We start from the raw sequence: 57,671 nt of genomic DNA, 5'->3' as shown, positions 1-57,671 counted from the left end.
TTAATTCCCAAATCAGTTATCAAACCTTGCCATGCATCAATTGGTAACACTGCTAATAGTAACGCAATTGATCCTATCATCAATATTGGTAATGTTTGCATTAATCCTTGGGAAATGGCTGTTAAGTATTTATTACCCTGAACTTTACCTGCAAATCCCAAAACCTTTACCATCAATTCATCTTTGTTCATTTTTTAATTTCCTCCTCATACAATATCATTTTGTTTTGTTGCAAACCTACTTGAAACCCCTTACTTCGACTTTATTATATACTTCACAACTAAATTAAGTCAATACAAAAACTAAATATTTTTAATTTATATACTAAACATTTACTAAATAATTAGTATTTGAGCTTGATAAAACAATTAATCAAGGTAATATACTAAATAAAAATAAATTTTCAACTAAATAATTTGAGAAACAATAAAATATAATATATAATATTTCATATACCTACTTTAGAAAGGAGGGTTTTCATGAAAGTTAAAGTTAGAGATATTGCTTTGAAAGCAGGTGTTTCTGATGGAACTGTTTCTAATGCATTGAACAACAGAAAAGGAATTAGTGAAGAAAAACGTGAATATATATTAAAAATTGCTAGAGAGATGGGATATTTTAAAAACAATAGCAGTAGTAATAACAATACCATTCGTTTAATTATCATTTATAAAGATGCCCATATTATAGGAGATACCCCATTTTTCTCAGAACTGATTAGAGGAATCGAAAATGAATGTAGTCTCCAAGGATACGAATTAATTATTCACCATGTTAACTCTGATTCACTACATACAGAAATTACTAAAAGTTTAAAATCAAATCAAACAAAAGGAGTACTTTTGTTAGGAACAGAAATGGATATAGATGATTTAAAACTCTTTGATAATGTTTGTACACCTCTTGTTGTATTAGATAATGAATATGATGATATGTTATATGACTATGTTGCGATCAACAATTCTGATGGCAGTTATGCTATTACAAAACTACTGATTGATAATGGGCATAAAAATATTGGACTTATCAATTCTTCTTATCAAATTAACAACTTTAAGAAAAGGAAAATGGGTTATAGAAATGCTTTGGATGATTACAATTTACCTTTTAGACCAGAGAATGAAATATTAGTCGATCCTAGTCCTGAAGGATCATATAGGGATACAGCAACATATTTAAAGGCTTTTCTAAACGAATTAAGTTTGGATGAACTTCCAACAGCTTTTTATGCCGTAAATGATAATATTGCAATTGGGGCAGTACGTGCATTTCAAGAATTAAATATAGATATTTCAATATGTGGATTTGATGATTTGCCTATTAGTAAATTATTCAATCCACCTTTAACAACTGTACAAGTTGACAAAAAGCAATTAGGAAAAATCGCAGTATCAAGATTAATAAATAAAATCAATGGTGATATAAGTCATTTAAAAATACTTGTGGCAACAAAAATTGTTGAAAGAGATAGCGTAAAAAAAACATGATTTAATCACTAATATTTACACTTAAATATATAAAGATATAAAAATTTAAATCTTATGTAATAATTAATATATCTCCTTAAAGAAAGAAAATCCTTCCAATGATAGTTCATTCCATACTACCATTGGAAGGATTGTTAATATAAAATATTATATAGTCACTATTTTTCTATACTTTTGATTTGTTCTTCTAGATACTGATTATAATCTTTCATAAATTCTTTCACATATTGAAGTTCAATGACTGGATATCTTTTAAAAAATTCAGTATCACGTTTCACCCATAATTTATGACGTTTTTGATGTTCTTTAAAGATCTTTTTACCTTTTCTTGTTAAACAATAATATTTTTCTTTTTTATTGGTTTCTTTTGTATACATTTCTATGAGTTCTTGCTTTAATAAACGTTTGACAATTTTGCTTGCTGCACCTCTCGTCATTTTAAGATGTAAAGATAACTGTGTAATATTAGCATCTTTATGATTACCAATAAAATCGATGCTATGAACATCAGAATAACCATATTGATGTAAAAATTCACTTTCTGTAAGTTTAGAAAGTTGATCCTGCTTTTCTAATTGTTCAGCAAATAGATCTAATAAATCCTGATGCATATTATACCTCTGCTACAACACGACATGGTAATCCTGTCATATCACTATAATGAACAGGATATGTATTTATATAGCAGGTCATGTGATCCTTTGAATGAAGAAAGGTTTGTAGATTACATAAATTTTCTATAACAAAGACATTATGATCAGCACAATACTGATCAATAGGCGTATGTTCTTTACCTCTGCGAATACCAGCACAATCTATTCCTATAATAGCGACTCTTTTGGCAATAAGTTTTTCTATTAACTCATTTGATAATTGTGGATGTTGAGTAAAATACTCTTTATTTCCATAGCCAACATTCTCTATAAAGCCTGTTGCAAAACCAACAAACATTCCTTCCTTAATTTGACTAAAATCAATGTCATTGAATTGAATTTCTTGTTTATTATGGACATTAAATATAACCGAAGGCAAACGCAGATATTCCAATGGAAATTCCTTATTCATGACATCAAAATGTGTCCCTAAATGCCCTACTAATGATTTTTTCTCATTTCCTTGTGCATCTATTATAAGTTCTGGTGTAATTTTTAAAGTGAAATCAACAAACATAATTCACCCTCCTTTTTTTGTTTCCTTAGATACAATATAATTTATATTTGTTTCCATGTCAACAAAAAAACTAAGATTCATAAATCCTAGTTTCATCTAATAATAATTCTATAATAAATTGATTTCCCTCAATTCTCGCTTGTACTGTTCCACCCATTTTCTCAACAAATTCTTTTACAATTGCTAAACCAAGACCAGATGATGTCTTATTTCTTGAAACATCAGCTTTATAAAAACGATCAAAAACATGTTCAATATTAGGAGGACAAGTTTCTTTTATCGTATTTATAAATTCTATTTGATGTCCCTTTTGATAAACTCTTAAATCACCTTTTCCATGTATAATGGCATTATTAATGATGTTTTGAAATACACGTTCAATAGCTTCCTGATTCACTAGACATTGAATAGCTTCATCTTCAAAATGAACTATTGGCTCTTGATGATTATTTTGAAAAAGTCCATAAAAGCTTAATAAAATATTTGCAAAGATTGGATAAATGGGAATTTCTTCTCTGTCTAATTGATAACTTTCAGATGTTAATTTGGTATATAGAAATAATTCTTCTAACATATCTTTAAGTTCTTCCATTTTACATAAAGAAATATGAAGATAACGTTCATTTTTGTCTTGATTATAACTATCTTTTATCATCTGCATATATCCAATCGAACTTGTTAATGGTGTTCTTAAATCATGTGCCATATTTTGTATTGTCATTTTGAGTTGTTGTTCAGCTTTTTGATTGATATACTGTTTTTCTTTGTAGTTATCCATCAAAAGATTTAATTGTAAATATAAGTTATGAAATTCTTGGGTATGAATCTGTGATGTCAAATGAATATGGCTACCTGTTTTGACTGTCTTCAATTGCTTAGTCAGATGTTTCATCTCATTATGACTACGTATTATATATCCAATTAAAAAAACATTTAGCATTATTGATAATACAATGAAGTAAACCATATCATTCCACCACCTTTAGATATCTTTTCTATTTAACTTTAAGGTACTTAATAATATATAAAGAAATATAAAGATAAGTACATTCACTAACATTAACAAAATAACATTGATATCAATATTCTGTACTTGCCTACTTAATAGCCCTAAATGGCTCATCAATGTATAATCAAGTATTTTTTGCCAACCAACAAAATTTAATAACGGACTTGCGATTGCCATCCAAAGACCTGTTGCATAAACAATAACAGTTCCTATACAGCCAGACTTACTCTTAAGCCATACTGTCAAAGTTGTATACATACAAACATATGCAATCGCAATAAACCATAATAGTGCAATATAAAGGAATATCTCACTAATTGTATTCCATATAAAGAATGAAGAAACACAAATATTTAATAACACAAGTTCCCCACAGCACACAAGTATAAGAAGAAGTGCATATAAACTTAAAGCTATAATTTTACTCACAACATAATAAAAACGATTAACATGTGTACTTAAAATATTTTTAGAAAAACCACATTCATTTTCATGACAGTTAAACAAAACAACGACTATTCCTATAAGAATAGCTATAAAGTTTTGAGTATATGTGAGATGAAATAAATCTATGAAAGATAAAGTTTGAGTAGAATCCATACCATCCATTTGAAAAATGAATCCACGTGCTTTCATCCAACTTTGCAAATCTGGATTTAATGCAATATACATAGCAACAAAGAAAATAAATAATAAGAATATAGATAATATGAAAATAACATAGGATGATTTTGATTTCTGTAATCTCTTTAAATCCATTCTCAGCATATTAAACATGACTTTCTCCTCCTTCCATTAAAGATAAGAAATATTCTTCTAAATCTTGGTTATGGAAAGTGGCAGATTGCACAGCAATTCCTTCATTTACAAATTCTGATATTAATTTTGATGAATCAGTATAATTGTAAATATGTAATGCTGTTTGATCTTTAACTTCATATTCTATTTCTTCTGTCATTTCTTCTAATACAAAACATGCTTTTTCAGTATTATCAACTTCAATTGATAAATACTCTTTACATTTTTCATCTAATTGATCTTTTGATATTTCTTGAATCAAAACACCATCTTTAATAATTCCAAAAGTTGTTGCTAATTTATTTAATTCACCAAGAATATGTGAACTAATAATCATTGTCATACCTTGTTCTTTATTTAATTTTAATAAAGTTTCTCGCATTTCACGAATACCTTCTGGATCTAAACCATTAATAGGTTCATCTAAAATTAAGAAATCAGGATTTCCAAGCATTGCCATTGCAATACCTAATCTTTGTTTCATTCCCATAGAAAAATTCTTAACCTTTTTTGAGCCTACATGCTCTAAATTCATAAGTTTTAAAACATCATTAATAACTTGCTTATCTACGATTCCAAGAGACAATGCTTGTAATTCCAAATTATCATAAGCATTCAAATGAGGATATAAACCTGCTTCTTCTATTAATATTCCTATACGCTGATGTGCGATCTGATTATCAGATGGTCCACCAAAAAGTTTAATTTCCCCAAAACTTGAATGTATGAGCCCTGCTATCATCTTTAATGTCGTTGACTTCCCAGCCCCATTTCTACCAATAAAACCATAAATATCACCTTTCTTAATATGCATATCCATATGGTTAACAGCATACTGTTTACCATATTGCTTGCATAACTGATGTGTTTCCACAACATATTGTGTGTTCATATCAACACCCCTTTCTTTTCTAAATATAGAATAGAATATTAAGTTTCAATAAACGTAAAGGAATGTTTAAGAAAAGTTTAAGTTTTTAATCTATAAGCTTAAATCCCATCCCCCAAACAGTCTGAATATAATGATCTGTTCCTGTTGATTTCAGTTTTGTTCGTATATTACTGATGTGGACATGAATTGTTTTGTCTCCAACTACATAATCATCTTCCCAAACATACTCATAGATATTCTCTTTTGTAAAGACCTTTTGTGGATAACGCATGAATAATTCAATAATTTTGAATTCTAGAGATGTCAAATCTATGGATTGACCTGCTGCATTTAAGGTCATTAAATCTAAATCAATTGTCCAATCTTTATAGATCAATTGTCTTTGTTTAGGTTCATATTGACGCAATTGAACTTTAATTCTAGCAAGCAATTCATGAATATCGAATGGCTTACAAATATAATCATTCGCACCTAATTCTAAAAGATTCACTTTACTCTCAATACCACTTTTTGCTGATAACACAATTACTTTAGATGTCTTCGCTAGTTCTTGAATAAGCTCTTCTCCTGAAATACCTGGCAACATTAAATCTAATAATATGAGGTCATAACTTTCCATATGTGTTAAAAGTTTACACTCACTTCCAGAAAACGCCTGATGACAATTATAGTCATAGCCTTCTAGAAATTCTTTAATCATATTATTAATTTCACTATCATCCTCAACAATAAGTATACGTTGCATCCCCATCAACCCCTTTTATTTTATTATAATATTTACTATATGATTTGTATATAATAACAACTAGATAACATCTGAATCTGCTATATTATAAAAGATTGTAGGCTACTTTTTATGGAAAGTAGCCTACATATTTTCGTATTATTTTGTTTTATGATATTTCATATGTCTTCTATACCATTCTTTTAAAACTTTATTTAACATATCATTTAACTGCTGTTGTTCAATAGATGTTAACATATCAAACATATCTTCATCATTTGATTTTTTATGTTTAATCTTTTCTTTTCCTAATGATGTTAAATGTATAATTGATTTTCTTTTATCATTTATATCTTTATATCTTTCAATGAATTGTCTTTGTTCCAGTTTCGATAATATTTCACTCAACGATCCTGCTTCAATTCCTAAAACTTCTTGTAACTGCTTTTGGGACATGGATTCATATTGAAATAATATTTCTAAAATATTTTCTTGTCCTCTTTTCTTACCTGTCTTATGCATAAGAATTTGTCCACACTTTATCAATTGACTTGTCAAATCATTGAATTGACATACCTGTTGCAAATCACTGTTTTGCTTAGAGCATTGATTTTCTTGAGCAAATCTTCCTTCTTCTTCCACTATGACACCTCTTCTACAACAAATGTCTTCATTTCTCTTCTTATAAGATACATAGTTATAAGAAATGCTATTAAATCTGCAATTGGTACCGCTATAAAAACACCATATAATTTAAATATCATGGCCAATATAAGTATTAGCGGTATTAACAACAAGCATTGTCTTAATAAATTTAAAAAACTTGATTGTTTAACCATTCCAATGGCTTGGAAAAAGTTTGCACACATTGTTTGACAACCAATAAGTGGTAAACAGATAAACCATATTCTCAATGATATACTTCCTAAATTAATAATTTCTGCTTCTTGATTAAACATAGAGATTATCATCGCAGGGAATATTTCAATAATTAAAAAACCAATAAATGCTATTATTGTTGAGCCAATGACTGTATATTTCAATGTCTCTTTGACACGATCATATCGCTTAGCTCCATAATTATAACTAATAATAGGTTGTTGTCCTTGTACCATTCCTGTCAATGGCATTAACATAAGTGTCTGTACACTGGTAATAATACCCACTGTAGATATAGCAGTGTCTCCACCATATGTCCCTAATGTTCCATTAATAACAATATTTAAAACGCTGGCTGACATCTGCATTAAAAATGCTGGTAATCCTGTTTTCAAAATCATATATGTAAAACGTTTTTTCAACTTCATATGAACTAATTTACATTGAATAAGCCCTCTCTTTCCAAATAAGAAAGCAAGTTGCCATACCATACTTAAAAATTGCCCACCAATTGTTGCAAGTGCTGCACCTTCCATTCCCATATGAAATTGAACAATGAATATATAATCAAAAACAATATTAAATCCTGCACCTAATAATTGTGAAACCATTGCATTTCTTGCATTGCCCTGTGCTCTTGAAAAGTTATTGCCACACATTGCAACACATTGAAAAACTGCTCCATACAAAATAATACTTAAATATGCCCTTGCATGCGGTAAAACACTTTCACTTGCGCCCAAGACTGTAAGTATAGGATCCATAAATAAGTTCCCAAAAATCATAAACACCAATCCAAAAATAACAGTAATCATTAAGGAATTACCTTGATAAAATTTTGCATCTTCATCTTGCTTTGCACCCAAAGCAATTGAAAATCGAGTTGCACCACCAACTCCTGCCATTAAACTTAACGCCATTAATACAAGTGTTACTGGATATGATATCGTAATTCCTGCCAATCCAATCGAACCTAGATGTGGTGCATTTCCAATAAACATTCTATCAACAATATTATATATTGCATTAACAATCATTCCAATCATAGCTGGAACTGAAAGTTCTACTAATAGTGGCAAAATTTTGCCAGTTTCCATCTTCTCTTTATTCATACATAACTTCTCCCTTTAGGTACCTAACGAATATATCATAAACTTCTTGTCTTTATTTGTCAAGATACCTAATTTATCTCATTTTACGAAGTAAAAACTATCAATTGATAGTATGATGATAGAGTTGACTATAAGGTTTATGAAATATAGATAAAGATATATAGTTATCTTAGGCACAGTCACACATCATTTCATAAATAAAAGAGAGGATAAAAGTCAAATACATTTCGTATGCATATTTTCTCCTCAAAAACTTATGCATCTCCATTACCTCAAAATCATTAGACACATCTTTAAGTTTTTTTATTAAAAAACTGTGATTTCTCACAGTTAACTATAAATCTTTTATATACCACTTATCACATGCAAAGTGTGGTCCATCTACAATTGGCTTATCTAATAATTGGAAGCCATTTTTTATATAAAACTTATTAGCAGCTACCATGTTTTCAAATGTTTCTAGATAACATTTTGAATAATGCTTTTTAGCAAAATCTAAAGATAAATCTAAAAGCTGTTGTGCGATTCCAGTTCCTCTTGTTTCCAAAAGACAATACATTTTCTGAAGTTCACAAACATCATCTTTTCCCTCAACAGGTCCAATTCCACAACCCCCAACAATGTGACCTTCATTCTCAACAACAAGATACTGCATATTCATAGGTTGATAAACCTGAAAGAATTGTCCAAGATTTGGATCTTCCCAAGCGCAACCAGGTTTATTAGCATTGAATTCAAGAAGACAGGTGCGAATCAATTGCTCAACCTCTTGATTATCTTTTTCCTCAATCAGTCTAATCAGCATGCGGAATGACCTTTTTTAAACGCTTTTCAAAATCCCTTCTAGAAAACATAATTATGGCTCCACAACCCAAACATTTAATTTTAATATCTGCACCCATTCTAATAATCTGCCATTGATTAGATTTTTTACATGGATGCTGTTTTTTCATTTCAACAATATCATTTAAATTATATTCCATGTTCTATCCCTCTCTTTGATTATAAGCTAATAAAGTATTTTCTAATAACATTGCAATAGTCATTGGCCCTACTCCACCAGGAACTGGAGTTATATATGATGCAATATCTTCAACATCTTTAAAATCAACATCACCACATAGTTTTTTATTCTCATCACGATTCATTCCAACATCTAATACCACTGCACCTTTTTTTATATAATCCTTATTAAAGAATTTTGTCTGTCCAATAGCCGCAATCAGAACATCTGCTCTTTGACATACATTTTTTAAGTTTTGAGTCCGAGAATGGGCAATTGTTACAGTGGCATTTTTTTGTAGACATAATAATGCAACAGGTTTCCCAACTATATTACTTCTTCCTACTACAACAACTTCTTTTCCAGTTAGATCAAAGCCAATTTCATCTAATAAAACCATCATCCCTTGTGGTGTACAAGGAACAAGGCCTTTTTGACCTAATAAAAGTTTTGCAACATTTGATGGATGAAAGCCATCAACATCTTTACTAGGATCAATTAAATCTAAAATTCTCTCTTCATGTATATGTGAAGGCAATGGTAATTGAACAAGTATTCCATCAACTGACTGATCTTGATTTAAACCAGTTATAACTTGGATAAGTTCTTGTTCATTTATTGTATCATCTAAACGTATAATTTCTGATAACATGCCTACATATGCACATGCCTTTTCTTTGTTTCTTACATATGTTTGACTTGCTTGGTTATCCCCCACCAAAACAACAGTTAATTTAGGAATTCTTTTTCCTTCACTTCTTAATAAATCAATTTTCTTTTTTAATTCATCTTTTCTTTTTAAAGAAATTGCTTTCCCATCTATAATCATAAAAATCCCCCCTATAATTGTTTTTATTATAATTGAATTTTAGCTTCATGTAAACTTAAACAAGAAAAAAGAAATGAACTACATATATGTTATATAATTACTTTATTATCAATTTCTATTATTATTTATTTTAAAGTATTTTGTTAATAACAAAAATTATAAATCAATTGCCCACATCTAATCACAAAATAGATTTATTTTCATAAAATATGAAAAGGAAGTGATTTTATCGAAAATATATATAAAGAAACAGTTTATCATGTTTCTGTTTTAACAATGATTGAAAATTTAATCCTCTCCATTTTTAAATTCTTAGCTGGTATTTATGGTCATTCGCATGCAATGTTAAGTGATTCTATTCATTCTATGAGTGATGTTATAAGTACTGTCATAGTCATGATTGGTGTCCATTTTTCAAGTATGAAGGAAGATAATGAGCACCCATATGGGCATGAACGAATGGAATGCATTGCTGCTATGATATTATCAGTATTATTAGTCTTCACAGGATTACAAATTGGCTATAACAGCTTATTATCATTATTTGATACTCAAACGATTATGATTCCTTCTATGATTGCGCTTATTGCCTCAGTAGTTTCTATTCTCACAAAGGAAATGATGTATTGGTATACTCGATTTCATGCCAAAAAAATTCATTCATCAGCACTTATGGCAGATGCTTATCATCATCGCAGTGACGCGTTATCATCTATTGGAAGTTTGGTAGGAATTGCAGGAGCAATGCTAGGATATACATTTTTAGATCCTTTGGCAGGTATAGTTATTTGTGTTTTTATTTTAAAGCCTGGAGTCACTATCTTTTATGATGCGACTACCAAAATGATAGATCATAGCTGTTCAAATGAAATCACCCATCAATTAAGACTTTTTATCTTACAACAACAAAATGTTGAGTGTATAGACTCATTAAAAACCAGAATGTTTGGTGAAAAATACTATGTAGATTTAGAAATTGGTGTTCAAGAAGATTTATCCTTAAAAGAAGCCCATCTTATTGCTCATAAAGTTCATGATGCCTTGGAAAAGGAATTTCCAGATATCAAACATTGTATGATTCATATTAATCCACATCTTTAAAAGTTCTGCTCAGTCATGCAGAACTTTTTAATACCTTAAAATAATATGGTAAAATAAAAAAAATGAGACATTCTATTGATTTGAATCGTGTTATAAATGAAGGAGGGATATTATGCATCAACCAAGAATCCATAGTGATGAGGAAATTATTGCCGTCTATCAAAGACATATAGATATGGTATTCAGAATTTCTTATTCATATTTGAAAAATATAGCCGATAGTGAAGACGCTGTATCAATGACCTTTATAAAATATATGAATAATGATATTGTGTTTCATTCTATTGAACATGAAAAAGCGTGGTTCATTGTCACCTGTACACACGTTTGTAAAGATATGCTTAAACAAAGATGGCGAAGACATATCTCTTTTGATGAAAATCATATTGTAAAATTGGAAACTTTTCAAATTGATCAAACATTGGAAGCCATTCTTAAATTACCAGCTCGTTATAAAACAGTTATCTATATGTATTACTATGAAGGGTATAATAGTGAGGAAATTGCAGAAATCTTGCACAAACCATCTTCTACAATTCGTAATCAATTAGCAAGAGCTAAAAAAATATTAAAAAGAAAGTTAGGTGATTTAACATTATGAATCCTATTCAAAAAGCTTACCAACACATACAAATGGACAATCAATCAAAAAAAGAAGTGCTTCAAGACATCTTATCTTCTCATCCAAAACCAAAAAGAATAAATGACCGTTATAAAATGATAACATTAAGTTGCTGTATATGTATTGCATTTATATGTTTTATCTTGTTTATGCCAAAAAAGCCAAACACTGCAAACCCATCAACACAACCTTCAAAACAAAATCAGACAAACACAAATTCTGAACTTTACTCATTACCTTCAGAAATCTCCTTAGAAGATATGAAAACATATCCATTCTATATAAGAGTCCATCAAGATGACTATCATCAAGAACTGTTAACACAATTTCTTAATCATATTGAAAATCAAGAAAAGGCTTCTCTTATTATTGTACAATATACGATTGAAGGTGATCCGATTTTGCTAGATGTACAATATCAAAATAATAAAGTCACTATTTTTTATGATGCAACTAGGGACAAATATGGAGTAGATTCAAAGATTACAAAACAGGAGTTTAAGTCTCTTGGTATATATGAAAATACACTGTATGCTTATAATGATCTCCTTAATCAAGATACTATTAACAATAATCAAGCCTATTATATAATCGATATTCAACAAAAATAAAAGATAGGAGAATGCTATTATGCGTAAAATAACTGCTATTATTTGTATCCTCATTTTCATTCTTCTTCCCACAAATGTCTATGCAGATATGGGTCCAAAGCCAAGTGTTGTTCTTAACTTTTATGGTTTAAACAATGAAAAGTGTTATGTTACCCTTCTATCAAAAGAGGATTCATCTGGTCCTTGGTCTGTATATAAAAACACAGAAGATTCTAAGCGTCTTATGGAAAATATGGATGAAAACATTTGGCAATCCTTTGTGAATTATAAAGATAATGATGGTTATTATTTTCTCCAGTTTTTTGATGAATGCACTAATAATCAAAGAGTAACCTGGGGATATCATCCACCAGAAGAATTTAAAATACTGTTATTCTTTCCAGATTCTCATCAATTTATATCTAGTAAAACCTATAAAAGATATGCTTTTGATAGTTATTATAAAGTGACAATAGATAGTCAGTCCCAACAACTTAATGTGACTTCTCAAGAATGGGATAGACAAATAAAAGTTGAACAGAATATAGCATTTGGATGGATACAAACTTCTTTATTTATCAGAATCTTACTCACTATTATTATCGAACTTATGGTTGCTAATATGTTTCATATCAAGAATCCTAAACAACGGGGACTGATTATTGTTACGAATATTTTTACACAATTGCTATTAAATGCCTTATTTAATCTTCTTCCACTTCAACAAAGCACTATTTTATTGATCTTTCATTATTTATGGATAGAATTACTTGTTATTGGTATTGAGATGGTTATTTATATACAATGTATTAAAAAATGTGGACTTCCTAAACCTTCTCATAGAAAAATACAAGTATACACAATGACTGCCAATGTTATATCATTTTTAATTGGACTTATTACCAGTTCAATGATTTAAGCCACTATCAAAATCCTCATCATAATATTTTTCGTTATGATAAAAAAACCAGAAATCAAACTGATTTTCTGGTTTTCTCATTATCCTTCAATTCCTTCTTTTTCTATTAATGATCTTTCATATACTTTAAAGAACGGATAGTATACTGCAACACTGATTGCTAATAAAATAAACATAAATATAATATTTCTAAAATCAAGTGCTGATAGGAAACCTTGCGCAAAGAATGGAGTAAATGATGGGTCAATGATATATCCCATACTAACCAATCCAACTTTTTGTACTATAAAGCCTAATCCAATAGAAATACATGGCATCACTACAAATGGAATTGCTAAAATTGGATTTAAGACAATAGGTCCTCCAAAAATAACAGGTTCATTAATACCACAAATACCTGGAACAACACTTAAACGTCCAATTGATTTTAAATGCTTTACTCTTGAGAAACACATTAATAAAACAAGTCCTAATGTATTTCCTCCACCACCAAGGACAGCATAACGATACATCTGTAAGTTCATAATTTGAGTTGGACCTTTACCAGCATTAACGAGTTCAGCATTAATCCCTGAATTTGTTAATCCCAATACAAAGACAATTGGAAAAATAATAGATGATCCATTAATACCAAATAACCACAAAATATTAGAAAACGCAAAGATTGCCATATAAGCCCAAATATTATCAACGCTTGAAATTGCTGGAGTCAATAAACTCATGATTAATTCTGGCAAAGCTTTTGAAGTTATTGCTATTAAAATTAAATTTAATCCATATAATATAATAATATTTGCTGCTAATGGTAATAATGAATTGACGAAGTTTGTTACAGCAGTAGGCACACTTTCAGGAAAAGTGAAAACAATTTTATGACCTACAATACGACAGATTTCAACCGATAACAAACCAACAATTAAGGCAACAAATAATCCATCAGCACCTAAATATGTCATTGACAATTGCCCATCAGTCACTGGTGCACTAATCATTAAGAATACACACATTGCAATAATACCATTAATTGCTGATTTCATTTTATAACTTTCAGCTAAAGAATAACTGACTCCAAAAGCAGTAACTAATCCAATGAGTCCCATTGTCATCGTATATGGAATTGTAATTGTATTATAGTTTGCAACTGCCCATTGTTTCCATCCAATCATCATTTTCATAAAGATATTGCTTGTATTCAAATCAACAATATCTAAATTAATTGGTGGATTGGCGATAATTAAAAAGATAGATCCCACAACAATTAATGCTAGTGACATCATCATTCCGTTAGAAATTGCTTGTAAATGTCTTTGATTACCGAGTTTGTTTGCTAACGGTGCTAACATTCTTTCTAAACAACTAATCATTTTTGCTCTCCCTTATTTAAAATTGCCATCCATTGAATTTGAATGCAGAATCTACAACATTCTCTGGATCATATTCTTCTAAGATTTTTGCATATCTCTCTTTATAGTCATTATCAACCTCTTTTTGAGGATATACTTTACTAGCTTCATTTAAGAAGTGAAATGAATCTCTTCCCATTGCCTGTCCTCTTTGTGTGTGTTTATCTAATGCATAATCAGGAATTTCTGGAAACTTACCCATTGCAAAAGACTTAATACAGATATTCTTTAATAAGTCACTAGAGCGATCCTTTTCTGATGAACATAAATAACGGATTGCATGAATAAAATACATTGGCTTATCACCATCAGCATAATCAAATTGTTTACTCATCTGATAAAGATTATTCACCATAATTGCAGCCATAGGATTTCCCATACCAATATCTTCAACTGATATTGTTAGAAGTCTCCTCCATAACTTTTCCTCTAATTGAGGTGATGAAATATACATCTCATATGCAAACATACATGCTTGTTCTTCTAAACCTCTTCTTATTGATTTTTGTAATGCTGAAATCACTTCATCTCCAGCATATCCATTTCTTGTTGTAATTTTTGACCATGGGTCATACATAGTTTTAGCCATTCGTCTTGCTCCTTTCTTTTTTCTATGACATAATAATATCAGGAGGTGTCTTTATGAATATTGTCCATTTATCAGAGAAATATGAATTAAATGATCTTGAAAAACAAATTATCATATATATCCAAGAACATATGAAGGAATTGAAGTCAATTGGTATACGTCAAATGGCAAAAGATAACTATACAAGTACATCCACTATTTATAAGTTATGTGATAAATTTGGATTTGACGGATATAGCGATATGATTTATCACCTGACATCTACCAAGGATAATGCTATCGACTTACAATCGAAATATAATGAATACCACGAACAATTCTCTTACATAATTCATGACAAATCTAAACGAATTATTGTCTTTGGATTAGGTTTCTCTGCACCTATTGCTGAATACATGCAACAACGTTTAACTTTACTTGGTTATCAAGCCTTATGTGTTGTCCATATGGAAATGTTCAGTCAATGGTTTAATGATGATACAATTCTAATTGTTATTTCTTATTCAGGAAAAACACCACGTCTCAATGAGATTGTTGAAACTGCTGCTTCAAATCATGTTCCAATTATCAGTTTCCTAGGCAATCAGGATTCTTCTATTTTTAAATATTCGACATTACCATTAATTATAGGAAATTATGATTCATTTTCTCATGATTTAAATCAAGCAAATACATTTTTTGGTGAAACAATCATTGCTTTTGAGACTCTTGTATTCAATTAATATCACAATGCCATTATACAAACATCGACATACTATGATAAGAGATGAGGGTAATAAAAAAACATGTTATGAAACTTATAACATGTTTTTTAGCATTATATACAAATTAACCAAGAATAATATTGAATTGTAAACACTATTTCTATATCAATTATGTTAAGAAGAAGAGCAAAAACAAATATGTTTCTTCTTATCTATTTTATTCTTTTCATAATATCTCTGGCAATCAATATTCCATTCGCACCAGCTTGTGCAAGCCCTCTTGTTAAACCTGCACCATCTCCACCAACATACAAGCCATCAATTTCACTTTCAAAGCCTTCCCTTACTTTTGGTCTTGCTGAATAAAATTTAGCTTCAACACCATAAAGCAGTGTATGTTCATTTGCAATTCCAGGTGTAACATGATCTAAAGCTTCAATCATTTCAATAATTGATTTCATAGTATTATATGGTAAAACGAGTCCTAAATCACCAGGCACAGCTTCTGGAAGTGTTGGTACTGTGTATCCTTCTTTTAAACGTTTCTCAGTCGTACGTCTCCCTCTTTTAATATCACCATATCTTTGCACAATAATACTTCCATGAGATAGCATATTTGCTAATCTTGCTACTTCATGTGCAAATTCATTGGGTTCATTAAATGGTTCACTGAATACATGGGAAACCAACAATGCAAAATTTGTATTAGGACTTCCCAATTTAGGATCATGATAAGCATGTCCGTTTGCTAACATTGTTCCTGAATGATTTTCAACAACAACATGTCCACTTGGATTTGAACAGAAAGTACGCACTTTTGTACCAACTGATGCATTATAAACAAATTTACCTTCATATAAGTTTTTATTAATTTCATCCATAACAATATTATTTGTTTCTACACGAACACCAATATCAACTTGGTTATTATATAACTCCAGCCCTTGGTTTTTCAAAACTTTTGATAACCATGTTGAACCATCTCTACCTGGTGCTAATACAATATAAGATGCAGTAATTTCTTCACCATTTTCTAAAACAATACCTTTGGCACGATTATTTTCTACAATAATATCCTTCACAGCAGTTTTATAAGCTGTATCTATATGTTCTTTTAATTCATTTGACATTTCAGTCATAATTCTTAAATTCTCTTCTGTTCCAAGATGTCTGACTTTTGCACGAAGAAGCTTTAATCCTACTGCATAACCTCTTCTTTCAATATCCTTAATTTTATCAGTTGTTGGATCAGTAATGTCATGAGTTGCCCCATGTTTTAAATACAATTCATCAACATAATGAATAACATTTTCAACTTCCTGATTATCTAAATAGTCAGTCAGCCAACCACCAAATTCACTTGTAATATTAAATTTTCCATCAGAATAAGCCCCCGCTCCACCAAATCCTGAAGTAATTGAACATGCTGGTAAACACCCAGGCTCATGTTCTTTGATTTGTGGACAGCTCTTGATTTTCTTATCTTTGATTGGACAATGGCGATACATAACATCATGACCTTTATCAATCAAAAGAACTTTTAATTCTGGATTCTTTAAATACAATTCATAACTTGTCATAATTCCTGCTGGTCCAGCACCAACAATGATAACATCATAATTTTTTTGCATAAAAAAACGCCTCATTTCTGGGCATAAAATGAATTATCCTCAATTATTATATCCATATTTTCAATAAATTGTCAACGAAAACAAGTTTTGAGTTTTGATAACTTGTTTTTATCTATGAAATAATAACTTCAAACATTCCTTTCAATGAAAAACAGCATTGACTTATCACACAAGAAATAAAGCAACTATCAATGGTATAGTCACAACTGACAATAAAGTCGTCATAAAAACTGTTTTAGCAGCAAGAGAAATATCTCCATCATATTCTGTAGCAAACAAAACTGCACTATTAGCAACTGGCATAGATATCATAATTAAAGCAATTCCCAAAATAAGTGGATCTCCAACAACCAATTTTAAAAGAGGATAAGCAATAACTGGAACAATAATTTGTTTAATCATTGTATAAGGATATATCTTAAATTCAGTAAACACTTCCTTAATTGGAATTGTAGCAAGTGTTGACCCAATTAATAGCATTGCCATTGGGGTTGTAATATCTCCAATCATTGTAATTGTTGAAGATAAAACATCAGGTAACTTTATGCCTGTAAAATAAATGAATAAGGCAACCAGTGAAGCTATAACACCAGGAGACAATAAGTTCTTAGGATTCAATTTCACTTTATGGCCTGTCCCATAATTCATAATCACAACGCCTACTGTAAAAATAAATAAATTAAAAATCATATTGAAGATAGCTGTAAAAAACACTGCTTCATAACCAAATATCGCTTTCATAACTGGAAATCCCATAAAACCAATATTTGAAAAAACTGTCATAAAGATATAGAGTCCCTGTTGTGGCAAAGGAATTCTTAAAACTTTAACAATGAAAAAGCCCAAAATAGGCATAATGAAATAAATAGCAAAGCCTAATATAAAAACAAAAAATATATCACTTAACCCTTGAGTAACAGTTGTAGATAAAACAGATGACACAATCATAGCCGGTGTTGTCACTGTTAATAATATTGATGTTAACTTCTTATTCAAATCAACATCAAATAATTTCATTTTAAATAAAAAATATCCTAACGCTATAACCAAAAATAACTGAATCATCTGCATTAATATAACTTGAATATCCACAACTTATTCCCCCTAACCTTTTAAACCATTAGCCTGTCTTTCCATATTTTCCACGACAACATCATAGATCTCTCCAAGTGTTGCTGCATATTCCAGAATTAGCCAAGGTTCATTAGTATGATAATGAATTTTAATTAATTCCTCATCACCAACTGCTAATAAGCAATCTCCTTTAAAATGATTAGTTATATAATCATTAATCTGATCTTCATTTAGATTCTGTCCTTCAATCAATAATTGTGTATCAAATTTAAATTCTACCATGTCTTTCTCCTTTCAAAAGAAAATGTATTCACTGACTTCTTATACTAAAATAAACACATCCCTTATATTTACTCCCATTATAATATTCTACCTTAAAAGTTAGTTATTTTTTCAAAAACTGAAACAGTTTTACATTTTCTTTCTATATGGATGACTTATTTGATATACACGACAAAATTTATATCACATATATTATATTATGATAATCAATGGTAACACTTCATAGAGATAGATATTTTTATTCTCAAAATTATCTTAAACTTATACAAAATCTAACAGATTTTTACTTGACTTTACACTACATTTTCATCATACTTTGAATAGAAAAAGAAAGGATGTGGGATTATGGATGAAGGCAAACCGAAACCGAGTAGTTATGATCTCACAATGATGAGACCAACATAAAGAATGGAGGTCAAATATGGAAAACAAAACACAGATTCAATTAGAAAAATTATTACAAGCATTGGTTAAGCATGATACTCAACAGATTGATGATATCTATGAACATGTTCAAACCATTGACTTAGCAAAAGAGATTGAAGATCTTGAAGACAATCAATTAGAATATCTATGTAATCATATTGATGATGAAAAATTAGCTGAGATTCTTGAAGAATCAGATGAAGATTTACAAGTTGATATTATTGATTGCTTAAATAATAAACGTATATTAGATTTATTTAATCTTATTCCAAAGGATACAATTGTTGATATCTTAGGGGAACTCCCTATGGGAAAAAGAAAACAACTTATTAATTTAATGAAAGCTGGAGATAAAAAAGTTATTGAACAATTACTAGGCTATGAAGAAGATAGTGCTGGTGGTTTAATGACTACTGAATATATTGCTCTCTCTCAAAATCTTACAATGATTAATGCATTGAAGAAGATTAAGGAGATTGGTCCAAAGACAGAAGTTATTGAGACTATATTTGTTCTCAATGATAAAAAGCAATTAATTGGAACAGCTGATTTAAGAGATATATTGGTTGCTAATGATAATGTAACATTAGGCTCTATTATGGATGATCAAGTTATTTCTGTTGCTCCTGAAACAGATCAGGAAGATGTTTCTTTACTCGTTTCTAAATATGACTTAACAACGATTCCTGTTGTTAATAAAAATAATGGATTGCTTGGAATTATTACTGTTGATGATATCATTGATGTTATTCAAGAAGAGCATACTGAAGATATGTTACAAATGCATGGGGTTAATAAAGAAGAATCTTTGGATTCAACTTTATTAGAATCTATCAAGATGCGTTTACCTTGGTTGATTGTGAATCTTGTTACTGCGTTTTTAGCATCTTTTACAGTTAAAATGTTTGAAAGTACTATTGAACAAATTGTTGCTTTATCAGCAACAATGACGATTGTAACTGGAATGGGTGGAAATGCTGGAAGTCAGACACTTTCTATTATGATTCGAAGTATTGCTTTAGGAGAAGTTCATTTTAAAGATTGCTTTCCAGCTTTTATAAAGGAGATATTTCTTGGTATAATTAATGGATTAGTGACAGGTGCAGTGACAGGTGTTATTGTTTATGTTTTATATGGTAATTTTTATTTAGGTATTATTATTTGTATTGCTATGATTGGAAATCTTGTAGTTTCTGGTTTTTTTGGATTTGTTATACCTGTTGCATTAAAAGCTTTACATGCTGACCCAGCATTGGCTTCGTCTATTTTTTTAACAACTGCAACTGATGTCTTAGGATTCTTCATTTTTCTAAGCCTTGCCAATTTATTTTTACCATATTTAATTTAAAACAACATTTTATAAAAAGGAAGTAGATACTATTTATTTTTAATAGTTTCTATCTTCCTTTTTACTATCTTGTATTTTTCATATCAATAACATATTGTTTATGAAAAGTTTAAATACAGTTAAATATGAGATTCTACATCCACTCAGTTCCATCCTCACGTTTTAAAATATAACGAATCATTTTAAATAGTTCTTCTTGTGTTCGAGATTTTACAATAAATACATAGTTTCCCATAGCTGCTGCCAATACTTCAGGAACATCAGTTTCTAAAGCAATATTTTGACCATAGATTTCACGAATTTGATCATAGTTGTGTGCATAACCAAAACCTTCTCTACGACCAGTATATGCAACCCAATATTCTCTCTTTATATCATAAAAACATTGGTTGTATTTGACCATATCAGCCCAAATTGTATAAACATCAACATTATACGCAAAGTTCATCATATCAGGCATATATGCTCCTGGAGCACGCATATTGACTTCTAACCCAACTATGTCTCCTTTTTTACCAAGACCATCACGATCTTCATCTAGTCTAAAAAATTCAAAATGGAAAAAACGACTTCTTGTATCAAATGCTTCAACTGCCTTTTTTCCTACTTCATATAAATCTAATCCTTCTATGGGTTGTGAATAAAAAGCTGTATCACTTGCTTCATTGACATTATCCATAATAGAATTAAGCATCACATGACTTGTTGCTATCAAAATATTTTTATCTTTATCAGTAATACCATCAAATGTTTCAACATGACCAGGCACCATTTCTTCAATAATAAATGATATATATGGTTGTTTTGTCGCAAAGAAATAATCTAATTCATCATCACTTTTAAGTTTATAAGTAGAACTCGCTCCCACCCCATTATCAGGTTTAACAATAACTGGATAGCCAACTTTATTGGCAAAAGCTTTTGTAGCTTGATAATCATCTACCATTCTAAATCTGGCTGTTGGAATTCCAACCTGCCTATAAACATCTTTCATTTTTGATTTATATTTCATTGGTACCATATTTTGAATTTTTGTTCCAGTTGTGACATTAAAATCATTACGTAAAGTTGCTTCTAATTCAAGCCAATATTCATTTTGAGATTCAATCCAGTCAAGTTTTCCATAATGCCAAGTAAAATATGCACAAGCACGATAAACCTCTTCATAATCCTCTAAACTATTAACTTTATAGTATTCAGTCAAGGCAATCTTAGTATAAAATGGCAAACTCTCATAACTTGCATCACCAATCCCTAAGACATTCACACCTCGTGCTTTTAATCGATCACAAAAATTATAAAAATAAAGAGGGAAATGTGGTGATATAAAAATAAGATTCATACTACACCACCCTTTCTACAAAGTATGGAAATTGGATTCTCCACCATGGCCAATCATGATCCACATCATAACCCCAAAAATCTACCCATGCTGGAATATCTTTATATTCAAATAACTCTTTCATTCTTGCCGTACTTCTTATCATATCATCTTCCCAGGCTCCCTGACCAGTACATAAAACAATATGACTGTGACGATACATTTCTACATAAGGATGATCATAATTCATGCCATGAAGATATTGGATTGGAGAATTACGATAGAGAATTTCATCATGATAATTATCAAAGAATAAATCACTATCATAATATCCACTTAATGCAATTGTTCCAATAAATATATCAGGTTTTCTTAACATAAAATTCAAAGCATGTGAAGCTCCCATTGAACATCCAGTTGTATAAATACCTCTTGCATAACTTTCACCATTTCCATAATAATTGATTTCAAAAATTCTAGGTACCAATTCATTAACGATATAATAAAACCATTGCTCATGTATATAAGTTCTATGGCGATTATCTGCTCCTTTAGCTGACCATGACTCTTGATCAATGCTATCACAACAGAATAATTGAATTCTTCCTTGATCAATTAAATGTTCTATTGTTGCAATCATTCCATTATTTTCAAAATCAAAATAACGTCCATCTTGCGACGGAAAAACTAGCATGGGTTGTCCAGCATGACCATAAACCATAAACTCCATATCTCTATTTAAACATTCACTATATTCTTTAAACCATTCTTTTTTCATATTGATTCCTCCTACTCTAGAACATATTCAACAAAAGCATTGACTTCATCCATCGTTGCAAACCTTGCTGTATATGTAAAATTCCCCATCGCACCACTTAAAATATCTGGCATTCTTTCAGCTGTAACCAAATCAAATTGATATTTATTCATAATTTGATTATGACTGTGAGTATAACTCAACAGATCTCGCCTTCCACAATATACACAATAATATGGTCTTTCATGATTATATTCACTAAAGCCTTTCGTAACCATGTCAGCATAGATATCATAAACATCAATATTATTTGCAAAATTCATCATATCTGGTGTATATCCTCCTGGCGTTCTTAAATTAACTTCCAATCCAATGAGATCACCTTTTTTGCCTAATCCTTGCTTATCTTCTAATAATCTAAAGAACTCCATATGAAAACATCTTCCAGCTGTATAAAATGCTTTCACACATGCCTGACCAGCCATCTTTAAATCATATGGAATATCTCTTAAAGAATAGTAATACATACTACTTGCATTATTCACAACATCCATAATTGGATTTGGAAAAACATGAGATGTTTCAAAAAGAATATCCTTATTTAAATTTGCAATACCATCATAAGAAATAATTAATCCATTAACATACTCCTCCATAATATATTGTGTGATATGTTCTTCCTGATAAAACAATTCCAACTCCTGTTGATTAGTTATTTTGTATGTCTTAGCTGCTCCTACTCCATTATCCGGTTTGACAACTACAGGATATCCAACCTCTTTAATAAATTTTAAACCATCCTGTAAATCACTAACCAAATGATATCTAGCTGTTTTGACTCCTGCTTTCTGATAAAATGCTTTCATCTTTGATTTGCATTTTATATCATCAATATGATTTGTATGAATTCCAGTTGTTATATTAAAATCAGTTCTTAATCTTGCATCTTGTTCTAACCAATACTCATTATTAGATTCTAACCAATCGATATGGCCATAATGAAATACAAAATAACCCATAGCTTTTACCATTGCTTGATAGTCTTCCATAGAATAAACTTGATAATAATCATCTATAGCATTTCTTAAATCTTCTGTTAAATCTCCATATGGGGTATCTCCAATAGCTAAAACTGTCACACCCTTTTTCTTTAAACGATCACAAAAATGAAAGAAATTTTTTGGAAAACTTGGTGATATATAAACAAAATTCACAATAACTCCCCCTTTGCTTTCTCTTATTATATCATATATATTTATATTATAAGTCATTTTTCAGTGTTATTTTTTCTAAATATGAAACAAAAAAGATAATTATTTCTAATTATCCTTAATTCTTTGATTGACTTTTTGTTTTAAACAAACCATACATCATCAATATAACTGATATAACCAAACTTATAAATCTTATTTCATGCGTTATCCAATGTGCATCATAAAGAAAATATGTTGCTGTACTCAACAGCATCCCAATAGAAATATAATAATTTGGTTTACACCCTCTTTTACACATATTTATTCCTCCTCAGTATTTTTTAGAATAATAAATTTTGAAAGCAATTGTAATAAGAAGAATACTATAAATAACACATAACAATGTAAAAGCAATCAATTGATTGAAATAAATTATAACACAAGTTACCATTAATAAAGTGATAACAACTGTTATAAGTGTAGATTGACTTGTCTTTTGCTTAATCATCTTTTTTCTTTCATCATGTTCAGAAATTTCAAGTTTCTTTAATTCATTATCATCTTTAAGTATGCGTGAATACTTATAAACACCTATACATCCTAACAATGACAATCCAATAAGAAGTCCTATTTGAAAACTAGTAGCTATATCTAATTGAGGATCAATAGGAATAATATTTAAAACAATATCTAATATAACTGCCAAAAGTATTAGACATTTTAATATAAAATTTCTTCTTTGAATAACTCTTTTAAAATCTTCCATTAAATCATTCCCTCCATATCTGAAAAATCGAATACTTCTTCTATACTTAAATGAAAATATTTTGCTATCTTATAAGCCAAAACTAAAGATGCTATATATTTTTCTTTTTCTAGTGATATAATTGTTTGTCTTGTTACACCTACTGCTAAAGCCAATTCATCTTGCGAGACTTTATTTATTTTTCTTAACTCTTTTATTTTGGTTTTCACACTATCACTCCTTATAAATAGTATAGTACACTTTACATTAAATGTAAAGTTCATTTTACATTTAATTATAAAAAAAGGAGAGATTAATCATCTTCTCTCATATATTTCTCTTTTTTATGTTTATACATGATTTCATCAGCACGTTTCAATACGTCATAAAAATCACTATCTTTACTCTCATCATAAATAGCAAAACCAATTGATAAATCTGGATTTTCTAGAAAATCAATAGTACGTTTATGAAACTCATTATAAATACATTCAACCATAGTCTCTACTTTTTGCCTATTTACACAATTCATAATAACAACAAATTCATCACCACCAAGCCGATAGCTGATCCCCAATTTGCCAACTGCCTTCTTGATAGCCTCAGTAGCCAAGCGAATATATTCATCACCATAACTGTGCCCATAATTATCATTTACTTTTTTTAATCTATCTAAGTCTATCATGATAATACTTAAAACTTTATCTTTGATATAGAAATTCATATAATCATATTCTAAAGAAGCTCTATTCTTAAGCCCAGTCAATCCATCAACATTATACAAGTCCTTTCGTCTTGGATTGGAAATGTATCTAAAACACCATCTAAATATGAGAAACGCCAAGATACATACAGTAATAATAATAACAGGTGTAACATTAAGAAGATCATGATATGTATTATATTGTGTTTCAGCATCTATTTCTATACCAACAACACCAACAATTTCCTCCGTATGACCAGGTCCTCCATGAATAGGGTAATATGCTAAAAATATTTTTCCCCAAGATGTATCTAAAATATCATTAGGTAAGACAATTTCACCTTGATAAACTCTAGCAATATCATCAATGATATCTGATTCAATCAGTTCTCCTGGTTTTCTAAAATCCTCTGAATCCAGTGGTAGTCCATCAATTAAATAAATATATTCTCCATCAGCATTTTTCTTAGCAGTATAAAGATAACGAACATTGGCTACTTCTCGCATTTGTAATAATCTATTTTGATATTCTTTATAGATGTCACTATTGAAATCATCCTCAGAATTGATTTGATCAAACAATTCAGAATATAATAATGAATCTACTACATTATAAATAGCATCTGTTCTAGTATGTAAAGTTTCTATAATATTATTATATGTAATTTGATAATTAATATAGAAGATAGATAAACTCGAACAAATAACTAAAATAACACAAATGAAAGATGCTTGAATATCTACTCTCTTAATGGAAGATTTAAATTTCATAAAGCCACTCCTCTCAAATACATTATACAGTGTATTTTTATGATTTGACATAGAAGAATGAAATCTATTATTTTCTATTTATGAAAGATTGAGTCTGTTGAAATATATTTTATGTATAATAAAGATTACGGGAGGATTTTTTATATGAAGGATAAAAATATATTGAAGTTTCAAGTCTTCTATTTTTTATTGATTGGGGCAGTTGGTTGTTTTACTCCTTATATTAATGTTTATTTAGAACAAAGCATTGGATTAAATGGGTCACAAATTGGTCTCATTACTGCTATTTCATTAATACTTGGAGTTTGTGTTATTCCTTTATGGGGAATCATTGGTGATAAAACAAGGAAATATAATTTAATGTTGATGATTTCACTAGCAGCAAGCATTGTTGTCTTATATTTTTACTCTAAACAAACAGTTTATATTGGTGTCATTGTCTTTGCACTTATGTTGGAAGTTGCAAGATTGGGTTCTACACCTATGGCTGACACTATCACGATGAATTATACTGCTAAAATTGGTGGTAACTATGGTTCTATAAGAGGAATGGGCTCTTTAGGATACATGTTAGGAAGTATGGCAGTTGGTTTTCTAGCTGATATGTATGGATTAGATGGACCTCTATTTACATCTTATATACTCTTATTGGGTATTGCCTTATTCATCTGCTTTACCTTTCCAAAAGCAGATCCAAAAGAAGAAGAGAAAGAGAAACCTCAAAAAGGTAACTTTAAAGAACTGCTCACAAATAAAAACTTTATTTTTATCTTAGTTTTAATTATGATTACACAAATTGTTGTAGACAGTTCTGGTGCTTATGCTGGTAACCACTTGATTTCTACTCTTAAAGGAGATAATTCTTTAATCAGTTGGTTAACATTTGTCCAAGTTTTACCTGAATTCTTATTTCTTATGGTTGCCTCACAGATTATAAAAAGACTTGGTTATAAAAAATTTTTTACTATTGCAACAGCCTTAATGGCTATACGTTTATTCGTTTATGCTTTTATTCCTAATTCATATGTCTTTGTTTTAATAAGCATTGTTCACTGTTTAGGTGTTGCATGTTCAACAGTAGCAAGTTTAGCCTATATCAGAGAGGTTGTAAATCCTGCTGTATTTGGCACTGCAATTACATTGTTAAATGCTGCAATGAGTATTGCTAAAGCTATCTATGGTTACATTTTTGGAAGTATTTATCAATATTTTGGATCATATAAAATCTTCTTAATTAGTGCTATAATTGTTGTAATTGCTTTGGTTATTATAGTCACAACAAAACGTTTTGATAATATTAAGAAAAATGAAGTTTAGAAAAGATTGAAATTGAATTTCAATCTTTTTTACTGTTTCTTTTTTTAATAATATCACGCATATCAAATGGTGTATTATCTTTTGGCATTGCATAAACATCTAAGAAAGAACCATCATTAAGTAATCTAATAGAAAATTCAGACTTAACTATCACATCTTTCATATAACTCCAGTATGCATTAATGGTATAGTTTTTTGACTGTCTAATGTCAAAATTTATCTTTAATTACATGCATACAAGAACCCATAACCTCTTTTGAATGTCTTATAATCAACTGCTACATCTATGATTTTTAATATTCCCTTAACAGGAAGTGAACGAGTAAAAAGAATTTGTCAACCCTATTTTATATAAAAAGTGAATCAATTCCATGCAAATTTATGCCAAAATCTGCAATTTGCAGCCAACCTATTGAAATGTTCCTTATTTTTGATATGGTAAGAGTAGGAAAGACCACGCACAGAAAGGAGCGAGTATGTATGGAATTAATTATTTGTGACCATGACATTGTAGAGACTCTTGTGATTGAAAAGTCTGTCATTGACTACTGTAAAGGCAGGAATGTTCAAGTGCTGATACGCTGCTGTACCAACTGGCAGGAACTCACCTGTCTGCTCAAAGAAAAGCCAGCCAATCCCGTCATTGTAGCAAAGGCTGGCGTGGCTGGACTTGATATCATCACAGGACTGAAAGTTTCACTCGGAAGGCTGATATGGTTCTCAGATCTGGACTTTGGGGTACAGGCATATCAACTGGGTATCCCCTACTTCAATATGAAGCCAATTACTCATGAGAAAGTTTATCATGCCCTAAAGATGATTGAAGAAAGTTGATAGAATTTATGACATCTATTCACAATAGCATACCTTAACGGACAGCATAAAAAGTTGAGAAAAATAAAAAAACCAACAATATTTAGCTGATTTTATTGTAGAATGTAAATTTATGAGGTACTTATGATATAATAATAGATATTCGCAAAGGTATATGTTTAGAAACAGGATGAAAAGGAGATGAAGAGAATGAAAAGAATAATGAAGAAAATAGGGATATGTCTATTTACAATAGCAATCCTATTAGGCACAATGCCATTGACCAGTGTCAAGGCAACAGGGCAAAGCACTATTACAACAGATGAAGCTTTGGAGCTTATAGAGAAGGCACTAGATGGAAAGGTAAGCAATGAGATTACAGAACAGGAAATATATGAAATTGTAAAGGAAGCTCTTGAGGGTAAAACCATTACAAAGGGTGGAATAGAATGTGAGCTTCTCGATATAACAATGAGAATTATACAAGAAGCTACATCCATCAGCAGTGGGGAATTGTGGATAAATCTAGACTTTACTTTATTGGGAATATATCAGGTACCCGTTCCTATTCCACAACTGCCAAAGGAAGGAGAAGTTTCGATTAATGTCAAAAACTTCCCAGATTCAGCATTCAGAGAATATGTTAAAACGGAATTTGATAAAAATGGCAATGATGTGCTGTCTGTAGCCGAACTTGAAGCAGCAACTAGAATAAGTATTGGTGGAAATACACAGATAAAAAGTGTAAAAGGAATCGAATATTTCACATCGCTTCTGGAACTAAAATGCTGGAGAACAAGCATAGAAAGTCTTGATTTAACGAGCAATAAGAGACTCAGATTGATCAACTGTGCGGATAATCAAAATCTATTCTCATTAAATATAATGGGGCTTGAAGAATTGGAATACTTGGATTTAAGCTCTACAGGTATTAAAGATTTAAAGGTCAAAAGCAATAAGAGATTACTAGCACTGTACGTGGATAATACAGAGATTGGGCATCTGGATGTCAGCGGTAATTCAGAATTGTGGTTTTTGTATTGTTCAGGTACAAAGATTACATAGTCAAAATAAAGCATTAATGGGGTTAGGTGTTAGTGATACTGATATTAGGGAACTGGATATCAGTGCTAATCTAGCTTTAAGGAATTTAATTTGTAATAATACCCATCTAAATATACTGGATGTAAGTCAGCATAAGAATTTAAATATCCTGAGGTGTGAGAATAGCCCATTAGCTTATCTCAACCTTGGGAATAATGAAAATCTGACTGAATTAAATAAAACAGATTCTACAGTCAATTTGGATGTCGTAGGAAGCAGCTTTAATATAAAGGAAGCATACAAAGGAATCGATCCAAATAACATGACGATGATAAGTGGAGGAGACTTGGATAAGGAAACAGGGATTGTAAGTCACTATCAGGTGGGAACACCTATTGTATATAAGTATGATTGTGGAACATCAGGCAATGGAAAAGAAACGATGCAGGTGACGCTTCATTTAAATGTGAAAAAGGGAGATAGTCTCATTACTCTTAATAAGGAGCTAAGCAAGACATATGATGGTCAGCCAATAGAATTAAATGAAACAGATCTTACAGTCAAAGGCTCATCAAAGCCTATCACAATCCTGTATGAAGAAAAAAGAGAAGACAGCTGGGTGAAATTGAATTCAGCACCAAGAGAAGTGGGAACATATAGGGTGAAGATTAGTGTAGGGGAAGATGAATACTATCATTCAGCAGAGATAGTGAAGGAATTTGAGATTACAGAAGTAGGAACAGCAGTTCCCCATGAAGTACCACCAACAGGAGATATGAATTCTATTGGATTCAATATCGGAATACTGCTGATATCTGCGGGAGCTATAGTTTACAGTATGAAAAGAAATAATAAGAAAAGGAAAGTCTAAAGGATAATAGACTTTCTTTTTTTCATAAAGATTTGTGGTTATAAAGCTTCTATGATACAATCAAAGCAGAAAGCGTTTCATAAAATAGAGTTTGTCTAGTGGGGGGGATAAGGTGAGTTTATGTATAATGAGAAAGCAATTGCGCTATTCCAAAATTGGGAAGAAGCGTTAATCTGGTCTTGTCTGCAAGGGTATATGGGGACACTGATTACGGATGATGAAATGACTCCTGAATCTGCCATTGTAATAAATGGTGATTTCAGTTTTTGTGCTGGAATTCCAAATGAAAATTTATTAAAGTCAATTCCAGTCCGTGACTTTATGCTTATTGCAGCTAATAATGAAGATTGGTATCCAATGATTGAACACACTTTTGGAAAAAAAGCAAAAAAAACATTACGATATGCAATTAAAAAAGAACCTGATATTTTTGATAAAGAATATCTTAAATCAATAGTAGAATCTCTTGATGATGACTATGAAATCAGGCAATTTGACTGTGAAGTTTTTGAACTAGCAAAGAAAGAAAATTGGTCAGTTGATTTATGCTCCCAATTTGAGAATTATCAAGATTATAAAGAGCGTGCACTTGGAGTAGCAATACTTCATAAAGGACAGTTGGTTTCTGGTGCTTCTCCTTATGCCATATATAAGAATGGAATAGAAATCGAGATTGATACAAAACCAGAATACAGAAAAAAAGGTCTGGCTACAGTTTGTGGAGCAAAGCTGATTTTGGAATGCCTTGCAAATAATATCTATCCTAGTTGGGATGCTCACGATTTAAGGTCAGTACATTTGGCAGAAAAGCTAGGCTATCATCTTTCACATTCATATGTAACATATGAATGTGAATTCAGTAAATAATAAGAATTATTCGATTCAACAAATTAGAATTTTAGGAGGTATACAAATGGATAGAGATTTTTTCTTAACTACAAATAGAATAGGATTTTCTGAATGGGAAAAAGATGATATCAAACTGGCAGAATTATTATGGGGAGATCCTGATGTCACAAGATTCATTTGTGCTAGCGGTAAATTCAGTACGAATGATATTAGAACACGATTAGAAAAAGAAATAAAAAATAAATCGATGTATAATATTCAATACTGGCCTATTTTTAAACTTGACTCAAACGAATTGATTGGTTGCTGTGGATTAAAACCATATAGCAAAGGTAAATATGAAATAGGTTTTCATCTGCGTCCAAAGTTTTGGGGACAAGGATATGCAATGGAAGCAGCAAAAACAGTAATAAATTATGCATTTACTGTTTTGAAGGCAGAAGAGTTGTTTGCAGGTCATAATCCTAATAATATAGCATCATCAAAATTATTACTTAAATTAGGTTTCAGTTATATTGGTGATGAATTTTATGAACCAACAGGGCTGTATCATCCATCTTATGAACTGAAGAAAAATACGTTAATGAAGTAGTAATTCAGTTAACCAGTTTGATTGATTCAATGTCATACTGCATTATCTCTTAAAAATTTGAATTAAGATATAAAAAATAGAATAACTTCATATTCTAACTAAAATAAATACAAGTATAAACTTTAATATATATGTGCTAATAATGATTGTGAAAAGAGCAATTGAAAATGAAGACAATATTAATTCTCGTTGCCTTAATAATTTCTGGGTGTTCTCCTTCTCCACAAAAAAAGGGAATAGCTAAAGAAAATACAATTAAAGAAATGAAATCGTATTACTATACTTATTATTAAATAATAAAATATCTTATTTTGCCAAGAAGTATAATTCTTGGCTTTTTTATATAATTTCCGTTTTGTAATATCAATTACAGAAGGGAGATAAAAATGAAAATAAAATTAGATTTCCTTGTTATTAAAAGAATATTAAATTGAATTGAACCTCAAAAGTTGAACTATGAACAAGAGGTTTTTTTAACATTCAAAATTAACATATAAAGATAAAAAAGAAATAGTAAGCTTATATTTTCGCTCATGAGAGTCTAAGATGTTATTAATGATTTTATACGATATTGCAGATGGACAAATCAATCAATGGATTAACAATTATGAAAAATGAGGTTATGATGGTCTTAATAATAAGCCAAAAGGAAGACACAATGAAAAATGAAAAGGCCTAACTCCTTTACAAGTTAGGAATCAAGCCTTACAATAAATATTAAATTTTAATTCCACTTTTAGGGTTCACTACAATATCTTGTACTTAAAATTCATGATCATGCATAACTTTATTTAATATATAGTCAATAAACAATATCATAATAACTAACCAAACGGTCCATGCAAAAACTCCAACCATATCAAATTGAATTCGACTATAATTGATTGCTCTTCCTACACCATAAGGGAGTCCAGCTAGTATCTCAGCCATCACTGCAACTTTTACACCAAGACTTAATGAACTCTTCATTCCTGATAAAAAGCTTGGACGAATCAGAGGTAAATATACTTTGAAATACTTTTCAAAACATGTTGGATGATATAATAATATAACATCTCGCAAGTCATGATCAATACTTTTAAAACCCTGTATAAAATTATTATACAATAGAGGAAAAACAACTAGAAAAAGCACAATATAGACAGTTTGTAATGATGATACCCAAACCAATACAAGTATAATAAATGAAATATTAGGTATTGCTTGAATCATTGTTAGTAATGGTGAAACATATTCATCTATAAGTGGTTTTTGATATCCTAGATAAGCTAACACAAATGCAATAAGTGCACTTATTGCAACCACTATAATAACATGTGATAGGGTTATAAATAGAGTCTGATAAAAATTGAAATCAGTAAGCATGTCAATCATTCTTTGAAAAACATCTAAAGGATAAGGAACAATGACCTCTTTATTGACAATAACAGCAACCAGTTGCCATAACAACAAAATATAAACAACAAGATTAATTTTATGCTTCATTATTTGATTAGCATATCATCACTATATTCAATGCCAAATTGTTTCAGTAATGATTGAATATCTTCTTTAACACTTGCGGCATCTTTATAATTGATGTTTTGATTTGTCCATGTCTTCGCTCCAATAGCTGCACTTGGAATACCAAATGTTTCAGCACCAATTTTATCAATTGACTTTGTTAATAATTCTTCATCTTTTTTACCAGATGTAAATGCTTCTATCTTTGATAATAAATCTTTCACATCATCTTTATTTTTAACAAAAATAGCCGCTTGTGGATAGCCTGCCTCTATAGACCCAGATTGTTTTTGATAAAGTTCTTGTAGCGAAGCGACTATTTTTAATGTTGTTCCATTTTGCTTTGCTTTTCCAATAGTTGCAGTTGCAGCAGGTTCAGCCATTAATGCATACTGACATTTTCCTGCTAAGACTTGTGCTTGTACATCACTCACTGCATTATAATAAGTAACTTTAGAATTCTTCATAATATCCGATGATTCTTTTACCAGATTAAAAATCTTTCCTGGAACAGCCTTTTCACCAAATGCTGCTAATTCATTATTAGTTACATCTTCATTTTGTACCAAATAAAGGTTTCCCCATGTCAAAACGCCAGCTAATCTATAATCTGTTTGACCTTTTGCAATTAATTGACAGCCTAAATTAATAGGTGCAATAATAGCATCAAATTCACTATCCTTTTTAACAAGTTCACTGCTAATCAGTTCACTTCCTTCAACAATTTTCACTTCACCATTCTTTGTTATTTCTTCATAAACACCTACTAAAGATAAGGCTGTTGCTCCATTTGGCGTTAATACTTTCATTGTATCTGCACTTTTCGATGATGAACATCCAGCCAAGATAAAACTCATCATCAATAATAATGACATAATTTTTTTCATAAGATTCCTCCTCATATATAATTTTATTATAATACTTTTTTAATAACTTTGCTACGAATACGAAAATGAATTCTTTCATATCTCGTATCAAATTTTGTGACAATATGAAAAGTCGTTATTTCTAACGACTTGAAATGGTACAATAATATTCAAATTCATTACGAGAATAAACCTTTTCATGAATAAATACATATGGATTTTGAGAATGAACATATTCATACTGATCATTATAATCTTTTAACTTAACAAGCTTTAAACGTCCTTGATCAAAATACTCGTATGCATTGTGAATATCCATATAATCCCCAAGTTTTGTGACTATATCCTTATTCATTGGTAAAGTTTCTAAATCTTTTATACTTTTTTGGCTGGTTCCAGAAATTGTTAATTCAGATGACAGCAATTCTCTATCTACATATGTGTAATTAACACTATAATATACATCTTGACTATACCCTTGTACAGAAAAACTTGCGTTTACAGAATCATCATAATCACTACAATATTCATGGGTATATATATCTTCTATGTGAAGTGTATTGCTCATAAGATTTTGAACTTTTTCAAGTGAACTTTGTGCAAGCTCAATTGTTCCTTCTCCCTCTCCCAAATCAATAACTTCCTGGAAAGTCATTTCAGACCAGTCACTGGAAGAACGAGAAGACTTTGATAATAGTGGTAGAACTGTCATAATTATGACTACAACAACAAAAGCAACTGCTATTCCTATAATCCATTTTGGTGTTTGAAACATACTCATATCTGGTATATTTGGCTTGACATAGGTTTTTGTTGATTGTGTACGAATATGCTCATGTGTCTTATTGGATGCATCAAAAGATTGAACAACATCCTTTTTCACTCGGTATCCACAATTTGGGCATGTACTCTCAGCTATTGGAATCTTTGTTCCACAGACATCACATTTCATAAAATCATCCCCTCGTATAATTACATTATACGTAGTTTTCGTAAAAAATGAAAGTTATTGCTCAATTTTTCAAGAAATATGTATTTAAAGCATTTGATGAGAATTCTTGGACTTGTGGAAATATATATATTGCTTTTTGAGTTTTTCTAACTGATGAAGATACTCTCGATAAGAAGAACTAAGAATCTTTAAGTTCTCAATAAAGTTATCTTGATATCCTGTTTCCTTTTGAAAAATTAATATTTCTTCTTGAACTTTTTTTACCAATGAATCTTTGTATTCATCTGATAGTTTATACTCAATATAATTTTCCAATTGCTCTTGGTGCTCTTTGAAATAGTTTTCAAAGTCATGAAAAGCATTTGTTGTATCAAGATAGATTTGTTGTTCTAAAGCAAAGATATCATACTTGTCATTAAATATTGATTTCATATAATCAACCAATTCTTGAGAAATAACCAAATGGTCTAAATAATGAATCATCTGAACATAAGCTTTATGCTTTTCTTTAGTATCAATACTTTCATTTAAGAATCTTCCAAAATGTAATGACAAAAAAAGTCCATAACAACCTGGAAACGCTAAAATAAGTTTTTCTCTTACAGTAAGAAGACAATCATTCTTTTCAACTAAATGATTAAATTCTTTTTCAATATCATAATTCTGTGTCAATCGTTGAAGACTCTCATTCATTTTTAAATAACTTTCTATATGTAAATTATTTAATTTTTGATATTTCTTTATCACTGTTTTTTTATTAGTATCTAATAGAATAATTTTAATATCTGACACACTTATTCCACAATGTCTTAAAACACAAATTTCTTTAATGATCTTGATATCTTTTTGACTATAATCTCGATAACCATTTTCCATTATAAGTGGAGAAATAAGTCCTTTGTCTTCATAATAAACAAGGGCTTTTTTTGTGACATGGCAAAGTTTACAAACATCCTTTATAAGCATTTAGCATCCTCCCTTTTTTAATTGCATATTTATCATATGCTACTCCCTTAGGGAGTAGTCAAGATAAAAATACACTTTTAGTAAAAAAACCTCTCAGTGAGAGGTTACTATGATTTATCTTGCGTTTTCTTTAAGGAATAAAGACTTGGTCCTTCCATAAGATGGCCATATGCATCATAAACAGATTGATGGCAAGGACATGTCCAAGTCTGATCCTTCTTACAAAAATCTACAACACATTTTAAATGAGGACAATATGGTGTGAGAAAATGGAGTTCACCTTTTTTATCCTTATATACTGCTGTTAACTTTCCATTGACCTTTGTTACCATACCATCTTGATTCTCTAAAGTGATTAATGGATCGTTTTGAAAACGATTCATAATCATGCCTTTTTTAGTATTTTTCCACACCTTATTTGTATATTTTTTTGCAAAAGACATAGAGAAATAATGACATGCATATAAATCTTCATATGGATTTTCTTTATCTAAAATCAAATCACTAATAAGTCTTGCAGCAACTTGTGACAAAGTCATACCCCATTTTTGAAAGCCATAGATTATAAATTCATTTGAATATTTACTTAGTCTTCCAATATAAGGAATTCCACGAATAGGTGTACTATCTTGAGCAAACCAGTCTTTAGAATCTCTGGTAATTTGTAAACTATCATCATTTATTAAAGGACGGTAACTTTTTGTTTGATCTACGCATAGATAACTGTCTTTACCATTTTGTTCGATTATATAATCAATGTATTCTTTTTCTTGAAAGAGTTTAAAGAAATATAAACCTTTTCTAATAAATGGGTACCTTGTTGCATGAACTAGGTAATGACATTGTATGTGATGTTCATTTATATCTATTATAAATGAATCATCTTTTCTTTCAATATGTGTGACTTCACTATGTTCATAAAAAGAAACGCCACTTTTTTGACAGATATCAACGAGTTTATATAGATATTTAAGGGGATGAAAAATAGCTTGATTTTTTAGACCTAATGAAGCCAAATGATTTTCATCATGAATTGTTTCAATTCTTAATGAATGGAAAATATCGGTTTGTTCCTGTATGTCTTTGACATAATTAGGATCATCTGTATAAATAAAAGAATTATTCTTTTGATAATCACAAGCAATATTTTCTTTTTGTATGATATTTTCAATTTCATCAAATGCCTGTTGATTAGATTTATAATAAAGATAAGCTTGATGAATATCATAATGTTTTGTAATGTCACGATATAGTGTAGAATGCAACGTCGTCACCTTTGCAGTAGTATGACCACTTGTATGACTGCCGAGTTCATCTTTATCAACAACTATGACTTGATATGGACTATCCTTTAATTGATATGCCAATGCAACACCTGATAAACCGCCTCCAATAATGACAATATCCGTTGCTATATCTGTTTCTATTTTTTTTCCTATTTTTTTCTTTGATGTTTTTTGCCAATATGACTGATTCATTTTTATCACCAGATTAAGTATCGACAAAAAAAGGAAGTTCTAAACTTCCTTAATACTTTGTTGTGGTAAAATTATTTCTATTGTTGTTCCTTGCCCTAATTCACTAGTTAAATGAATAACGCCTTTATAATGAGAAACAATATGTTTCACAATTGCTAATCCTAATCCAGTTCCACCTCTTTGTTTACTTCTTCCTTTATCAACACGATAAAATCTTTCAAATATACGAGATTGATCAGCTAAAGGGATTCCAATACCAGTATCTTTCACAGTCACTTTCATTGCTTGACCTTGATCTTCAACATTGACAAAAACATGACCATGATCAATATTATACTTAATAGCATTTCCTATAAGATTATTAAGTAAAGTATATATTTGTTGATGATTTCCAATATACGTAAGATCTGTAAAATCAGTATGCATTGTAATATCATGTTTAGATAACTCTACTTGATAACTTTCTAGAACTTCATCAACAAGACCTTTCATTTTCATAGGCATCATTTCTACTTCAATATCCATATTTTCTATCCTAGATAGCATTAAGATATCATTTATTAGAGTTGACATACTATTGACCTCTTCTTGAATCTTTTCTAACATCATATGTTTTTGTGTTTCATCATGAACCAAACCTTGAACCAATAAATCACTATAACCACGAATAGATGTCATTGGTGTCTTTAATTCATGTGATACATTAGAGAAAAATTCACTGCGCATTTTTTCTGCCTTTTTAGCAACTGTAATATCAACAAATAATAAAGTTGTTCCTAAATCAATTCTTGAAATATAACATGCATAGATATTATGATTAATTTTAATTTCTATTTCTTGCTTAGGAATGTTATTTTCTAAAGCATTAATAATTTCAGGATAATATAAGTAATCCATAAACTGATCATAAGTCTTCATATTTCCTAAGATTGATGTTGCTTTTGCATTAATACTTAATATTTTATAATTTTCATCTAATAAAACAAAGCCTTCATTCATTTGTTTTAAAATTTCATCCATTTTTATACGTTCTAATTTTACTTCACGCATTGATTTACGTAAACGATGTGATAAGTTTCCTATTGTATTAACAATAACATTAAATTCCTGATAATCATATTGTTTTAATTCAAATCGAAAATCTTCTGTCATTTGATCTAAACTATCACTAATATCAATAATTGGTTTAGATATTGTAAAAGCAAGTTTTCTAGATAGAATATATGCAATCACAAAAGAAACAACAGCACTTATAGATAATGCTGGAATTAAAGATGGAATATGATCTAATAATCCATTATATGGAATAGATAATCGCAATATATAATCCTGATGGTAATAAGCAACATATAACATATTCTCATTTGTTGTTTCAGATCGCCTTCTTGCATAACCAACAGTATTATGAAGTGCCTCTTGAATTTCTTGTCGATCCAAATGGTTTTCAGATACAGATTGAGATACCGTATCTGCAACAACATGCCCTCTTTTATCAATAACACTAATTCGTGTTTGATCAGAATAAGCTAATGGATTTAATTTTTCAATTTGTTGTTCTAATGGCTGTTGATAATCAATTGCATAATCAATTAACTTTAAAGAATACAACATATCCTGTTTTGTTGTACTCAAAAGACTATTAGAAATTAACGTAGCAGAGATAAAACAACTGCTAAGGAGAGTCGCAATTAAAATGATGATAAAATAACGGAGGATAGACTTAGTCATGTGTATCCTCCTTTTCAACAAAGCGATATCCTACAGAACGCACTGTTTTAATATATTTTTCTCCGTTATCATCTAACTTTTTTCTTAATGATCTTATATGGACATCTAAAGCTCTTGATTCTCCTATAAAATCATAACCCCAAATATTATTCAATAGTTCATCTCGTTCCACAACACGTTCTTTATTTTCAATTAAATAAAGTAATAATTGATATTCTTTATGTGTTAAATCAATACCTTGGTTATTCTGCTGAACAATATGTGTAGATTTATCAATTGATAAAGTTGGCGTTTGAATCGATTTGGATTTTGGCTGAACTCTACGTAGTAATGTACGAACACGTGCACATAATTCAAGGACACCAAATGGTTTTGTCATATAATCATCACTACCACTATCTAATCCATGAATTTTATCTATTTCACTATCTTTAGCACTTAAAATAAGAATAGGCATTTGTGTATTTGTTTCTCTAATCTTTTTGACAGCTGTAATACCATCCATTTGTGGTAACATAACATCAAAGATTGCAAGATCTGGTGCATCTTCATGAATAGCTATAATTGCATCAATTGCATTATCAAATAATGTGACTTGATATCCATTAGATTCTAATGATAATTTGACAATTTCCTGAATGTTTTCATCGTCTTCAATAACATAAATACGTGCGTTCATTTTTTATCCCCCTTAGATAAGTCTGTGGTCGTTCATTGTTCCTGTCTGGTTAAATTCTAACCATTCGCATATATTCACTGCATGATCACCAACTCTTTCTAAATACTTAGCAATCATCAGAAAATCTATACAATAATCAATTCTTTCACTATTTTCTTTTAATATTTCAGTAACTTCTTGTTTTACTTCCTGAAATAAAGAATCAATTTCATCATCCATTTTGATAACCATTTGTGCTGTAGAGAGATCTTTTTTAATGAAAGCATCAATAGCTTCATGAACCATCATTTTTGCTTTTTTAGCCATTGTTGGAATATGCTCAACAGTACGATAAGCATGTTCTCCTTCAAAATTCAAAATAATTTCAGCAATATCTGCAGCCTGATCTCCAATTCTTTCTAAGTCTGTAACAATCTTTAATGCTGATGTCACATTTCTTAAATCACTTGCAATGGGTTGCTGCCTTAAAATTAAATTAAATGATCTAGATTCAATTGCTCTTTCCATATCGTTAATCAATCTATCATTATCCATAATCTCTTTTGCTAATGTTTTATCTTGATGCTTAAAAGCATCAATCATATTCTCAATAGACACCTCTACTAAATGTCCCATTTTTGTTAAATCTACATTTAATTTATTTAATTCTGCATCAAATAAAGTTCTCATCATCTTTCTATACCTCCATTATATTTGTTTTTTGCTTAAAACACAATATTAACCAAAACGTCCTGTGATATAATCTTCAGTACGTTTATCTTGTGGTAATGAAAATATATCTTTTGTTTTTCCATATTCAACCATCTCACCAACTAAGAAAAAAGCAGTATAGTCAGCAATACGTGATGCCTGCTGCATATTGTGAGTAACAATTGCAATTGTATATTTATTTTTTAGATCCATTAGAAGTTCTTCAATCTTTAATGTAGAGATAGGATCAAGTGCACTTGTTGGTTCATCTAACAAAATAACTTCTGGCTCAACTGCTAAACATCTTGCTATACATAAACGTTGCTGTTGACCTCCTGATAAACCTAATGCTGATGAGTGGAGTCGATCTGCCACTTCATCATATAATGCAGCTGCTTTTAAACTCTTTTCAACAATCTCATCAAGTTGCTTCTTATTTTTAATACCATGAATTCTTGGTCCATATGCAACATTATCATAAATACTCATTGGAAATGGATTTGGCTGTTGAAAAACCATTCCAACTTTTTTTCTTAAAACTGTTGTATCAACACGTGGGTCGTAAATATCTTCATTATCTAAAACAACTTCACCTGTAATTTTAACGTTATTGACATAATCATTCATTCTGTTCAATGTCTTTAAAAATGTTGACTTTCCACATCCAGAAGGACCAATAAAGGCAGTAATTTTATTTTCTTCAATTGCCAAATCAACATCTTTTAAAGCATGTTTATCCCCATAAAAGAGATTTAATTTTTTAGCTTCAATTTTTTTATTCATACTCTAATCCACCTTATTTACATCAAATTTTTTAGAAATCCACTTTGCAGTGAAATTTAATAACAAAACAATAACAACTAAAATTAATGCAATAACAAATGCTGATTCATAATTTGCTTTAGCCATCTCTAAATATAATTGAATTGTTAAAGTTGCTCCACTGGAGAATAAGTGTGAAAATACATTTGTAGGTAATATACTTAGACTTCCAGCAGTGAATAATAGTGCTGCTGATTCTGCAACAATTCTTCCCATTGCTAAAATAATTCCGGTTAAGATTCCTGGTATAGCACTCGGCAACAATACTGTACGAATCATATACCATTTTGTTGCTCCTATTCCTAGTGCAGCTTCACGATAACTTTTTGGAACAGCCTGTAAAGCAATCTGTGTATTACGAGAAACAATTGGTAGAATCATAATGGCTAAAGTGAAAGCTCCTGTTAAAATTGAATAACTTAAATTCAAAACACCACCAAAGAATAACATTCCAAATAATCCATAAATAATTGATGGAATTCCTGCAAGAACTTCTGTCGTAAATGAAATAATATGAACAAGTTTTTTATTTGTTGCATACTCATTTAAATAAATTGCTCCACCAATGCTGATAGGTCCTGCAATTAATAAAGTGACAACAATCATATATAATGTGTTTATAATATTAGGTAAAATTCCTACCGTTTTCTTTAAAATACTTGTTGTATTGATTAAGTAATCAAATGAAAAATGAGGAATTCCTCGATAACATATATATCCAATAATAACAACCAGTAGCACTATTGAAATAAGAGTAGAAAATTGAATAAAGAAGTTTAATAAATTATCACTAAAACGACTTTTTTTATTATAAATACTATTCTCCATCTTGATTTCCTCCCTTGAGTACAAATGTTAAGACAAGGTTAATAACAATAATAAAGATAAACAAAACAAGTCCAATCGTAAATAAGACCTCTCTGTGTAATCCAGATGCATACCCCATCTCAGAAACAATTCCAGTTGTTAAAAAACGAACTGAATGAAATGGTAAAGGAACATTAACAGAGTTTCCAGCTACAAGTAAAATAGCCATAGCTTCTCCAATAGCACGTCCTACACCTAAGACAACTGCTGACATGATTCCATTCTTTGCTGCTGGTAAGACAACTTTAAAAATCGTCTGCATTTGGCTTGCACCTAATGCTAGTGAACTTTTACGATAATCATCTGGAACACTTTTTAATGATGTTTCTGTAATATTAATAAGGGTTGGTAAAATCATTATAGCTAGAACCAATATCGCAGATATTAAATTTGACCCACCTGTAAACTGATGTGTTGTTGAAGAAGCAAATATAAATAACTCTAATTGATACATGATAGGTGTAATAATCAAAATTCCTAATAACCCATATACAACTGATGGTATTCCAGCTAATAATTCCACTGCTGATTTAATAATTTTTCTTGTTCTAGGATTTGCGATTTCAGATAGATTAACAGCTGTTAATATCCCTATTGGGACTCCTATACAGATAGCTAAAAAGACTCCAACAATGGATGTTAAAATAATGTTAAGAATACCAAATTGAGGTGTTGAAGCAGTTGGCTCCCAAACATTACTAAATAAAATATCTGTAAGTCCTACTTTAAATATTGCTGGTGTTCCTGATATGATCATATAGCCTGTAATAGAAATAACAGCAACAATAGAAACAATTGCACATGCAGTAAAAATATATGCTGCTATTTTTTCAACTGCTGATTTTGTTTTTCTATTACTTAAAATAGATACTATTCCTTTTTCCATACTAAACTCCTTTTTATATTTCATCTCTAAAAATCATTTTCAGTTTATATCTTTTCTTATGAATGAAATATCAATGTTTTGTATAAAGTTTGTTAAGATTGTGTTAAAAAGTAAATTTAATGAGACAAATGTTAACTTTGAATTAATAAAAAGAATCTCTATTCTCTAGAGACACTTTTTAGTCCTTATTATTTATTTGGTACAACCAAACCAACTGATTTAATCACTTCTTGTCCTTTTGCACTTTCAATAAATTTGAAGACTGCTTGAACTTGTTCTGATTGCTTATTGATTTCACCCTTTGTTGCCATAACAAATGGTCTTTGTAAAGTATAAGTACCATCTAAAATTGTTGATTCACTAGGCACTATATTATCTAAAGAAAGAATATTCACTTTATCCTTACTATCTTCTGCAACATCTAAAGATGCATAACCAATAGCTCCAGGTGTTCCTTCTACTTTAGCAACGACTGCTCCAGTTTCATTTAAAGTATTTGCATATTTACATTTTTCTTTAATTCCTAAGATATCTTCAAAACCGTCTCTTGTTCCTGAACCTTCTTCACGTCCTACCACAACGATATTTTGATCAGCCCCACCGACTTCTTTCCAATTTTTTACTTTTCCAGTATAGATATCAGCTAATTGTTGTTTTGTTAAATTTTTGATACTATTGTTTTTATCAACAATAACTGCAATACCATCTAAGGCAACAATGTTTTCTACTAATCCTTCAGCTTTTTCTTCATCTTTTAATGCTCTAGATGAATTTCCAATATTTGCTGTTCCAGCAATTACAGATTTGATACCAGTACCTGAACCAGTAAATTGTGGTTCTAATGTTAAATTTGGATAATCTTCTTTAATTGCTTCTGCAAGACCTTTAACCAATTTCTCCATTGAAGTTGAACCATCTAATGTAATTTTACCACTTACATTTGTAGTATCTCCATTACTTGTTGGTGTTTTATCATCTCCGCCACACCCAACTAAGCTAAAACTTAATACGCATGCCAATAATAAAGCTCCTAATTTTTTCATTTTTTTATATCCTTCTTTCATATAACATCTGTCCTTCAAGACAATTACAGTTTATCTCTTTTTATTTTTCTTAAATAGCAAAGTTTTGTATAAAATTTGTTAAGTTTATGTAAAAGAGCTACTATTTTCTCACTTATTATTGTTAATTTGAATAAAAACATACATAAAATATATTATTTATCATTTTTGACTTTTTTAAATAGAATAGGAGTATAATATATTTAGAAAGAAGGAATTCATATGCCACTATTTATAACTGTATTATCATTATTTATTCCCATTATTATGATTGTTTTTGGTATTCTTATGTGGTTTGCACCACCAAAAGGTAGAAATACATCTTATGGTTATCGCACAAAACGCAGTATGATGAATGAAGAAACTTGGGATTATGCTCAGGCATGTATGGGAAAAAGCTGGTTTATTGTTGGAATTGTTTTGGTAGGTGTGACTTTATTTTTATTACCGCGTATTGCTTTGGATCATGGTAGTTTAATTATCACAATACTTAGTATCCAAGTTGTCTTCTTATGTGTTCCTTTTATCTGGATAGAGTTTTTATTATCAAGACATTTTAAATGAAAAAGCGTCCTTTTAAAAGAACGCTCCTTATATATCAATATTATATGATTTGAAGGAGTTTATGACTCCTTTTTTATTTTATTAAAACTGAATCAATAAAATGTAGAGGAATATCTTTTAATATGTCATTAGCTAACATTTCTCTGTTTCTCTCAAGAAAAGCAATAGGAGAATGCGCATCATAACCATATAGAACCTTACAGCCATATGAAGAAATAATTTCCCAAAATTCTCTAAATGGATAGGGATAACGTTCCTCATAAACATCTGGTTTCTCATCAAATTCATATGTTTTTTTTCCATAACGAAATCCATTTAAATTAATCTCTAAAGGGATATCGTATTCAAGACTTGCTTTAGCAATACGATGTGCTACTTCTTTACACGCTTTTGAAAAAATTCTACGACCTTGCATAAAATAATCTGGATGAGCAACATATGTAACCAAGTCATGTTGTAATGCAGCCTCAATCTGTTCAACATATATGAATAAGTCCTCATCTGAACAATAACAGTCATAATCATAAAATTCATTTTGGGAATGTACATATTTAAGATGTTGTCCAAGAATTAAATAATCACATTCTTCTTTGACTTGTTTTAAATAGTCTAGATGATCTTCTAAATATTCTACTTCAAATCCAACTTTTATTTCAATCTTGCCCTTAAATTGTTGTTGAAGTTTTCTTATACTCAACAAATACTCATCTTTTTGTTCCATAAACATACGTGCTCCTTTAATTCTAATTTCTTCAAAAGGAATATGTTCACTAAATCCTAGTATCTGAAATCCTGCCTCAATAGCACTATTAACATATTGAACATCTGTACCATCGGCATGACCACATCTTGCAGTATGAGTATGTATATTAAATCTCTGTCTTCCCATAATATGACCACCTTTCTTTTTCAAATGATATTTTCATTATATATTTATACTATTCTCCAAAACAAACAATGTCAACTTATTCTAATTTAAGAATAATCTTAAACATGCTCTAAAAGATTACTAACCGTAGATTTTAAGCATGTATAAAACATTTCAAATCAATTTGTTATAAGAAAATAAAACCAAGAGCTCCTCTTGGCTTTTTACCAATGTCATAAATGATAATTTAATTATTCACTTTGTTTATTGTTCTCTAACACTCTTCATAAATTTTATTCTTTAAAAGATTATAATAACTTATTTTTTAATTTATTAATATATTGACTAGATAGTCCACAATTCATCAAATATGTTTCTATATCTTGATAATGATCTAATATATAATCAATAGCTTTACGTATTGTTTCTGGTTTTGAATACATACATGATAAATCCATATCAGAAGGCATCATATCTAATAACCCTGGTTTTTCTTTTAAATAAGTATATGTTAATTGGTAGTTTGCTTCAATATCTACATTACTGACACCAGCAATCATAAGCAATAACATACTGAGAATCCCTGTTCTATCTTTTCCTGCTGAACAATGAAAAAGTAAGCACCCCTCTTTTGCATCTGTTATAAGAGATAAGAGTTGAGCAACCAATTCTTTTTCTTTCAAGAGTTCAACATAGAAATCACCTAAATCAAATTGTTCAAGATTATCCATAATTTTTGTTACATCGTCAATATCCCCACTCATAAATGGTAAATGATAATAGTCTATACCTTCAATATTCATTAATGAATCTGGATGAGCTTGGCATTCTGATTGTGATCTTAAATCAATGACACTATTGACCCCATAATTTAATAAGAACTCAATATCCTGATCTGTAAGTTGAGAAATATCATCACTTCTTAAAAAACGATGCCATTGTGTTATTTGCTTATCCTTTGTATAATATCCACCTAATTCTCTTACATTGTAAGCATTATCTAATGGTAAACGAATTATATTTTGCATTTTTATTCTCCTATTTTGTGTGTAAACGTTTTTTTATATTTACTGTCATAACTTCAAAGATAAACATTGTTACAAAGATAACAACGATAATTGTTGAAATGGCAGGATAATCAAATTTCATGATAGCTTTGTTTAATAAATACCCAACACCTCCAACACCCACCATTCCAAGTGATATTCCTTCAGCAATATTATTTTCAAATCTCATTGCAATCCATGAAATGAGTTGTGGCATTGTTTCAACTACAACACCTCTAACAACAATGTTAATCCAATTGGCACCAGTTGATTTTAAAGCTTCAACTCTCTCATAACCATCTTCTTCTAAAGAAGCAGCGAAACTCTTTGTTAAATAACCAACTGTTGGAAAAATGAGTCCAATCATTCCTCCCGTATTTCCAAATCCAACACTGGCAACAACCATAAGTATCCAGACTAAAGCAGGAATGGCACGAATAATAGCAACAATTCCTTTGATTATGCATGCTATATAATGATTAGGGGCTAAATTATCTGCTGCTAAAGCAGCCAATACAAAAGATATGATGGTTCCAATAACCAATGATGTCAAAGCAAGACAGATTGAAACCAAAACTTCTAATAGGATACTTGGAATGAGTGATGCATCAAATACTAACATTCTTGAGATAACTTCTCCAATATTAGTTAATCGATTTAAAAATTTTGTAAAGTCTAAATTTAATAAATGAACACTTATTAAAAATACAAAAATAACAATAATTATAGAGATAAAATAGCGAAGTCCTGTTCCTTTTTTTGTTGTTCTTAGAATATCCATACTCTCTCCTTAATGTACCAATAATCTTATCTTGTTTGTGATAAACTCTGTTAATAAGACAATTGTTACGACAATGATAATAATGGCACAAGCCTCATGGTACTTAAATAATTTAATATTTGTTTGAATAAGAACCCCTATTCCTCCAGCTCCTACCATTCCTAATATTGTAGATGCACGAATATTAATTTCAAAAGAATAAAGTGTCCAATTGATTAAGCTTGGTACAAAACATGGTAACAAGCCATGCCAAAGTATTTGTAAGTCACTTGCTCCACTTGCTTTTAAAGCTTCTAATTTTGAATTGGGAATCTCATTAAGACTGTCACAATAACTACGTGATAAAAATCCAAGAGTGGCAATAATCAAGGCAAGTAAGCCCACTATTTCACCTACTCCAAATGCATAAACCAATAAACTTGCCCAAATTAATACAGGAATATTTCTTAAAAAAGATATAAATGCTCTTACTAACATTCTTAATGGTTTATATGGATTTGTCATCTCACTCATCAACATACCACATAATAAAGAGAAGAATGTTGAAATATATGTTCCTACAACTGCAAATAATATTGTTTCACCAACAGCAGGAGCATACTGAGCAATATTAGAAAAGTCCGGTGGAATAAACTTATGAATAAAGAAAGATACAAATGTTGGAAATCCTAATATCATTTCTAATAAATCTATTTCTAAATAAAGACAACTTAAAGCAAATATAATACTAATGAAAAATGCTAGATAAATTTTTCTGTTTCTTGATGGAATAAGAGCAAGATTACCCATTAGCCATACCTTCTTTTAGAAAAACACTTTGATGTGATTGTTTTAAAACAATCTGTTCTTCTTTACCTTGATATATGTTTTGAATCATTTCATCAGTTAAATCGTTTGGTGTTCCATCATAAACTATACGTCCTGCCTTAATTCCAATAATTCTTGTTGCATACTTTTTTGCAAAATCAACTTGGTGAAGATTAACAATACATGTTAATCCCCTTTCACAAGTCATTTTATAAAGTGTATCCATAACTTTATTTGCAGAATGAGGATCTAGTGATGCAATTGGTTCATCTGCCAATAGAAGTTTGGGATGTTGAATAATCGCTCTACATATTCCAACTCTTTGCATTTGTCCCCCACTAAGTTCATCTGCTCTTTTATACATTTGTTCATCTAACCCAACCTGTTTAAGAAGAGTTGCCGCTTCTTGAATATCTTCTTTGGAAAAACGTCCACACAAGCTATTCATCAGACTCATATGTCCAAGACGCCCATGAAGAACATTTTTGATAACATTTGTTCTTCCAATAAGATTGTAATGTTGAAAAATCATTCCAATCATACTTCTTTGTTTTCTTAAACTTTTGCCTCTCATTTTTTCCATATGAATACCATCAAAAACTATTTCTCCTTGAGATGGATCTATCATTCTGTTAATACAACGGATAAATGTTGATTTACCTGCACCAGATGGACCAATAATGACAACAAATTCACCTTCATGAAATGAAACATTCATGCCTTGTAAAGCATGTGTTGTCTCATTATATACCTTTTCTAAATTCTTAATTTCTAAAATTGGTTTCCCCATCTTATTTATCTCCCATATCAATTTTCAATAATTCTAACATTTCTTTTGCAGGTGTATAAGTCTCATCAGTAACTTCCACAAATCGAATATCTTTATTTTCATGAACAGCTTCAAAATAACTTTCATCATCATATGTCATGAAAAATTCTTTAATCTTATCCTTTAAATCTTGTGGTAAATCACCTCTTACAACATAACAAGGATTTGGAATAACATCAGTTTCTCCAATTACCTTAATATCACTTTCTTTTAATTGTCCTGCTTTCACCATCTGAGTGATAATTGCCTTTGCAACTGCTGCTGCATCATAATCGCCCATAGTCACACCAGTTAATGAAGTTGGATGCCCGCCAGAAAAAGCAACAGTACTAAAGAAATAATCATTAGCTTCTAATTTATCTGTATCTAATTGAAGTTCTTTGATTAATTTGGCTTTTGGATATAAATAACCAGATGAAGATGCTTGATCTACAAATGCAAAAGTTTTCCCTTTTAAATCTTTTAAAGAATTAATATCATCTCGATCTGCTTTTGTAATAAATGCTGTCTTATAATCTGCAGCTGTTGGTGTTGATACTAACAACTCAGCATTTGCTCTTTCCTTTGCCTGGAAATAACTCATTGGAGAAACCAGCATAACATCTACATTTTTGCTTGCCATACCTTCAATACCAGCTGTATAATCAGTACCTTCAACAGACCCTACTTCAATTCCTAGATATTCTGATAATGCTGCTGCAAATTTTTCATGTTGTGAATCAGCATTGGGATTATTTTCATTTGGCATTTGTGCCAAGACAATTTTTTCTGGCCATTTATTGGCTGTATCTTTATTTGATGTAGAGCAACCTGCACTTCCTAATATACATACCATTGCTAGTGATAAAGTCACTATTTTTTTTAATTTTTTCATTATAAATTTCCTCCCTGTCTTTTGACACATTTATCATAACAGCAAAATTTATACAGTGTGTTAAAATTTAATTAAGTGTTCGTAAAATATACATTATGTTTAAATTTACAAGAAAAGAGTATTTGAAATCATTTAAAAATGCTATAGTATAGATGCAAGGAGTGAGTGATATGGGGAATAAATATCAAAATCATTATCAAATTCAAATTAATAATATCTTAGATCAAACTCAGAACTTATGTATTGAAAAAGGGATAGATAACGTTTCAATTGTAGATATTGCAAGAAGTTGTCATATTACACGTACAACAGTATATAACTATTTTGACAGTAAGGAAGATATTCTTTGGGCCATATTTTATCGTCATCAGTCATCTATGTATGAAAAATGTGTAACAGCAATCAAACAAGCCTCTACAACATATGAAAAATTTCAGGCCTATGCATATACAACACTTTCACTCTATAAAGAAAATATATACTATCCTATTTTCATGGATATATTCGGTTCAATCTATATGAGTGCAAGTGCAAAAAAAGATTATCAATGGGATAATCCTTACAATGAATATCAAGTAAAACCTGGTGATATGGTTGCTTTATTATCTAAAAACTTTCATGATGGAAGTGTTAAATCTACACTTGATCCAAAATTATCAACAGTATCATTTGTTTATGCTATTTCATCACTTATTGATTTTTTATATAAAAGCAATGAAGCTATACAAACAAAATATCAACTAGACTTCGAATCTGTTGCTTTCACACAAATCCAATGGCTGCTTAATGAATTAAAGAATAAATAAAAAGATTGAGAATTGAATTTTCAATCTTTTTATTTATTCAGATATCTTTAAGATACTTTTTTAACTTCAATCTTTTGTTCCAACAAATATTGTTCACATTGAATAGGAATAGCACTATCAGTGACGACACAAGAGACATCATGTGTTGGCAATAAATTAACAAGACCAATATTTTGAAATTTAGAAGACTCTGTCACAACAATGACATGCTTTGCTTGTTTAGACATGTCTCTTACTGTTTCACTTCTCATATAATCATTTCCTGTAAATCCTGATGCCTCTGAAAAGCCATCAGTACCAATAAAAAATTTATCTACAAAGAATGCTTCCACACATTTACGAGTTAACGGTCCAACCATGACCTGAGATTCTAATTGATATTCTCCACCTAGAAGGATAATTCGAATCTTTTCAGTCTTTCTAACATAATCAGCAATAAAAGCTGAATTTGTAATTATTGTTATTTCTTTTCTTGTCTTGGCTATCTCCAATGCCAATAAAGCACAGCATGAGCCAGATTCAATCATAATTGTTTCACCATCTCGAATGGATTCACAGGCCAATTTGGCAATCTTTTGTTTAACATCATAATGATAAGCCAATCTGTTATTCATATCATCACTTGAATTTAATGTGGCAAATCCATGAGCTCTTAAAATAAGTCCAGCATTCTCTAACTGGTCTAAATCTTTACGGATTGTTACCTGTGAAACATGAAGCAGTTCTGATAACTCAGTGACTTCTACTCTTTTTTGTTCAGTCAATAATTCCAATATTTGTGTATGTCTTTCTGACATCTTTGCCATATATATCACTCATTTCTTGTTTTACCTTAACATATAAAAGTTTCAAATGCAACTCTAAATGATTTCATCCTAACCTATTTTATCCAAAGAAAAAAAGTAATCTGAAGATTACTCTTTTATTGCTTGGATGGCATTTACGTGCCATTGAACAATTCTAACAACCATAGCCAATGTATGTTCTGATTTTATTTGGCTTTTTATAATCATTACAACAATGAATAGGAGTATGAGGTCAACTATAGTTATTCGTTATCATTCATGATCCAAGTTCTTATACACAATATAATCTTTTATGATTAATTCACATCAATCACTTAAATTATGAATTGTTTCATCACATAAGTTAGTCTTTGCTAACTCTTATATTTATAATACCTCTTTTCCCTGCACTTGTCAATATGTTTTGAATAATTATACAAACACAGGCTAAAATGTTCTTGAGTTTATTTTGTTTTCTTCATAATATATTGATTCGTACTTATTCTAAGATGAAAACACTCATTATTCTCATTTAACTACATTAATTGAACTTAACTCCCATTCATGAGAACATGTTCCTCTTTAGCATCTTATCAAATATAATGGCATTAACATGATCATTCCATACATAGTTTATAACAATTAAAATTGTATGTAGATATGATGAAATAAGTTTATTACTTACTCTTTTATTGATATAATATGATACCCTACTTTTTCTATAGCATCATGCAATTTTTGATTCACAATTTCTCTATCATATGAAACAATAGCAATGTGATCTTCAACATTGACTTTAGCACTAGCACCTTCAATTTTATTAATGGATTCAGCAACTTTGACAGCACAACGAGGACAATGCATTCCAGAAATATGAATCGTCTTATAGCCAATAACTGCTTCCTGAAGTTTTTTATCTGGTATTTTTGAATGATCTGAACAACATCCACCATCCCCCTTAAAGTGTTGAGATGAATTTTTAATTGCCAAAATAACAACTCCTATTAATAATAAAATAATAATAATCGTAGACATATATAACCTCCTAACAAAAAGCAGAGCTAGCGATGTAGCTCTTGCTTTCTATATTCTTCAAACAATGATTTGGAATCATGGCATAATGAATGGCTACCACAAGCGCCACAATCACCACCACATGATGATTTCCCACTTTTTTTATCCTTAATAATCGTTCTTACAGAGAACGATATAATCAAGATAAGTACACATAAAACCAATAATGTTGATAGATTCATTATGTCCACCTCCTTTGTTAATGAACTGAATATTGAACTTCTAATTTTTCTGAAGATTTTCCTTTTCTAACAAGCAAGAAAATCATACCTACAAGAACAATCAATGCAACAATAGTTCCAATACCGAAAACTCCATTGATAATAAGATTTCCAAGTTGGTAAATGATAAGGGCAACCGCATATGCGAATACACATTGATATATAATTGCAAAAGCTGTCCATTTTGCATTGTTCATTTCTCTTTTCATAGCTCCCATTGCGGCAAAACAAGGTGCACACAATAAGTTAAATGCTAAAAATGAATATGCAGATAGCGCTGTGAAACTCACAGCAAGTGTTCCCCAAATCTCAACACCATCCTCTGCTACTTCAGCAAATCCGTACAATTGCCCAAATGTAGCAACAACATTCTCTTTAGCAACCAAACCAGTAATACTCGCAACAGCTGCTTTCCATTCACCCCAACCAAGTGGTGTAAAGATCCAAGCAAATGTTTGTCCAATTGTAGCTAACAAACTATTGTTAATATCATCAACCATAGCAAATCCACTATCTTCAAATCCAAATGATTGTAAGAACCAAATCACAATTGTAGATAATAAGATAACAGTTCCAGCCTTTTTAATAAAAGACCATCCTCTTTCCCACATACTTCTTAAAACGTTTAATACTCTAGGAGCATGATATGCTGGCATTTCCATTACAAAAGGTGCTGGATCTCCAACAAATAATTTTGTTTTCTTTAAAATAATTCCAGAAACAATGATAGCTCCAACACCTAAGAAATAAGCACTAGGCGATACCCAAGAGGCTCCATCAAACAAAGCTCCTGCAATCAAAGCAATAATAGGTAATTTCGCACCACATGGAATGAAAGTTGTTGTCATAATTGTCATTTTACGATCACGATCACTTTCAATCGTACGACTAGCCATAATGCCAGGTACTCCACATCCACTACCTATAAGCATTGGAATGAATGATTTTCCAGATAATCCAAATTTTCTAAAGATTCTATCCATGATAAATGCAACACGTGCCATATATCCGCAATCTTCTAATATTGCTAAAAATATAAATAACACTAACATTTGTGGAACAAATCCTAACACTGCACCAACTCCTGCCACAATACCATCAAGGATTAAGCTTTGAAGCCATGCTGCACAATTAATTGAGACTAGGAATCCTTCAATTGCTGGTGGAATCATTTCACCAAAGAGAACATCATTTGTCCAATCGGTTACAAATGTTCCTACTGATGTTACAGAGACGTAATAAACAATAAACATAACCAATGCAAAGATTGGTAAAGCTAAGATACGATTAGTAACAATTCTATCAATCTTATCAGATGTTGTTAAACTTTCACGATTGGCTTTTACATAACAATCTTTAATAATCTTTGTGATATAACTATATCTCGCATCAGTAATAATACTTTCGCTATCATCATCCATCTTCTTTTCAATAGCTTGTATAAGGCTTTCATCTTCAACCTTTGTATTTAATGAAGAAATGATTTTATCATCACGTTCAAATAATTTTATACTATAGAATAAAGTAATATGTTGATCAATACTTCTAGGTAATAAGTGTGATAATTGATCTAAAACTGAATTTATTTCTTTGTCATAAATATTTTTAGCTTCAAAAGAACGATGAGCACTTTCTTTTACCTTTGCCATAACCTCATCTATACCCTTATTTTTAAGAGCTGATATAGGCATAACTGGACATCCTAGTTCTTTTGACAATTGAACGTAATTCACTTTATCTCCACGCTTTTCAATAACATCAAGCATGTTGATTGCCACCACAACTGGAATTCCCAATTCAAGGAGTTGGGTTGTTAAATATAAGTTACGCTCTAAATTAGAACCATCAACAATATTTAATATAACATCAACTTTTTCATTTAATAAATATTCACGAGAAACAACTTCCTCTAATGTATAAGGTGATAACGAATAAATACCTGGTAAATCAGTAATCTTGATTTCCTTATCTCCTTTATATTTTCCTTCTTTTTTCTCAACTGTAACTCCTGGCCAATTTCCAACAAATTGATTTGCACCCGTTAAAGCATTAAATAATGTTGTTTTTCCACTGTTTGGATTACCAGCTAATGCAACTTGTATACTCATATTTTTCCTCCTCTTTAGTTACCCATAACTAACTCTAGTATCATTTTAAATGCTGCTTAATCTACATCAATCATAGCAGCATCGGCTTTTCTTAACGATAATTCATATCCTCTCACAGTCACTTCTATCGGATCCCCTAATGGAGCTACTTTTCTTACGAAAACTTCAACGCCCTTAGTTATACCCATATCCATAATTCTTCGTTTTGTTGCACCTTGACCATTTAACTTCTTGACAGTCACTGTATCTCCAACTTTGACTTCCTTTAATGTCATAACTTTCCCCCCCTCCTTAAATCATGATTTTTTTAGCAAGTTCTTCACTAATTGCGACTCTAGAGTCTTTTATATTTACAATTAAATTTCCGTTATTCTTTGTGATAATTGAAACAGAGCTTCCTGGAACAAAACCAAGATTTTCAAGATGACGTTTGGTTTCATTTCCTCCACCCACTTTTTTTATAATATTTTCTTTATTTAAATCAGCAAATGTTAATGGCATCATGTCTACCTCTCTTTCTTATCAGTATAAAACTGATATCACTTTCCAAACAAAGTTAGCAAAACCTAACCAAACATTTATAAATATAAGTTAGCGAACTCTAACTTCAAACTTAGAATACTCCTCTTTCTTAAATTTGTCAATATATGAAAGCATAAAAATAGAATAATTTTTAATTATATATTATAATATATAATTTTATTTATAACAGAGACATAAAAAAACTTCAACGAAATAAAAATAATCATTATTCCGTTAAAGCTTTTATTATTTATTTAATAAATCTTTTCTTTTTTTATCTAAAATTAAGACAATTCCACTTACTAATGCTAAACTCGCTATAGATATCCATAAAATTGTTTGATTTTCATCACTCGTTTTCACATTTGTTGGATTTTTTTCAAGATTATCTGTTGAATTGATTTCAACATTTTCCTCATATACCAAAGCATATGTTGAGAACCTATCTGTAGAAAAAGACAATGTTCCATCACTGTTTAGAGTTGTTGCTAATTTATCTGCTTTTCCATCATGAAGACGTATAACATAGAATGTTTTTCCCTCAGCCTTAAGATTGCTTGGTAAAGTTAATGTATAAGTGATAGGCTTATTTAATTGATATAAACTTCCTAATTCCTCATTGTTATTAGCAATCAACATCATGCTCAAATCAATATATTGTACAATTTTTGGTGAAGTTTGTGTAGTTCCATTAGAAACTTTTAAAACATCTTTTATTTTTTGAAGTTCTTCTTGTTTTATGGCACTCTCTTGTAGTATTTGAGATTTAGCTTTTACAGTAATTGTTTGATTATCTAAAATGGCTTTTTCAACTTTATAAGCTGTTTCATGACTTAAAATATTTTCAGCAACTTGTTGCCCATTCAATATATCTTTAACGATATCATTAACTGTATTGATAATTGTTGTTTGTGAATTGTTATCACTAATTCCTACTTTTACTGTTGTATCTGGTTTTGATAAATCAACATTTGGTATATCTGCCTTAATTGCTTGAACTGTAACTTTACAGTTTGCACTGAAAGAACCTACTTTTGCAGTAATAATTGCAGTTCCTTCTTTTACTGCTGTTATCACTCCATTGGCATTAACAGTTGCAATTTTGGAATCACTTGAACTCCAAGTGACTTGGTCAAGTGTTGTAGAAGGTGTAACAGTAGCTTTTAAAGCTAATTCAGATCCTACAAGTAATGTTTTCTTTGCTTCTGAAAGTGTGATACCTGTTGCACTTTTAGCAACCTTATATACATTATTAACTTTTACACAACTATAACCTTGCTCTAAAAAAGCATTGACATCGTTATCAAATTGACCACCTGATATTATCGTATTAACTTGACCAGTTGGTGAATTTTCTCCTATTTTATCAGCTCCAAAATTCCCTTCAAAAGTACCACCGCTAATATGATTAACAGTTGTTCCACCTTGTGTGTCAAAATAATTAGCAAACACATAATTATCCTTTAAAGATTGCTTAAAATGTCCACCAGTGATTGTTGTTTTTGCTGGTCCTTTCCAAAATCTTGTTAGAATTGTATAATTACCACCATCAAATGTACCATCTTCAATTGTTGCAACACCACTATTTTGAATATTTGCAAAGCTTTTGTCAGAAGTACAATGATATGTACCACCTTTTATTGTTAAATTCCCATAGACTTGAGCACTGCTATCATCATTCTTAATGACAATCCCAGAATCTGTAAAAGTTCCATCATGAATTGTCATTGTTCCTAAGTTACGAATCAAAGCAGAATTCTTAGTTCCATTTTGTTCCTTTTCATTATTTATATCATCTGTATATGTTCCATTTACAATATTCAGAGTTCCTGAGTTATCAATTAAATAACCATATCCCTCTTTAGTTAATGTCCCATTCCCTTTAATTTCAAGACTTCCTTGTACAGTTAGACCAGGACCATTATCTTTCTGTAAAGTCAATTTTTTACCATTTAAATCTAATTGGATAGTCTTTCCCTTTTCGACAACCATTTGTTGCTGTGTCAAGTTTTCTTGTAATATAATATGACCACTACCATTTTGAATAGCATCATCTAATGTAGAAAATGTCTTCCCATTACTATCCAATATTGGACTGTTAGCAGCATTTACATGACTTGGTATACTACTCATCACCAATGTAAGTGCTCCAGCAACGATGATACCTATAAACCTATTTGTTTTTATACCTCTCACTTTCAAATCCTCCTTTTATAAAATTCTTGTTCATTAATTTGTACTTAAATGAACCTTCAAAAATGATAAGAATTTTCATATTTTGAGGTAAAAAAAGACATTTATCTCATGATAAATGTCCAGT

General features: G+C 30.3%; 66 protein-coding genes (1 of these 66 only partly in view). 16 read left to right on the top strand and 50 right to left on the bottom strand.

Going from position 1 to position 57,671, the window contains the following annotated elements:
- Positions 1-191: the 5' portion of a PTS sugar transporter subunit IIC gene (locus tag GQF29_RS09355; protein ID WP_008790673.1), read on the bottom strand. It extends 1,081 nt beyond the left edge of the window; 191 of the gene's 1,272 nt are visible here — the first part of the coding sequence; its start codon is at positions 189-191; its stop codon lies off the left edge, out of view.
- A 288-nt stretch (positions 192-479) separates the two neighbouring features.
- Between GQF29_RS09355 and GQF29_RS09350 the strand changes: the two genes are divergently transcribed.
- Entirely contained in the window at positions 480-1,487 is a 1,008-nt protein-coding gene (locus GQF29_RS09350) for a substrate-binding domain-containing protein (RefSeq protein ID WP_008790674.1), read from the top strand.
- 158 nt (positions 1,488-1,645) lie between these two features.
- Here the strand turns inward: GQF29_RS09350 and GQF29_RS09345 are convergent, their stop codons facing one another.
- The 11 genes from GQF29_RS09345 to folD all read right to left on the bottom strand — a co-directional run bounded on the left by GQF29_RS09345 (position 1,646) and on the right by folD (position 9,903).
- Entirely contained in the window at positions 1,646-2,098 is a 453-nt protein-coding gene (locus GQF29_RS09345; protein ID WP_008790675.1) for a MarR family transcriptional regulator, read from the bottom strand.
- A gap of 1 nt (position 2,099) precedes the next feature.
- Positions 2,100-2,657: a cyclase family protein gene (locus tag GQF29_RS09340; protein ID WP_008790676.1), complete on the bottom strand. Its 558-nt coding sequence runs from the start codon at positions 2,655-2,657 to the stop codon at positions 2,100-2,102.
- A 70-nt stretch (positions 2,658-2,727) separates the two neighbouring features.
- Positions 2,728-3,624, bottom strand: coding sequence for a sensor histidine kinase (locus GQF29_RS09335; protein ID WP_008790677.1), 897 nt, complete (start codon positions 3,622-3,624; stop codon positions 2,728-2,730).
- 15 nt (positions 3,625-3,639) lie between these two features.
- Positions 3,640-4,443 (bottom strand): ABC transporter permease, encoded by an 804-nt coding sequence (locus tag GQF29_RS09330; RefSeq protein WP_008790678.1) that lies wholly within the window; start codon positions 4,441-4,443, stop codon positions 3,640-3,642.
- On the bottom strand, positions 4,436-5,356 hold the full coding sequence (locus GQF29_RS09325) for an ATP-binding cassette domain-containing protein (protein ID WP_008790679.1): 921 nt from the start codon (positions 5,354-5,356) through the stop codon (positions 4,436-4,438). The genes GQF29_RS09330 and GQF29_RS09325 overlap by 8 nt, the downstream gene beginning before the upstream one ends.
- An 85-nt stretch (positions 5,357-5,441) precedes the next feature.
- On the bottom strand, positions 5,442-6,101 hold the full coding sequence (locus GQF29_RS09320; RefSeq protein ID WP_017143978.1) for a response regulator transcription factor: 660 nt from the start codon (positions 6,099-6,101) through the stop codon (positions 5,442-5,444).
- A gap of 138 nt (positions 6,102-6,239) precedes the next feature.
- A complete protein-coding gene (locus GQF29_RS09315; RefSeq protein WP_008790681.1) occupies positions 6,240-6,722 on the bottom strand; it encodes a MarR family winged helix-turn-helix transcriptional regulator in 483 nt (160 codons plus the stop codon).
- A complete protein-coding gene (locus GQF29_RS09310; protein ID WP_008790682.1) occupies positions 6,722-8,071 on the bottom strand; it encodes an MATE family efflux transporter in 1,350 nt (449 codons plus the stop codon). The genes GQF29_RS09315 and GQF29_RS09310 overlap by 1 nt, the downstream gene beginning before the upstream one ends.
- Positions 8,072-8,405: 334 nt before the next feature.
- On the bottom strand, positions 8,406-8,876 hold the full coding sequence (locus GQF29_RS09305; protein WP_008790683.1) for a GNAT family N-acetyltransferase: 471 nt from the start codon (positions 8,874-8,876) through the stop codon (positions 8,406-8,408).
- Positions 8,866-9,054 (bottom strand): DUF951 domain-containing protein, encoded by a 189-nt coding sequence (locus GQF29_RS09300; protein WP_008790684.1) that lies wholly within the window; start codon positions 9,052-9,054, stop codon positions 8,866-8,868. The genes GQF29_RS09305 and GQF29_RS09300 overlap by 11 nt, the downstream gene beginning before the upstream one ends.
- 3 nt (positions 9,055-9,057) lie before the next feature.
- Positions 9,058-9,903, bottom strand: coding sequence for a bifunctional methylenetetrahydrofolate dehydrogenase/methenyltetrahydrofolate cyclohydrolase FolD (folD, locus tag GQF29_RS09295; protein WP_008790685.1), 846 nt, complete (start codon positions 9,901-9,903; stop codon positions 9,058-9,060).
- Positions 9,904-10,179: 276 nt separating this feature from the next.
- Between folD and GQF29_RS09290 the strand changes: the two genes are divergently transcribed.
- The 4 genes from GQF29_RS09290 (at position 10,180) to GQF29_RS09275 (ending at position 13,135) form a co-directional block, all read left to right on the top strand.
- Positions 10,180-11,004: a cation diffusion facilitator family transporter gene (locus GQF29_RS09290; RefSeq protein ID WP_008790686.1), complete on the top strand. Its 825-nt coding sequence runs from the start codon at positions 10,180-10,182 to the stop codon at positions 11,002-11,004.
- Between the two features lie 112 nt (positions 11,005-11,116).
- Positions 11,117-11,605, top strand: coding sequence for an RNA polymerase sigma factor (locus GQF29_RS09285; RefSeq protein ID WP_008790687.1), 489 nt, complete (start codon positions 11,117-11,119; stop codon positions 11,603-11,605).
- The gene (locus GQF29_RS09280) at positions 11,602-12,237 is read left to right on the top strand and encodes a DUF4362 domain-containing protein (RefSeq protein ID WP_008790688.1); all 636 of its coding nucleotides are present in this window, start codon (positions 11,602-11,604) and stop codon (positions 12,235-12,237) included. Before GQF29_RS09285 ends, GQF29_RS09280 begins: the two co-directional genes overlap by 4 nt.
- 19 nt (positions 12,238-12,256) lie before the next feature.
- Complete coding sequence (locus GQF29_RS09275; RefSeq protein WP_008790689.1) at positions 12,257-13,135, top strand: hypothetical protein; 879 nt, start codon at positions 12,257-12,259, stop codon at positions 13,133-13,135.
- A gap of 80 nt (positions 13,136-13,215) precedes the next feature.
- Here the strand turns inward: GQF29_RS09275 and GQF29_RS09270 are convergent, their stop codons facing one another.
- Entirely contained in the window at positions 13,216-14,499 is a 1,284-nt protein-coding gene (locus GQF29_RS09270; protein WP_008790690.1) for a PTS sugar transporter subunit IIC, read from the bottom strand.
- A gap of 16 nt (positions 14,500-14,515) precedes the next feature.
- Positions 14,516-15,127, bottom strand: coding sequence for an AAA family ATPase (locus GQF29_RS09265; RefSeq protein ID WP_008790691.1), 612 nt, complete (start codon positions 15,125-15,127; stop codon positions 14,516-14,518).
- A 53-nt stretch (positions 15,128-15,180) separates the two neighbouring features.
- Here GQF29_RS09265 and GQF29_RS09260 point away from each other — a divergent pair, with 53 nt between their 5' ends.
- Positions 15,181-15,849, top strand: coding sequence for a MurR/RpiR family transcriptional regulator (locus tag GQF29_RS09260; RefSeq protein WP_008790692.1), 669 nt, complete (start codon positions 15,181-15,183; stop codon positions 15,847-15,849).
- 194 nt (positions 15,850-16,043) lie between these two features.
- Here the strand turns inward: GQF29_RS09260 and GQF29_RS09255 are convergent, their stop codons facing one another.
- The 3 genes from GQF29_RS09255 to GQF29_RS09245 all read right to left on the bottom strand — a co-directional run bounded on the left by GQF29_RS09255 (position 16,044) and on the right by GQF29_RS09245 (position 18,818).
- Complete coding sequence (locus tag GQF29_RS09255) at positions 16,044-17,462, bottom strand: NAD(P)/FAD-dependent oxidoreductase (RefSeq protein ID WP_008790693.1); 1,419 nt, start codon at positions 17,460-17,462, stop codon at positions 16,044-16,046.
- A gap of 165 nt (positions 17,463-17,627) precedes the next feature.
- On the bottom strand, positions 17,628-18,554 hold the full coding sequence (locus tag GQF29_RS09250) for an AEC family transporter (RefSeq protein ID WP_160340798.1): 927 nt from the start codon (positions 18,552-18,554) through the stop codon (positions 17,628-17,630).
- A 12-nt stretch (positions 18,555-18,566) separates the two neighbouring features.
- Positions 18,567-18,818, bottom strand: coding sequence for a hypothetical protein (locus tag GQF29_RS09245; RefSeq protein ID WP_008790695.1), 252 nt, complete (start codon positions 18,816-18,818; stop codon positions 18,567-18,569).
- Between the two features lie 421 nt (positions 18,819-19,239).
- On the opposite strand from GQF29_RS09245, the gene mgtE reads away from it, so the two are divergent.
- Positions 19,240-20,592: a magnesium transporter gene (gene mgtE / locus GQF29_RS09240; RefSeq protein ID WP_008790696.1), complete on the top strand. Its 1,353-nt coding sequence runs from the start codon at positions 19,240-19,242 to the stop codon at positions 20,590-20,592.
- A gap of 133 nt (positions 20,593-20,725) precedes the next feature.
- On the opposite strand, the gene GQF29_RS09235 is transcribed toward mgtE, so the two are convergent.
- From GQF29_RS09235 to GQF29_RS09205, 7 genes are all read right to left on the bottom strand, one after another.
- Positions 20,726-21,934, bottom strand: coding sequence for an ATP-grasp domain-containing protein (locus GQF29_RS09235; protein ID WP_008790697.1), 1,209 nt, complete (start codon positions 21,932-21,934; stop codon positions 20,726-20,728).
- A gap of 1 nt (position 21,935) precedes the next feature.
- A complete protein-coding gene (locus GQF29_RS09230; RefSeq protein WP_008790698.1) occupies positions 21,936-22,691 on the bottom strand; it encodes an esterase family protein in 756 nt (251 codons plus the stop codon).
- Between the two features lie 11 nt (positions 22,692-22,702).
- Positions 22,703-23,884: an ATP-grasp domain-containing protein gene (locus GQF29_RS09225; protein WP_008790699.1), complete on the bottom strand. Its 1,182-nt coding sequence runs from the start codon at positions 23,882-23,884 to the stop codon at positions 22,703-22,705.
- A gap of 115 nt (positions 23,885-23,999) precedes the next feature.
- Positions 24,000-24,182: a hypothetical protein gene (locus GQF29_RS09220; RefSeq protein ID WP_017143980.1), complete on the bottom strand. Its 183-nt coding sequence runs from the start codon at positions 24,180-24,182 to the stop codon at positions 24,000-24,002.
- Between the two features lie 12 nt (positions 24,183-24,194).
- Positions 24,195-24,629, bottom strand: coding sequence for a DUF2178 domain-containing protein (locus tag GQF29_RS09215; protein ID WP_008790700.1), 435 nt, complete (start codon positions 24,627-24,629; stop codon positions 24,195-24,197).
- Positions 24,629-24,838 carry a helix-turn-helix transcriptional regulator gene (locus tag GQF29_RS09210; protein WP_008790701.1) on the bottom strand — a complete coding sequence of 70 codons (210 nt, stop codon included), beginning with the start codon at positions 24,836-24,838 and terminating at the stop codon, positions 24,629-24,631. The genes GQF29_RS09215 and GQF29_RS09210 overlap by 1 nt, the downstream gene beginning before the upstream one ends.
- Positions 24,839-24,921: 83 nt before the next feature.
- Positions 24,922-26,082 carry a GGDEF domain-containing protein gene (locus GQF29_RS09205; protein WP_008790702.1) on the bottom strand — a complete coding sequence of 387 codons (1,161 nt, stop codon included), beginning with the start codon at positions 26,080-26,082 and terminating at the stop codon, positions 24,922-24,924.
- A 144-nt stretch (positions 26,083-26,226) separates the two neighbouring features.
- Here GQF29_RS09205 and GQF29_RS09200 point away from each other — a divergent pair, with 144 nt between their 5' ends.
- On the top strand, positions 26,227-27,399 hold the full coding sequence (locus GQF29_RS09200) for an MFS transporter (RefSeq protein WP_017143981.1): 1,173 nt from the start codon (positions 26,227-26,229) through the stop codon (positions 27,397-27,399).
- Between the two features lie 19 nt (positions 27,400-27,418).
- On the opposite strand, the gene GQF29_RS09195 is transcribed toward GQF29_RS09200, so the two are convergent.
- Positions 27,419-27,562 carry a hypothetical protein gene (locus GQF29_RS09195; protein WP_017143982.1) on the bottom strand — a complete coding sequence of 48 codons (144 nt, stop codon included), beginning with the start codon at positions 27,560-27,562 and terminating at the stop codon, positions 27,419-27,421.
- Between the two features lie 317 nt (positions 27,563-27,879).
- On the opposite strand from GQF29_RS09195, the gene GQF29_RS09190 reads away from it, so the two are divergent.
- From GQF29_RS09190 to GQF29_RS18840, 6 genes are all read left to right on the top strand, one after another.
- A complete protein-coding gene (locus GQF29_RS09190) occupies positions 27,880-28,233 on the top strand; it encodes a hypothetical protein (protein WP_008790704.1) in 354 nt (117 codons plus the stop codon).
- Between the two features lie 189 nt (positions 28,234-28,422).
- Positions 28,423-29,277, top strand: coding sequence for a leucine-rich repeat domain-containing protein (locus GQF29_RS09185; RefSeq protein WP_017143983.1), 855 nt, complete (start codon positions 28,423-28,425; stop codon positions 29,275-29,277).
- Complete coding sequence (locus GQF29_RS09180; RefSeq protein ID WP_008790706.1) at positions 29,219-30,127, top strand: hypothetical protein; 909 nt, start codon at positions 29,219-29,221, stop codon at positions 30,125-30,127. The genes GQF29_RS09185 and GQF29_RS09180 overlap by 59 nt, the downstream gene beginning before the upstream one ends.
- Positions 30,128-30,247: 120 nt before the next feature.
- Positions 30,248-30,994, top strand: a complete 747-nt coding sequence (locus tag GQF29_RS09175; RefSeq protein WP_054690143.1) for a GNAT family N-acetyltransferase — start codon at positions 30,248-30,250, stop codon at positions 30,992-30,994.
- A 46-nt stretch (positions 30,995-31,040) separates the two neighbouring features.
- On the top strand, positions 31,041-31,568 hold the full coding sequence (locus tag GQF29_RS09170) for a GNAT family N-acetyltransferase (protein ID WP_008790708.1): 528 nt from the start codon (positions 31,041-31,043) through the stop codon (positions 31,566-31,568).
- Positions 31,569-31,735: 167 nt separating this feature from the next.
- Complete coding sequence (locus GQF29_RS18840; RefSeq protein ID WP_272867198.1) at positions 31,736-31,861, top strand: hypothetical protein; 126 nt, start codon at positions 31,736-31,738, stop codon at positions 31,859-31,861.
- A 469-nt stretch (positions 31,862-32,330) separates the two neighbouring features.
- Here the strand turns inward: GQF29_RS18840 and GQF29_RS09165 are convergent, their stop codons facing one another.
- From GQF29_RS09165 to GQF29_RS09110, 12 genes are all read right to left on the bottom strand, one after another.
- Positions 32,331-33,053, bottom strand: a complete 723-nt coding sequence (locus GQF29_RS09165; RefSeq protein WP_008790709.1) for an ABC transporter permease — start codon at positions 33,051-33,053, stop codon at positions 32,331-32,333.
- Complete coding sequence (locus GQF29_RS09160) at positions 33,053-33,958, bottom strand: hypothetical protein (protein ID WP_008790710.1); 906 nt, start codon at positions 33,956-33,958, stop codon at positions 33,053-33,055. The genes GQF29_RS09165 and GQF29_RS09160 overlap by 1 nt, the downstream gene beginning before the upstream one ends.
- A gap of 121 nt (positions 33,959-34,079) precedes the next feature.
- Positions 34,080-34,889: a zinc ribbon domain-containing protein gene (locus tag GQF29_RS09155; protein ID WP_008790711.1), complete on the bottom strand. Its 810-nt coding sequence runs from the start codon at positions 34,887-34,889 to the stop codon at positions 34,080-34,082.
- An 84-nt stretch (positions 34,890-34,973) separates the two neighbouring features.
- Positions 34,974-35,855 (bottom strand): MerR family transcriptional regulator, encoded by an 882-nt coding sequence (locus tag GQF29_RS09150; RefSeq protein ID WP_008790712.1) that lies wholly within the window; start codon positions 35,853-35,855, stop codon positions 34,974-34,976.
- 107 nt (positions 35,856-35,962) lie between these two features.
- Positions 35,963-37,333 carry an FAD-dependent oxidoreductase gene (locus GQF29_RS09145; protein ID WP_008790713.1) on the bottom strand — a complete coding sequence of 457 codons (1,371 nt, stop codon included), beginning with the start codon at positions 37,331-37,333 and terminating at the stop codon, positions 35,963-35,965.
- Positions 37,334-37,372: 39 nt separating this feature from the next.
- A complete protein-coding gene (locus GQF29_RS09140) occupies positions 37,373-39,061 on the bottom strand; it encodes a sensor histidine kinase (protein ID WP_008790714.1) in 1,689 nt (562 codons plus the stop codon).
- A complete protein-coding gene (locus GQF29_RS09135) occupies positions 39,054-39,740 on the bottom strand; it encodes a response regulator transcription factor (protein WP_008790715.1) in 687 nt (228 codons plus the stop codon). The genes GQF29_RS09140 and GQF29_RS09135 overlap by 8 nt, the downstream gene beginning before the upstream one ends.
- Positions 39,741-39,752: 12 nt before the next feature.
- Positions 39,753-40,412 (bottom strand): phosphate signaling complex protein PhoU, encoded by a 660-nt coding sequence (gene phoU, locus GQF29_RS09130; protein WP_008790716.1) that lies wholly within the window; start codon positions 40,410-40,412, stop codon positions 39,753-39,755.
- 45 nt (positions 40,413-40,457) lie between these two features.
- Positions 40,458-41,213, bottom strand: coding sequence for a phosphate ABC transporter ATP-binding protein PstB (pstB, locus tag GQF29_RS09125; protein WP_008790717.1), 756 nt, complete (start codon positions 41,211-41,213; stop codon positions 40,458-40,460).
- A 3-nt stretch (positions 41,214-41,216) separates the two neighbouring features.
- Complete coding sequence (gene pstA, locus GQF29_RS09120; protein ID WP_008790718.1) at positions 41,217-42,080, bottom strand: phosphate ABC transporter permease PstA; 864 nt, start codon at positions 42,078-42,080, stop codon at positions 41,217-41,219.
- Positions 42,070-43,005, bottom strand: a complete 936-nt coding sequence (gene pstC / locus GQF29_RS09115) for a phosphate ABC transporter permease subunit PstC (protein WP_008790719.1) — start codon at positions 43,003-43,005, stop codon at positions 42,070-42,072. Before pstC ends, pstA begins: the two co-directional genes overlap by 11 nt.
- Before the next feature lie 188 nt (positions 43,006-43,193).
- Complete coding sequence (locus GQF29_RS09110) at positions 43,194-44,048, bottom strand: phosphate ABC transporter substrate-binding protein (protein WP_029158216.1); 855 nt, start codon at positions 44,046-44,048, stop codon at positions 43,194-43,196.
- Between the two features lie 240 nt (positions 44,049-44,288).
- On the opposite strand from GQF29_RS09110, the gene GQF29_RS09105 reads away from it, so the two are divergent.
- Positions 44,289-44,630 (top strand): SdpI family protein, encoded by a 342-nt coding sequence (locus GQF29_RS09105; RefSeq protein ID WP_054325162.1) that lies wholly within the window; start codon positions 44,289-44,291, stop codon positions 44,628-44,630.
- Positions 44,631-44,703: 73 nt separating this feature from the next.
- On the opposite strand, the gene GQF29_RS09100 is transcribed toward GQF29_RS09105, so the two are convergent.
- From GQF29_RS09100 to GQF29_RS09075, 6 genes are all read right to left on the bottom strand, one after another.
- Complete coding sequence (locus tag GQF29_RS09100) at positions 44,704-45,519, bottom strand: histidinol-phosphatase (protein ID WP_160340797.1); 816 nt, start codon at positions 45,517-45,519, stop codon at positions 44,704-44,706.
- 287 nt (positions 45,520-45,806) lie between these two features.
- On the bottom strand, positions 45,807-46,526 hold the full coding sequence (locus GQF29_RS18630) for a tyrosine-protein phosphatase (protein WP_236916412.1): 720 nt from the start codon (positions 46,524-46,526) through the stop codon (positions 45,807-45,809).
- Positions 46,527-46,536: 10 nt separating this feature from the next.
- Positions 46,537-47,325 carry a PhnE/PtxC family ABC transporter permease gene (locus GQF29_RS09090; RefSeq protein ID WP_008788882.1) on the bottom strand — a complete coding sequence of 263 codons (789 nt, stop codon included), beginning with the start codon at positions 47,323-47,325 and terminating at the stop codon, positions 46,537-46,539.
- A 9-nt stretch (positions 47,326-47,334) separates the two neighbouring features.
- A complete protein-coding gene (phnE, locus tag GQF29_RS09085; protein WP_008788883.1) occupies positions 47,335-48,114 on the bottom strand; it encodes a phosphonate ABC transporter, permease protein PhnE in 780 nt (259 codons plus the stop codon).
- Positions 48,107-48,922, bottom strand: coding sequence for a phosphonate ABC transporter ATP-binding protein (phnC, locus tag GQF29_RS09080; RefSeq protein WP_008788884.1), 816 nt, complete (start codon positions 48,920-48,922; stop codon positions 48,107-48,109). The genes phnE and phnC overlap by 8 nt, the downstream gene beginning before the upstream one ends.
- 1 nt (position 48,923) lies before the next feature.
- Entirely contained in the window at positions 48,924-49,835 is a 912-nt protein-coding gene (locus GQF29_RS09075) for a phosphate/phosphite/phosphonate ABC transporter substrate-binding protein (RefSeq protein WP_017143989.1), read from the bottom strand.
- Positions 49,836-50,005: 170 nt separating this feature from the next.
- Here GQF29_RS09075 and GQF29_RS09070 point away from each other — a divergent pair, with 170 nt between their 5' ends.
- Positions 50,006-50,641 (top strand): TetR/AcrR family transcriptional regulator, encoded by a 636-nt coding sequence (locus GQF29_RS09070; RefSeq protein ID WP_008788886.1) that lies wholly within the window; start codon positions 50,006-50,008, stop codon positions 50,639-50,641.
- 47 nt (positions 50,642-50,688) lie between these two features.
- Here the strand turns inward: GQF29_RS09070 and GQF29_RS09065 are convergent, their stop codons facing one another.
- The 7 genes from GQF29_RS09065 to GQF29_RS09035 form a co-directional block, all read right to left on the bottom strand.
- Positions 50,689-51,438 (bottom strand): DeoR/GlpR family DNA-binding transcription regulator, encoded by a 750-nt coding sequence (locus GQF29_RS09065; protein ID WP_008788887.1) that lies wholly within the window; start codon positions 51,436-51,438, stop codon positions 50,689-50,691.
- 669 nt (positions 51,439-52,107) lie between these two features.
- Positions 52,108-52,461 carry a heavy-metal-associated domain-containing protein gene (locus GQF29_RS09060; RefSeq protein ID WP_008788888.1) on the bottom strand — a complete coding sequence of 118 codons (354 nt, stop codon included), beginning with the start codon at positions 52,459-52,461 and terminating at the stop codon, positions 52,108-52,110.
- A gap of 26 nt (positions 52,462-52,487) precedes the next feature.
- Entirely contained in the window at positions 52,488-52,682 is a 195-nt protein-coding gene (locus GQF29_RS09055) for a FeoB-associated Cys-rich membrane protein (protein ID WP_008788889.1), read from the bottom strand.
- Positions 52,683-52,699: 17 nt separating this feature from the next.
- Entirely contained in the window at positions 52,700-54,829 is a 2,130-nt protein-coding gene (feoB, locus tag GQF29_RS09050; RefSeq protein ID WP_008788890.1) for a ferrous iron transport protein B, read from the bottom strand.
- Positions 54,830-54,885: 56 nt separating this feature from the next.
- A complete protein-coding gene (locus GQF29_RS09045; protein ID WP_008788891.1) occupies positions 54,886-55,104 on the bottom strand; it encodes a FeoA family protein in 219 nt (72 codons plus the stop codon).
- A 16-nt stretch (positions 55,105-55,120) separates the two neighbouring features.
- Positions 55,121-55,333, bottom strand: a complete 213-nt coding sequence (locus tag GQF29_RS09040; RefSeq protein WP_008788892.1) for a FeoA family protein — start codon at positions 55,331-55,333, stop codon at positions 55,121-55,123.
- A 264-nt stretch (positions 55,334-55,597) separates the two neighbouring features.
- Positions 55,598-57,547: an Ig-like domain-containing protein gene (locus GQF29_RS09035; RefSeq protein ID WP_054690535.1), complete on the bottom strand. Its 1,950-nt coding sequence runs from the start codon at positions 57,545-57,547 to the stop codon at positions 55,598-55,600.
- Between the last annotated feature and the right edge of the window lie 124 nt (positions 57,548-57,671).

The organism is Coprobacillus cateniformis (assembly GCF_009767585.1).
In the GTDB taxonomy this organism is placed as follows: Bacteria; Bacillota_I; Bacilli_A; order Erysipelotrichales; family Coprobacillaceae; genus Coprobacillus; species Coprobacillus cateniformis.
The sequence above is the reverse complement of the archived record's forward strand: the minus strand, read 5'-3'. Positions and strand labels throughout refer to the sequence as shown.

Coding starts and splice junctions, on each gene's coding strand:
- GQF29_RS09350 (WP_008790674.1), top strand. CDS start 480: ATGAAAGTTAAAGTTAGAGATATTGCTTTGAAAGCAGGTGTTTCTGAT.
- GQF29_RS09345 (WP_008790675.1), bottom strand. CDS start 2,098: ATGCATCAGGATTTATTAGATCTATTTGCTGAACAATTAGAAAAGCAG.
- GQF29_RS09340 (WP_008790676.1), bottom strand. CDS start 2,657: ATGTTTGTTGATTTCACTTTAAAAATTACACCAGAACTTATAATAGAT.
- GQF29_RS09335 (WP_008790677.1), bottom strand. CDS start 3,624: ATGGTTTACTTCATTGTATTATCAATAATGCTAAATGTTTTTTTAATT.
- GQF29_RS09330 (WP_008790678.1), bottom strand. CDS start 4,443: ATGTTTAATATGCTGAGAATGGATTTAAAGAGATTACAGAAATCAAAA.
- GQF29_RS09325 (WP_008790679.1), bottom strand. CDS start 5,356: ATGAACACACAATATGTTGTGGAAACACATCAGTTATGCAAGCAATAT.
- GQF29_RS09320 (WP_017143978.1), bottom strand. CDS start 6,101: ATGCAACGTATACTTATTGTTGAGGATGATAGTGAAATTAATAATATG.
- GQF29_RS09310 (WP_008790682.1), bottom strand. CDS start 8,071: ATGAATAAAGAGAAGATGGAAACTGGCAAAATTTTGCCACTATTAGTA.
- GQF29_RS09305 (WP_008790683.1), bottom strand. CDS start 8,876: ATGCTGATTAGACTGATTGAGGAAAAAGATAATCAAGAGGTTGAGCAA.
- GQF29_RS09300 (WP_008790684.1), bottom strand. CDS start 9,054: ATGGAATATAATTTAAATGATATTGTTGAAATGAAAAAACAGCATCCA.
- folD (WP_008790685.1), bottom strand. CDS start 9,903: ATGATTATAGATGGGAAAGCAATTTCTTTAAAAAGAAAAGATGAATTA.
- GQF29_RS09290 (WP_008790686.1), top strand. CDS start 10,180: ATGATTGAAAATTTAATCCTCTCCATTTTTAAATTCTTAGCTGGTATT.
- GQF29_RS09285 (WP_008790687.1), top strand. CDS start 11,117: ATGCATCAACCAAGAATCCATAGTGATGAGGAAATTATTGCCGTCTAT.
- GQF29_RS09280 (WP_008790688.1), top strand. CDS start 11,602: ATGAATCCTATTCAAAAAGCTTACCAACACATACAAATGGACAATCAA.
- GQF29_RS09275 (WP_008790689.1), top strand. CDS start 12,257: ATGCGTAAAATAACTGCTATTATTTGTATCCTCATTTTCATTCTTCTT.
- GQF29_RS09270 (WP_008790690.1), bottom strand. CDS start 14,499: ATGATTAGTTGTTTAGAAAGAATGTTAGCACCGTTAGCAAACAAACTC.
- GQF29_RS09265 (WP_008790691.1), bottom strand. CDS start 15,127: ATGGCTAAAACTATGTATGACCCATGGTCAAAAATTACAACAAGAAAT.
- GQF29_RS09260 (WP_008790692.1), top strand. CDS start 15,181: ATGAATATTGTCCATTTATCAGAGAAATATGAATTAAATGATCTTGAA.
- GQF29_RS09255 (WP_008790693.1), bottom strand. CDS start 17,462: ATGCAAAAAAATTATGATGTTATCATTGTTGGTGCTGGACCAGCAGGA.
- GQF29_RS09245 (WP_008790695.1), bottom strand. CDS start 18,818: ATGGTAGAATTTAAATTTGATACACAATTATTGATTGAAGGACAGAAT.
- mgtE (WP_008790696.1), top strand. CDS start 19,240: ATGGAAAACAAAACACAGATTCAATTAGAAAAATTATTACAAGCATTG.
- GQF29_RS09235 (WP_008790697.1), bottom strand. CDS start 21,934: ATGAATCTTATTTTTATATCACCACATTTCCCTCTTTATTTTTATAAT.
- GQF29_RS09230 (WP_008790698.1), bottom strand. CDS start 22,691: ATGAAAAAAGAATGGTTTAAAGAATATAGTGAATGTTTAAATAGAGAT.
- GQF29_RS09220 (WP_017143980.1), bottom strand. CDS start 24,182: ATGTGTAAAAGAGGGTGTAAACCAAATTATTATATTTCTATTGGGATG.
- GQF29_RS09215 (WP_008790700.1), bottom strand. CDS start 24,629: ATGGAAGATTTTAAAAGAGTTATTCAAAGAAGAAATTTTATATTAAAA.
- GQF29_RS09205 (WP_008790702.1), bottom strand. CDS start 26,082: ATGAAATTTAAATCTTCCATTAAGAGAGTAGATATTCAAGCATCTTTC.
- GQF29_RS09200 (WP_017143981.1), top strand. CDS start 26,227: ATGAAGGATAAAAATATATTGAAGTTTCAAGTCTTCTATTTTTTATTG.
- GQF29_RS09195 (WP_017143982.1), bottom strand. CDS start 27,562: ATGAAAGATGTGATAGTTAAGTCTGAATTTTCTATTAGATTACTTAAT.
- GQF29_RS09190 (WP_008790704.1), top strand. CDS start 27,880: ATGGAATTAATTATTTGTGACCATGACATTGTAGAGACTCTTGTGATT.
- GQF29_RS09185 (WP_017143983.1), top strand. CDS start 28,423: ATGAAAAGAATAATGAAGAAAATAGGGATATGTCTATTTACAATAGCA.
- GQF29_RS09180 (WP_008790706.1), top strand. CDS start 29,219: ATGTCAGCGGTAATTCAGAATTGTGGTTTTTGTATTGTTCAGGTACAA.
- GQF29_RS09175 (WP_054690143.1), top strand. CDS start 30,248: ATGTATAATGAGAAAGCAATTGCGCTATTCCAAAATTGGGAAGAAGCG.
- GQF29_RS09170 (WP_008790708.1), top strand. CDS start 31,041: ATGGATAGAGATTTTTTCTTAACTACAAATAGAATAGGATTTTCTGAA.
- GQF29_RS18840 (WP_272867198.1), top strand. CDS start 31,736: ATGAAGACAATATTAATTCTCGTTGCCTTAATAATTTCTGGGTGTTCT.
- GQF29_RS09165 (WP_008790709.1), bottom strand. CDS start 33,053: ATGAAGCATAAAATTAATCTTGTTGTTTATATTTTGTTGTTATGGCAA.
- GQF29_RS09160 (WP_008790710.1), bottom strand. CDS start 33,958: ATGAAAAAAATTATGTCATTATTATTGATGATGAGTTTTATCTTGGCT.
- GQF29_RS09155 (WP_008790711.1), bottom strand. CDS start 34,889: ATGAAATGTGATGTCTGTGGAACAAAGATTCCAATAGCTGAGAGTACA.
- GQF29_RS09150 (WP_008790712.1), bottom strand. CDS start 35,855: ATGCTTATAAAGGATGTTTGTAAACTTTGCCATGTCACAAAAAAAGCC.
- GQF29_RS09145 (WP_008790713.1), bottom strand. CDS start 37,333: ATGAATCAGTCATATTGGCAAAAAACATCAAAGAAAAAAATAGGAAAA.
- GQF29_RS09140 (WP_008790714.1), bottom strand. CDS start 39,061: ATGACTAAGTCTATCCTCCGTTATTTTATCATCATTTTAATTGCGACT.
- GQF29_RS09135 (WP_008790715.1), bottom strand. CDS start 39,740: ATGAACGCACGTATTTATGTTATTGAAGACGATGAAAACATTCAGGAA.
- phoU (WP_008790716.1), bottom strand. CDS start 40,412: ATGATGAGAACTTTATTTGATGCAGAATTAAATAAATTAAATGTAGAT.
- pstB (WP_008790717.1), bottom strand. CDS start 41,213: ATGAATAAAAAAATTGAAGCTAAAAAATTAAATCTCTTTTATGGGGAT.
- pstA (WP_008790718.1), bottom strand. CDS start 42,080: ATGGAGAATAGTATTTATAATAAAAAAAGTCGTTTTAGTGATAATTTA.
- pstC (WP_008790719.1), bottom strand. CDS start 43,005: ATGGAAAAAGGAATAGTATCTATTTTAAGTAATAGAAAAACAAAATCA.
- GQF29_RS09110 (WP_029158216.1), bottom strand. CDS start 44,048: ATGAAAAAATTAGGAGCTTTATTATTGGCATGCGTATTAAGTTTTAGC.
- GQF29_RS09105 (WP_054325162.1), top strand. CDS start 44,289: ATGCCACTATTTATAACTGTATTATCATTATTTATTCCCATTATTATG.
- GQF29_RS09100 (WP_160340797.1), bottom strand. CDS start 45,519: ATGGGAAGACAGAGATTTAATATACATACTCATACTGCAAGATGTGGT.
- GQF29_RS18630 (WP_236916412.1), bottom strand. CDS start 46,526: ATGCAAAATATAATTCGTTTACCATTAGATAATGCTTACAATGTAAGA.
- GQF29_RS09090 (WP_008788882.1), bottom strand. CDS start 47,325: ATGGATATTCTAAGAACAACAAAAAAAGGAACAGGACTTCGCTATTTT.
- phnE (WP_008788883.1), bottom strand. CDS start 48,114: ATGGGTAATCTTGCTCTTATTCCATCAAGAAACAGAAAAATTTATCTA.
- phnC (WP_008788884.1), bottom strand. CDS start 48,922: ATGGGGAAACCAATTTTAGAAATTAAGAATTTAGAAAAGGTATATAAT.
- GQF29_RS09075 (WP_017143989.1), bottom strand. CDS start 49,835: ATGAAAAAATTAAAAAAAATAGTGACTTTATCACTAGCAATGGTATGT.
- GQF29_RS09070 (WP_008788886.1), top strand. CDS start 50,006: ATGGGGAATAAATATCAAAATCATTATCAAATTCAAATTAATAATATC.
- GQF29_RS09065 (WP_008788887.1), bottom strand. CDS start 51,438: ATGTCAGAAAGACATACACAAATATTGGAATTATTGACTGAACAAAAA.
- GQF29_RS09060 (WP_008788888.1), bottom strand. CDS start 52,461: ATGTCTACGATTATTATTATTTTATTATTAATAGGAGTTGTTATTTTG.
- GQF29_RS09055 (WP_008788889.1), bottom strand. CDS start 52,682: ATGAATCTATCAACATTATTGGTTTTATGTGTACTTATCTTGATTATA.
- feoB (WP_008788890.1), bottom strand. CDS start 54,829: ATGAGTATACAAGTTGCATTAGCTGGTAATCCAAACAGTGGAAAAACA.
- GQF29_RS09045 (WP_008788891.1), bottom strand. CDS start 55,104: ATGACATTAAAGGAAGTCAAAGTTGGAGATACAGTGACTGTCAAGAAG.
- GQF29_RS09040 (WP_008788892.1), bottom strand. CDS start 55,333: ATGATGCCATTAACATTTGCTGATTTAAATAAAGAAAATATTATAAAA.